Raw genomic sequence first — 57671 nt, forward strand, 5'->3', positions numbered from 1 at the left:
AATGATCCCGACGTGATTACTCCAGCAATTTGATGCGGCAGAAATTTGGCCGAATAATGCGGCACCTATACATGTAAATACAATATCACCAGTTTCATATTCAGCAGGATAATTAATATTCACTTTATCATTCCATTGAAATAAATTTAAATATGTTTAATAACATAAAATATTTTTTTATCGCAGGTATAGTCAAGTTTATTTTTTTTGGGGTCTTTTACCTGAATATTTAATATATAAAATATTTGCTTTCAATATGACCTGGAGAATGAATTATGCAGTGACAATTCTCCGTTCATCGAGACGCCTCGCAATTTTTCTGCATCCTTCGCTGGATATCTATCCAGCATTTTTTTATCATACAGCATTATCTTTGATTCATTACGCAGGAGCGTCATGTGATAGGCAGGCTGAGAGGCATCATTCTGGAAAAACAACCCCCGCTGGTGTTACTTGAAGTGGGCGGCGTAGGCTATGAAGTGCATATGCCGATGACCTGTTTTTATGAACTCCCTGAAGCGGGCCAGGAAACGATAGTCTTCACCCACTTTGTAGTACGTGAAGACGCGCAGTTACTGTACGGTTTTAACAATAAGCAAGAACGCACGCTGTTTAAAGAACTGATTAAAACCAACGGTGTGGGGCCGAAACTGGCACTGGCGATCCTCTCTGGTATGTCAGCGCAGCAGTTTGTTAATGCCGTTGAGCGTGAGGATCCTGCAGCACTGGTGAAATTACCTGGCATAGGTAAAAAAACTGCCGAACGGCTGATTGTTGAAATGAAAGATCGCTTTAAAGGCCTGCACGGCGATCTGTTTACACCGGCTGCCGATCTGGTGTTGACCTCACCGGCAAGCCCGGCAACCGACGATGCCGAGCAGGAAGCGGTTGCTGCGCTGGTGGCGCTGGGCTATAAACCACAAGAAGCCAGCCGCATGGTGAGCAAAATCGCTCGTCCTGATGCCAGCAGTGAAACATTAATTCGCGAAGCCCTGCGCGCCGCGTTATGAGGTAAAGGATGATTGAAGCAGACCGTCTGATTTCTGCCGGTACGACCTTGCCGGAAGATGTGGTAGATCGCGCTATTCGCCCCAAATTACTGGAAGAGTATGTTGGTCAGCCGCAGGTCCGTTCGCAGATGGAGATTTTCATCAAAGCGGCGAAACTGCGCGGCGATGCCCTCGATCATCTATTGATTTTTGGTCCTCCTGGCCTGGGAAAAACCACGTTAGCCAATATCGTTGCCAATGAAATGGGCGTCAATTTACGCACAACGTCTGGTCCGGTACTGGAAAAGGCGGGTGACCTGGCGGCAATGCTGACCAACCTTGAACCGCACGATGTGCTGTTTATTGATGAGATCCATCGTCTCTCGCCAGTCGTGGAAGAGGTGCTGTATCCGGCGATGGAAGATTACCAGTTGGATATTATGATTGGTGAAGGCCCGGCAGCGCGTTCGATAAAAATCGATCTACCACCGTTCACCCTGATTGGCGCGACCACGCGTGCTGGCTCATTGACATCGCCATTGCGTGACCGTTTCGGTATAGTGCAGCGCCTGGAGTTTTACCAGGTGCCTGATCTGCAATATATCGTCAGTCGTAGCGCACGGTTTATGGGGCTTGAGATGAGTGACGATGGCGCACTGGAAGTCGCTCGCCGGGCGCGAGGTACGCCACGTATCGCTAATCGTTTGCTGCGTCGTGTGCGTGATTTTGCCGAAGTGAAGCATGATGGCACCATCTCGGCAGATATCGCCGCCCAGGCGCTGGATATGCTTAATGTCGATGCAGAAGGTTTCGATTATATGGATCGCAAGTTATTGCTGGCGGTAATCGATAAATTCTTCGGTGGTCCGGTTGGCCTGGATAACCTGGCTGCAGCCATTGGCGAAGAGCGTGAAACTATTGAGGATGTGCTGGAACCTTATTTGATTCAGCAAGGCTTTTTGCAGCGTACACCGCGCGGGCGTATGGCGACAGTGCGGGCGTGGAACCACTTCGGGATTACACCGCCAGAAATGCCGTAGAGCGGATAAAGCGTTAACGTCGCATCTGGCATTGAATTATTGACAGGATGAATCGAGACAGGCGCTCCCGCAGGAGCGCCTGATTGATTAGCGACCAAACAGGTCACGTTTTTTCGCTTTAAATGGCTGGGAAATCACCACCAGCACTGCGACAATCAGGTAAGCAACAAAAATACCGAGCAACCACTGCGGCATATCCAGACCTAAAAACTCCCACTGACGCTCAGCGCAATCACCAGAGGCGACAAACACTTGTGGCACCCATTTATCCAGCGGCAGCCAGTCTGGGAAGCGAACCATGAAATCACAGGTCATAAACGGCGAAGGATAGAGCTGGAGCATGGTGTGTTCGTAAGTTAACTGCACACCACGAAACGCGCTATACAACCAGATAATCATCGCCACATAACGCAGCGGCGTTTTCGGGGCGATAGCGCCAATCAACGCGGCACCCAGAACACCGAATAACGCGCAGCGTTCATAAATACAGAGCACGCAAGGTTTCAATAACATCACATGCTGGAACCACAGCGCCGTCAGTTCCAGTGCCAGAGCGGTAAGCGCCATTAACAACCAAGCACCCCGCCCCTGTGAACATTGGTTCAAAAATCGCAACATAATAATTTCCCTGCAATATGCATCGAATGCGCAGTTTAAACCAATTCATTCGTTGCGCCACCAGGAGGGAGTAAAAATAGGATGTAATTGAACAATTATCGGGCGGAAAGGCAAACCGGGCATGAATATGCCCGGTAAGTTGTTATCAAAGCGTTGCTATCCACCCCATTTGCATAAACCATTCAGTTACAGGGGCAAGAGTAAACTCTACGCAGAGTAGCCCGACGAGGGTCAGTACGAGGGTGTAGGGCAGAGCCATCCATACCATGCGGCCATAAGAAAGACGTATCAATGGCGCGAGAGCGGAGGTTAACAGGAACAAGAACGCAGCTTGTCCGTTCGGCGTGGCGACGGATGGCAGGTTGGTCCCGGTGTTAATGGCGACGGCCAGCAGTTCATATTGCTTCATACTGATAGCGCCGCTCTCCATTGCTGCTTTGGCTTCGTTGATATAAATCGTTCCCACAAAGACGTTATCCGAAATGGAAGACAGCAAACCGTTGAAGATATAGAACAGCGATAGCTGGGCGTGTTCTGATGCCTGCAATACAAACTGGATAATTGGGGAGAACAGTTGTTGGTCGATAATCACCGCAACTACCGAGAAAAAGACCGTCAACAGTGCAGTGAATGGCAGAGATTCGGTGAAGGCTTTGCCGATAGCATGTTCATCAGTGACACCGGTCAGTGATGTAGTCAGAATAATGACAGACAAACCAATCAGGCCGACTTCCGCCAGATGCAACGCCAGCGCGGTGACCAGCCAGACGCCGATAATCGCCTGGACAATCAGGCGAATTTTATCCTGACGTGTACGCTGGTTACGGCTTTGATCGTCAAACTGCTGCAGCACTTCGCGGACTTTCTCCGGCAGCGTTTCACCGTAGCCAAACCAACGCATTTTCTCCACTAACAGGCAGGTTAACAAACCACAAATCAGAACCGGGACGGTTACCGGTGACATGCGCAGGAAGAAATCGCCAAAATGCCAGCCAGCAGCTTTCGCAATAATCAGGTTTTGCGGTTCACCGACCATGGTCATCACACCGCCTAATGCAGTACCGACACCCGCGTGCATCATCAGGCTACGCAGAAAACCACGGAACTGCTCCAGCACCACCTTGTAATGCTTGTCGATATGGCTGTCGTCTTGCAGATCGGTATCTTCGGCACGGGAAGAAGCCACTCGGTGATAAATACCATAAAAACCCACCGCAACGCTGATCACCACGGCCACTACAGTTAAGGCATCCAGGAACGCGGAGAGAAACGCAGCCGCCACACAAAAAGAGAGCGATAACAGCATCTTGGAGCGAATGCTTAACAGCAAGCGGGTAAAGATGAACAGCAATAGCTGTTTCATAAAATAGATACCCGCCACCATAAACATCAGTAGCAGCAAGACTTCAAGATTCGCCGCCACCTCTTCACGGACGTGTTCCGCGCTGGTCATGCCTATGAATACCGCTTCGATAGCCAACAGGCCGCCAGGCAGTAGCGGATAGCATTTGAGCGCCATCGCCAGGGTGAAAATAAATTCCGCTACCAACAGCCAGCCAGCAACGAAAGGGCTGATGAGGAAAATTAACGGGTTAACAATTAAGAAAATAATGAGGGCAAGTTTGTACCAGTCAGGTGACTGGCCCAAAAAATTGCGCCATAACGCGCGGCCCCAGGAGATCTCCATGATGGTTTCCCTTACCTTACAAATAATAAATGATGTTTTTATGTTAGAACGCAAAGCTTAACGGCCAGGCAGGAGTGAGGCAAGTCTTGATAGTCAAGCGGAAAGAGATGCGGAAAATGAAGCCCTGATCCCTTTTTTCTTCTTTTTGTCTGCTATCAGCGTAGTTAGCCCTCTGGTATGATGAGTCCAACTTTGTTTTGCTGTGTTATGGAAATCTCACTATGGTCATTAAGGCGCAAAGCCCGGCAGGTTTCGCGGAAGAGTACATTATTGAAAGTATCTGGAATAACCGCTTCCCACCCGGGACTATTTTGCCCGCAGAACGTGAACTTTCAGAATTAATTGGCGTAACGCGTACGACGTTACGTGAAGTGTTGCAGCGACTGGCACGAGATGGCTGGTTGACTATTCAACATGGCAAGCCAACGAAGGTGAATAATTTCTGGGAAACCTCCGGTTTAAATATCCTTGAAACACTGGCGCGACTCGACCACGAAAGTGTGCCGCAACTTATTGATAATTTGCTGTCAGTGCGTACCAATATTTCAACTATTTTTATTCGCACCGCGTTTCGTCAGCACCCTGATAAAGCGCAGGAAGTGCTGGCAACCGCCAATGAAGTGGCCGATCACGCCGATGCTTTTGCTGATCTGGATTACAACATTTTCCGCGGTCTGGCGTTTGCCTCTGGCAACCCGATTTACGGCCTGATCATTAACGGGATGAAAGGGTTGTATACGCGCATTGGTCGTCACTATTTTGCTAATCCGGAAGCGCGCAGTCTGGCGCTGGGTTTCTACCACAAGCTGTCGGCATTGTGCAGTGAAGGCGCGCACGATCAGGTTTACGAAACGGTGCGTCGCTATGGGCATGAGAGTGGCGAGATTTGGCACCGGATGCAGAAGAACTTGCCAGGTGATTTAGCCATTCAGGGGCGATAATCCATCCAGACTGATGACAAACGCGTAATTGCCTGATGCGCTATGCTTATCAGGCCTACGTTGTTCTTGCAATATATTGAATTTTCGATACTTTGTACGCCACATCAGGCAAAAATGAGTCCTCCTCAAATGAGGAGGACTTTTTACAGATTTCCCATTCTTGGCGGGCAACGTTCCAGCAACTCGACGCTGCCATCTTCGTTTTGCTGCTCCAGCGTCACATCAAATCCCCACAAACGATGCACATGTTTCAGCACCTCTTTACGTCCCCGATCCAGCGGAGCGCGGTTATGCGGAATGTAGCGTAGAATCAGCGAACGGTCGCCGCGCAAATCCACGTTCCAGATCTGAATATTCGGCTCCAGATTGCTTAAGTTATATTGCGACGATAATCGGTTACGGATCTCCCGATAACCTTCCTCATTATGAATGGCAGAAATTTCCAGATAATTATGCCGATCATCATCCAGCACGGTGAAGAAGCGGAAGTCACGCATTACCTTCGGTGACAGGAATTGACTGATAAAGCTCTCATCTTTGAAATCACGCATCGCGAAATGCAGCGTTTCCAGCCAGTCAGAACCGGCGATATCCGGGAACCAGTATTTGTCTTCTTCCGTTGGTGACTGACAAATCCGCTTAATATCCTGGAACATGGCGAATCCGAGGGCATACGGGTTAATGCCGCTGTACCACGGGCTGTTATACGGCGGCTGGAAGACCACATTGGTGTGACTATGCAAGAACTCCAGCATAAAGCGTTCGGTCACTTTCCCTTCATCGTACAGATGGTTAAGGATGGTGTAGTGCCAGAAGGTGGCCCAGCCTTCGTTCATCACCTGAGTCTGTTTTTGCGGATAAAAATACTGGCTCACCTTACGCACAATGCGCAGGATCTCACGCTGCCATGATTCCAGCAGTGGGGCATTTTTCTCCATAAAATAGAGCAGGTTTTCTTGTGGTTCGGAAGGATAGCGGCGCGCTTCGGCAACGGTTTTCTCTTCTTCGCGTTTCGGCAGGGTACGCCAGAGCATATTGACCTGACTTTGCAGATACTCTTCGCGGCTTTTCTGCCGGGCTTTCTCCTCTTGCAGCGAGATTTTTTGCGGGCGTTTGTAACGATCCACTCCGTAGTTCATCAGCGCATGGCACGAGTCCAGCAGCTTTTCTACCTCATCAACGCCATAACGTTCTTCGCACTCGGTAATGTATTTGCGGGCGAAAATCAGGTAATCGACAATCGAACTGGCATCGGTCCAGCTACGGAATAAATAATTGTTTTTGAAGAAAGAGTTATGGCCGTAACAGGCATGCGCCATCACCAGCGCCTGCATGGTAATGGTGTTCTCTTCCATCAGGTAAGCGATACACGGGTTAGAGTTTATGACAATTTCATAGGCCAGCCCTTGTTGGCCATGCTTATACAGGCGCTCAGTTTCGATAAACTTCTTACCAAATGACCAGTGCGGATAGTTAATCGGCATACCGACGCTGGAGTAGGCATCCATCATCTGTTCTGAGGTGATCACTTCAATCTGGTGCGGGTAGGTATCCAGCCGATAGAGTTTCGCCACCCGGTCTATCTCTGCCAGATAAATATCCAGCAGCTCGAACGTCCAGTCGGGTCCATCGCTCAAACGTGTGGTGTCCTTATTCATAGAATCGATCGTCGCCATACGCGCACCTCATTGTTGTCGGTACTCTCTGTGTGGAGGACCTCATTTCAAGCATAGAACACCCGTTAAAAACCGCGTCGCCGGAGAATTTTTTTCTTTGCGATTTCTTATTATCGTAGTGCCAATAATCAGCCTCTGAACGGAATTTTCTGCTGGATAAAAAGCACCTTCAGCAGGAGATACCAAAGACGGCATATTCCCACAGCGTCAGGGAGATGTGAGCCAGCTCACCATAAAAAAGCCATATGTTGAATAATATTTTCATCTAGGTTATCAAGATGTAATTAGATTATTGTTCTTTTACTGTATCTACCGTTATCGGAGTGGCTATGCGAGTTGTCATACTGGGAAGTGGTGTGGTAGGCGTTGCCAGCGCCTGGTATTTAAATCAGGCAGGACATGAGGTCACCGTTATTGATCGGGAACCGGGAGCAGCCCTGGAAACCAGCGCAGCAAATGCCGGGCAAATCTCGCCTGGTTATGCGGCACCGTGGGCGGCGCCAGGTGTGCCGTTGAAGGCGATTAAATGGATGTTTCAGCGCCATGCACCGCTGGCGGTTCGTCTCGACGGTACGCAATTTCAGTTGAAATGGATGTGGCAAATGTTACGTAACTGCGACACCAGCCACTACATGGAAAACAAAGGGCGGATGGTGCGCCTGGCGGAATACAGCCGTGATTGCCTGAAAACATTACGTGCTGAGACTAACATCCAGTATGAAGGGCGGCAGGGCGGGACGCTGCAACTGTTCCGTACCGAACAACAATATGAAAACGCGACTCGCGATATTGCCGTTCTGGAAGATGCTGGTGTGCCGTACAAACTACTGGGATCCAGCCGTCTGGCGGAAGTGGAGCCAGCGCTGGCCGAAGTGGCACACAAACTCACCGGTGGCCTGCAACTGCCCAATGACGAAACCGGCGATTGCCAGCTCTTTACCCAGAATTTAGCGCGAATGGCGGAACAGGCGGGGGTTAAATTCCGCTTTAATACGCCTGTCGATCAACTGCTTTGCGACGGTGAGCAGATCTATGGCGTGAAGTGTGGTGATGAAGTGATTAAGGCCGATGCGTATGTGATGGCATTTGGTTCTTACTCGACAGCGATGCTCAAAGGCATTGTTGATATTCCGGTCTACCCGCTGAAAGGTTACTCGCTGACCATTCCTATTGCACAAGAAGATGGTGCGCCGGTGTCCACTATTCTCGATGAAACCTACAAAATTGCCATTACACGTTTCGATAATCGCATCCGTGTCGGCGGAATGGCGGAAATTGTTGGCTTTAATACTGAACTGCTACAGCCGCGCCGTGAAACGCTGGAGATGGTGGTTCGCGATCTCTATCCGCGCGGCGGTCATGTTGAGCAGGCCACGTTCTGGACGGGGCTACGCCCGATGACGCCAGATGGCACGCCGGTTGTGGGGCGTACACGCTTTAAAAATTTGTGGCTGAATACCGGTCACGGCACGCTCGGCTGGACGATGGCTTGCGGTTCTGGTCAGTTGTTAAGCGATCTGCTCTCTGGTCGCACGCCCGCTATCCCGTATGAGGATTTAAGCGTGGCGCGCTACAGCCGTGGATTTACGCCATCGCGCCCGGGTCATTTACATGGCGCGCACAGCTAAGGACGCGAGATGACCAGACCGATACAGGCCAGCCTCGATCTGCAGGCATTAAAACAGAATCTGACCATTGTTCGCCAGGCCGCGCCGCATGCGCGTGTCTGGTCGGTGGTAAAAGCCAACGCGTATGGTCACGGTGTCGAGCGTATCTGGAGCGCGCTCGGGGCCACCGATGGCTTTGCATTACTTAATCTGGAAGAGGCGATAACGTTACGCGAGCGCGGCTGGAAAGGGCCGATCCTGATGCTGGAGGGATTTTTCCATGCTCAGGATCTGGAAATTTATGACCAGTACCGGCTGACCACCTGTGTACACAGCAACTGGCAGCTCAAAGCGTTGCAAAACGCGCGACTAAAGGCACCGCTGGATATTTATCTTAAAGTGAACAGCGGGATGAATCGGCTGGGCTTCATGCCTGAGCGCATGCTTACCGTCTGGCAGCAATTGCGGGCGATGGCGAATGTTGGCGAAATGACGCTGATGTCGCATTTTGCCGATGCGGAGCATCCTGATGGGATTTCTACGGCGATGGCGCGTATTGAGCGAGCAGCAGAAGGGCTGGAGTGTCGGCGTTCGTTGTCTAACTCGGCGGCAACCCTGTGGCATCCGGAAGCGCATTTTGACTGGGTTCGACCAGGCATTATTTTGTATGGCGCTTCGCCGTCCGGTCAGTGGCGGGATATTGCCAATACTGGATTACGTCCGGTAATGACATTAAGCAGCGAGATTATTGGTATCCAGACACTAAAAGCAGGAGATCGTGTGGGCTATGGCGGTCACTATACCGCGCGCGATGAGCAGCGAATTGGCATTGTCGCCGCCGGATACGCCGATGGTTATCCGCGTCATGCGCCAACCGGTACACCTGTTTTAGTGGACGGAGTACGCACCATGACGATAGGGACAGTCTCGATGGATATGCTGGCGGTTGATTTGACGCCTTGCCCGCAGGCGGGAATTGGTACGCCGGTTGAGCTGTGGGGCAAGGAGATCAAAATTGATGATGTCGCCGCCGCTGCCGGAACGGTAGGCTATGAGTTGATGTGCGCGCTGGCGTTACGCGTGCCAGTTGTGACGGTGTAACTTGCTGTTAGCCGGATAAGACGCACAGCGTCGCATCCGGCGATACAAACTACATCAAATTTTAGATTCGGCTTCGTCCTCTGCCACCCGAACGCCGATCTTCAACACGGCATTATCTTCTTTCTCAGCCACCGTCCAGATCATCCCGGCAAACTCCACCTGGTCACCGACAACCGGTGCCGCGCCTAACAACTGCTGAACAATTTCACCCAGTGTTTGCTGTTTATCGCGATATTCCCGGCCGTCTTCCAGACCATATATCAGCGCCACATCAGCATATTTGGCGCTGGCTTCGAGAATGAAGTCACCAAAGAAGCGTTGATCCAGCGCGACTGGCGGCGACTGGCTGAACAGTTTACCGAGCGCCGGAAGATCGCGCTCCCGACCAATTACACACAGCACATCGCCTTCGCGCAGTCGGGTGCTGCCGGTGGGATGAAGCAACTGGTTATCACGAAACAGTGCCGCAATACGCGTCTCTTTTGGCATATGCAGATCGCGCAGTGCCGCACCCACGCACCATTTATCGGCACTTAACTGATAAACAAACTGCTCCCACGGGTTTTCCGGGTGAATATCCAGGCCAACGCGTGATACAGGACGTCCGACGGGCGGAACCACGACTTTGGCTTTTTTCGCTGCCCACGAGAGTGATGTTCCCTGTAATAGCAGTGAAACCAGCACCACGAAGAAGGCGACGTTAAAGAACAAGCGCGCATTTTCCAGCCCCGCCATCATCGGAAATACTGCCAGAATGATCGGCACCGCGCCGCGTAATCCCACCCAACTGATAAACACCCGTTCGCGCAGATTGAAGCCGCGGAACGGTAATAATCCGGCAAATACCGACAGGGGACGGGCGAAGAAAATCATCCATGCGGACAATATGAGCGCCGGAATGGCAATAGGCAGCAGGTCGCTCGGATTAACCAACAGGCCGAGCACGAGGAACATGGCGATTTGTGCCAGCCAGGCGAGGCCGTCGAAATTTTGCAGAATGCCGTAGCGGTTGCGAATCGGGCGATTACCCAGCAGAAAACCGCACAGATAAACTGCCAGAATACCGCTGCCTTCCAGCGCCGTGGTTAAAGAGAAAATCAGGATACCGCCGCTTAATGCCAGCAATGGATACAAGCCCGCAGGCAGAGCAATGCGGTTAATCATTTGCAGCAGTAAATAACCACCGCCAAGACCGATCACAATTCCCAGCCCAAATTGCTGCAGAATATCGACAACGAACATCCAGCTAATAGTGCTTTCATGATGCTGGATCATCGCAATCAAGGTAATCGTCAGAAAGACGGCCATCGGATCATTGCTGCCGGATTCTATCTCCAGCGTTGAGCCAACACGTTCGTTAAGTCCCTTGCCGCCAAGCAGAGAAAAGACCGCTGCGGCGTCGGTGGAGCCGACAATGGCACCGATTAATAAGCCTTCAATCAAATCAAGATTAAACAACCACGCCGCCATCATGCCGGTTAAACCGGAGGTGATAAGCACGCCGACTGTCGCCAGTGAAAGCGCCGGACCTAATGCAACGCGAAATGAGCTGGCCTGGGTTCGCATCCCGCCGTCGAGCAAAATAATTGCCAGCGCCAGATTACTTACCATGTAGGCAAAAGGATAATTATCAAACGGAATGCCGCCGACGCCATCGACGCCCGCCAACATGCCAATCGCCAGGAAAATAACCAGAATCGGAATGCCAAGGCGGGAAGAAAATGAACTAAGTAAAATACTACTGGTGACAAGGATGGAGCCTAAGATGAAAAGGCTAATGATTGTTGCGGCATCCAACGGTCGGTTACTCCTGATTACGCTGTCTCGTACTATAAACCCTACCATATTCACGGCAGAAACAGCGTTTTACTTGGCCCTGAAGCGTGATTTTTTTACGCTTTCAGAACAGGATGACCGCTTATTGTCATCCGTGTGCCTCTTTTATCGTTATTGAGTATGGCATGTGCGCCCAACGGCAGTGTAACCGTGCGTTGTTCATGACCAAAATCGAGGCCGGTGATGAGTGGGATCGACAGACGAGAGCGCAAGAACGCGTAAACTGACTCCAGGTTGTAACCCGCGTCATAATCATTTGGCGCGCTGCCACTGAAACTACCGAGAATGATCGCGCTCTGGCGATGTAAAATACCTGCGTGATAAAGCTGTAACAACATGCGCTCGACGCGGAAAGGATGCTCGTTGATATCCTCCAGCACCAGAATGCCGTTCTCGATTTGCGGCATCCAGGGCGTACCAATCAGCGAAATCAACATCGCGAGGTTGCCTCCCCACAACGTGCCTTCGCTCTGACACGCCGGGCCTTCCCCTTGCCATTCAATGGCGAACGTTTCATTACGTAACGCCAGCCAGAAATGGTGCTCGGTAAAGGCGTTCAACTCATCCGCGCCAAAATTCGCCACCAGCATCGGTCCGCTAAAGGTGATGACATTGCCTTGCGCCAGAAGAGCGCACTGAATGGCCGTAAAATCGCTATGCCCGCAGATGAGCAACGGATCATGTTGTTGGCGAGTTACCAGTGCCTGCCAGTCAATGTCTGCCAGTAAGCGACTGGCACCGTAACCGCCGCGTACTGCCAGTACGATAGTGTTGGGTGACGTCAGCCTGGCAAGGGCATTGATATCCTCCAGTCGCTCCGTTTCCGTACCAGCAAAACGCTCACAGCGTCGGGCAATGACCTCTACGTTATTGACCTGATGACCTGCATCCGTCAGGCGTTGAATACCGCGCTGCGCGGCGTGCTGATTAATGCAGTAACCCGACGGGGCGATTAAGTGAAACTGAGACATGGCAATTCCTTGCTGACAACAGAAACGAATTGTATATCATGCCGCTTAGGTGTGCTGTTGTCACCTCAACGGCGATTCCAGGCTATAAGGATAGATGAAGTGAAATTGAGATGGTTTGCCTTTTTGATTGTGTTATTAGCGGGTTGTTCATCTAAGCATGACTACACGAACCCGCCGTGGAACGCGAAAGTTCCGGTACAACGTGCAATGAAGTGGATGCCAATAAGCCAGAAGGCCGGTGCGGCCTGGGGTGTCGATCCACAATTGATCACGGCGATTATCGCTATTGAATCGGGCGGTAACCCAAACGCGGTCAGTAAGTCGAATGCGATTGGTCTGATGCAGTTGAAAGCCTCAACGTCCGGACGTGATGTTTATCGCCGCATGGGGTGGAGTGGCGAACCGACAACCAGCGAACTGAAAAACCCGGAGCGCAATATCTCAATGGGGGCGGCTTACCTGAATATTCTGGAAACCGGCCCGCTGGCAGGAATTGAAGATCCGAAGGTACTGCAATATGCACTGGTGGTGTCATACGCCAACGGAGCTGGCGCGCTGTTACGGACTTTCTCATCAGATCGGAAAAAGGCGATCAGTAAAATCAACGATCTGGACGCTGACGAGTTCCTCGAGCATGTAGCGAAAAATCATCCCGCACCGCAGGCACCGCGCTATATCTACAAACTCGAGCAGGCACTGGATGCGATGTAACTCAGTCGCGTATTTTGTCCGCTTTCTCCCGGGCTTCCCGTTCGAGTGAGAAAATAATTCGCTGTAATTGCCGCTCCACCGTCGGGCCGACGTTAAGAAAACGAAAGCTCAGACGGGGAGTGGAGATGGTTTCATTTTTGCCATCAATCAATTTGCGTTCGCTGATAGCCAGTAACTGGGCGTCAAAGTGAAAAACTCCCCATTGTCCCATGTTGACCTCAATCTGTGCGAAGCGCATGCCTTCGTGCAATCCGGCTGGTTTTTCCGTTTCCAGCAATGCGCCCATGCCACCTAACGATAAATCATACAGGCGAAAACGTAACGTACTGTTATCTGCCAGTTTGGTCTGGCAATAATAAGGCGGATGAAGTGGGGCGGAGATGCGAAAATATCGGCGTCGTTGTACAAACCATAAGGCGGGAGGGAGTGTGGTGATGAACGCAGGAAGCTGCAAATACTCACTTTGCTGTAATTGTTCAACAGTAAACTCGACTTTCGCCCCCTGAGTTTCGGCGGTAATAGTAATGTGCTGCGCTTTAAGCGCTGTATTATTGTCTTCTGGTTGACTGCCGTGATCCAGCACCAGTTTATCAGGGCTTATTGCCAGTATTTTGCTGATCAACTGACCGCCTGACCAACTGATACGCAAGGGAACAGCGGCTTTGTGCAAATCGCGTAAAACGCCCAGGACTGCTAACGGATTTTGTTTCAGGAACTGCTCATGGTAATGACTCACGCGGAAAAACTCCTGACCGACAAACTGTCTTTGGTTTATCGGTAGTGATTAACAAAACTTAATACAAATGCGTGAATATTTTTTACACGTTGATCTTAAATCAACCGACAGACGCCAGCATCGATCCAGCCCTTGCCTATACTTAGAGCGTTGACGTAAACATTTTCTGCGTCCGATTCATCGAAACGAGGGCCTGAACATGGGAATTATTGCCTGGATTATTTTTGGCCTGATAGCCGGCATTATCGCCAAGCTGATCATGCCAGGGCGTGATGGTGGTGGATTTTTCCTGACCTGTATTCTCGGGATAGTCGGTGCGGTTGTCGGCGGCTGGCTGGCGACCATGTTTGGCATTGGCGGTTCCATCAGCGGTTTTAATTTGCACAGCTTCCTGGTGGCGGTGGTCGGCGCTATCCTGGTTCTGGGGGTATTTCGCCTTCTGCGAAGAGAATAAGATTTTCATAAGGCGGATAGCGGTGCTGACGCCGCTATCCGCTTTCAAATCAGAACGTATACTCCACACCTGCCCAGAAATTACGCCCTTCTTCAATAAACCCTTCGCTGTAGGCATATTTCGTATCAAACAGGTTATTGACGGACGCATTGACGCTGAAGCCATGACCTAAGGCGTAATCGGCACGAATGTGGGTCACCGCAAAACCGGCGGCTTTTTGTGTACCGTCGCTGTTGCTGTAGCTGGAGGAACGCGCCTCTTCCGACAGCGTTACGCTTAACTGCTCCCACGGTTTGAGTGTCATCCATGCAGTCATTGTCTGTGTCGGCAGATCGGTTATCTTGCCGATATCTTTGCGTTTGGCATCGGCATGAATCAGAGCGTAGCTCAATCCTACATCCAGTACATTGCTGATTTTCCCCTTAATACCGGCATCCAGGCCACTGTAATCTACCGTGCCGCTGTTCTGGTTTTGAATGGTATCGGCATCGATATTGTGTGAAAGGATGGCGTCACTTACCCGGTTATAGTAAACGCTGACTTCAAATCCCCAGGCGCGGGTGAAAGCGCCATTCCAGGTTAAATCCACTCCGCGAGCGCGTTCTGGCTTAAGTTGTGGATTAACAATGGCTATCTGGTTATACGCCGGTTTGGACGTGGTATAGCGTTCTTTCAGTGTCGGGAAGCGCGTGCGGTCATAGTATGAAAGCGCCAGCGTGTCTTCATTGGCAAAGTGGTATTTCCCCATCACCTGCCAGTTAAAAGCTGACTGATTGTTGTCGTCATAATGGGTGATGCTGCCATCTTTTTCGTGTTTTTTCGCTTCTACGCTATCACGCCAGTCGTAGCTGATCCCGGCCACAACATCCAAATTATCAGCAGCAGCCCATTGATATTCACTGGCGAGCGACCAGGTACGATCTTCATAGCGATCGTAAGCGGCGTGAGGTGCACCTTTTTCCCGGTGTACGTCATCCTTCCAGTTAACGGCAAACGACAGCAGATCGTTTTCACGTACATCGGCCGCCAGTTGTAATCCGGCACCATCGCTGTAATCGGAATAGTGACTATAGCTACCGTTTTTACTTTTCAGATCGGCCAGCGAGTTGTACATCATGAGCGTATTTTCAAAGGTGTCGCGATACAGCCGGCTTTTCAGGGTAAAACGGTCGTTTAGCTGTGTGGTTCCCTGATAGTAAAAACTTTCTTTGTCATACTCCGGCCACTGCCAGTAGCGTGACTTTTGGCCACTGTTTCCGCTGTATGGCGGGTTGTCTTTTTCGCCATCCTGCTTAATGTAAGTCAGCGTGTATTCATCGTTTTCACGCGGTGTAAAACCGAGCTTCACAATGCCGCGTTTGTCATCGGCAGATGAGTTAATCATCTTGCCGCGCTTGCCTGCAATATCATTATTAACACCGTGTGGCAGGCCGAGAAAATCCTGTTTTAGCTGGCTGCCGCTGACTTGCAAGTATCCCAGAACGCTGCTGGCGGCAAATGAAGCGTGCATATCGTAGGCGTTGTCCTGACTACGACTCCATCCCTGACGATATCCCAGACTCGCTTCCAGCGGTTTGGTCGGTTTCTGAGTGGTGATGTTTATGGAACCCCCCATCTGATTAGGTCCCTGTAGCAGTGAGGAATACCCTTTGGAAACTTCGACCGCGCCCAGATTGTTGGTTAAAATCCGCGCCAGATCGAGGTTACCATCATAGGGAACATAAATAGGGACGCCGTCGAAATAGACCGGCACCTGACGGCTATCAAAACCACGAACTTTGACCTGTTCTTCGTTGCGGCTGCCTGATTTTTGCAGCACCACGCCGGGAACGACACTTAATGCCTGAGCAACATTTTGTTTATCCAACGCCTTTATGGTGGGTTGATCGAGAATGGTGGTCGTCGTCGATGATACAGGGCTGGACCATACAGTCAGTGTGTCGCTCTCTTGAGCTGCTACGGCCTGCTGGGCAAGTGCAATTGATAATGCTGTGCAGAGATAATGTTTTTTGAATCTCATAAAATAAATTCCGTTTAATAAAGAATTAAAAAGAGGCTTTGGGTTTCAGACTGACTTTGATATCAGCCGGTGCCGCGTAATAAGGCGCGGAGGTAATAAACAGTCGGATGCCACAATCGAGGTAATTTTTGAGAGTTGTCAGATTAATTCCACCCGTCAGAGCCAGCGTGCAGTGAGGAGCCAGTGACGGTGCTTTTTGCGCAATTTCCGTTGCCTGCTGCGGACTAAATTTGTCGAGCTGAAGTACGTCTGGTTGCGCGCGTAACGCGGCAATTGCCTCTTCAGGCGTATCGGCTTCAACAACGATTTTCTTCTCCGGTGCGTGGCGACGTAACTGAGCGATTGCGCCCGACCAGTCCTGCTTGTCGGCAAGAAAATGACGGTGGTTGGCAAACAATAATATGGTCTCCGCACATCCGGCACGGTGAATCAATCCCCCTGCGGCCAGAATTGCCTGCGCTGCCAGTAAACGGGTGCCGGGGATCGCTTTTCGGGTGCAGGCAATATTGCCATCGGAATAACGTTCGCGAAGCAGCATCAACATTTGAGCGAGATAATCAGACACGCCGCAACTCCACTCCAGCACGTTCTGGACTGCTTTCCACCCCTGATGAAGTGCAGCGGCATTGCCATGTGCCCGGATTAGACGCTGACCCGGGTTCGCTAGTGAACCGTCGCTGACAGCATCATCGATGGTTAATCCCAGTGTAGTTAACATCTTGCAAGCCACCGCCACGCCACTGACGCAGCCGCCCTTGCGGTGAAAAAAATCAATAACACCAGGCTGTTCACCGATGCCTAATGCGCGTGTGGTCAGGTCACCGCCTTGGATGTCCTCCAGAAGTAACGCATCGATTTGTGCCTGAGAAATGAAAATCATCGCAGTGCCTCCTGTGGCACGCTGTCCCACCAGATGAGTGCCCAGTCGCGGCTGGCAGGGGCGAGGGCGCGAGCATCCTGTTGTTGATACCAGCGATATAACCGTTCGCGTTCATCGTCGTTAAGCGTGCCGAGACTCCAACTGACGTTCTGCTCAAAACGTTCCCAGGTACTGTTATCCTGTTGGCAATTTTGCCCACGGATAAAATCAACGTGAGCATAAATTCCCATCTGATACAGCACGTTAAGTGCAAAGATATAGTTGGGTAATTCGATCACTTCCCGACCTGCCGCCCGCTGGATGGCAGGGGAGACGAACGAGGTACTGACAAGATGGGTGGTATAGACGCGTAACCGTGCCTGATTATTCAGTTTGGTCATCGCCTGGCGCATGTCAGCCACCAGCGTGGATCGGGAAGCCACGGCAATATCGCAGCGTGGCAGGTCACTCCAGTCCTCTTCCCAGGCGCGTTGGATCCAGTGGACATTGTCGGCCTTCATCGCGGCGGCGCGACGGGCGGCAACGTTCAGCATCCCCTGACTGTAATCAACGCCATAAACGGTAGTGACTTTATCAGCCAGTGCCAGTGACACAGTGCCCGGTCCACAGCCCATATCGAATAAGGAATTTGCGCCCTGCAGGTCAATTTTAGCGATCAGTTGTTGCAGATAGCTGTCCGTTGGCGAGGCGCAATTCTCGGCCATTTTTTCCGCCCGTTGATCCCAGTGATCTGGCGTTTTTTCTGTTCGGTGAGCCAGCTTTAATTGCTGAAGATAAAGGTCTGCAAAATCAATATCATCAATGAGCATGATTGTTCCTTAGCGTTTAATGGCAGAGAGGTGATGATGAATCTGGGCGGCGGAAACCCGATACAGGGCTGCCAGTTTGTCCATTGTCAGTTGTTCAGCCGGTAAGCCTTGTGTTACGCGTCCATCTGGCTCAACCCGGATAACGCTGTCGGCAATGGCGTTAGCATGTAGCGGATGATGGGTCGACATCAGCATCGTCATTCCGTTATTTTTTAGCTGCGCCAGGGTGTCCAGCAGTTGGATCTGATGACCAAAATCGAGGCTGGAGGCAGGTTCATCCAGTAACAACAAGCGTGGTTGCTGAAGCAGGGCGCGGGCGATTAATGCCATCTGGCGTTCACCGCCGCTAAGGGTATTCCAGCGCCTTGTCGCCAGATGCGAAATACCCAGCTTTTCCAGTTGCTCTGTGGCTTTCAGGCGTTCTTGCTTACCGGGGACGGAAAACGTCCCCATTATTGGAGTCAGTCCCATTAACACCATGTCCAGTACACTGAAAGCAAAAACACCGTCGTGCGCTTGCGGCACCCAGGCAATAGCTTGCGCGCGCTGGTGATGGCTAAGTTTCTGAACAGGTACGCCATCCAGCAAAATCTCGCCACCTGACAATGGAATCACGCCAAGAATGGTGCGCATCAGAGTAGTTTTACCGCAGCCATTGGCTCCCAGCAGGCAACAAATTGATCCCTGAGACAGGTTGAAGGAAACGTCGTGTAGCACCGGATGGCGGGAGTAACCCAGAGAAGCATGACGGACGGCAAGCAAAGTCACTGGCGACCTCCGCGTAACAACAACAGCAGAAAAAATGGTGCACCAACAAAAGCGGTCAGAATGCCGAGCGGGATTTCTGTTGTCCCAATGCTTCGCGCCAGTGTGTCGGTGAGCAGAAGCAGAATGGCACCTGTAGACATCGCCACAGGCAATAGTTGCTGATGGTTGTGACCAGTCAACAAGCGGGCAATATGTGGGACGACGAGGCCGATCCAACCAATAATTCCTGCTATTGCCACTGTGCTGGCGGTGATTAGCGTGGCGCAGATAATCAACCCTAACCTCAGGCGCGCAACATTCAGCCCCAGCGAGCTGGCTTCATCGTCGGAAAGTGTGAGTAAATTCATGCGCCAGCGGAGGAAAAACAGGGGCAGGGAGCCAATTAGAATGATCGGCGCAGCGTAGTAAAGATCACGCAAGGTTACGGTGGACAGCCCTCCCAGCAACCAGAAGGTTATTGAAGGTAACTGGGTGTAGGGATCGGCCAGAGTTTTTATTAGCGAAATTCCGGCTCCGCATAGCGTACCCAGCGCAATACCGACCAGTACCAGAGTTAAGACCGGATCGTGGCGGGTAACCCGGCGTGTAATCAACCAGACACCCGCGACGACCAACAGTCCGCCGCAAAACGCGTACAGTTGGATGTAAACAATCGATAATCCCCACAGGATTGCCGCGCAGGCTCCGAGTCCGGCACCCGCGGAGACACCCAGAATATCTGGTGAAACTAAGGGATTACGGAACATACCCTGATAGGTGGTTCCCGCCCCCGCCAGCGCAGCGCCCAGTAACAGCGCAGCAAGAATGCGCGGTACGCGGATTTGCCAGAAGACAATGTGTTCCTGCACTGGGACATCTTCTTGACGAAGAATGAGCGCCAGCAACTGCTGCATATCGAGATGATAAGCCCCACTTACGGCAGCAAAAGTGATGCTGATGGCTGCCAGCAGCAAAAGCAAAATAAACCCGTTCACTGTTCTCATTAGCTCGCCACCATTTTTTGATAGTCGGCGTCACTTAATGTGCAATGCCAGAACAGTTGGGCGTAACGCTGCATATCATCTTTAAACTGGCTGTTGACTACGGGATCGAGCCAGGCATGCAATCGGCGTAACCCCAAAAGGCGATTGATTCCTGGTGGGGCATCCAGCCAGCCAAAGGGCAAACCAGTTAAAAATAAGATGCGTCGTTCCGCGACAGCTTTTACCCCCTGCCAGAGCGTGTCGTTACGGATAAAGTCAGCAGTGACGGGATCCTGAACCAGAATAATATCCGGCTGCCAGCGCAGCAGGTTTTCCATGGATACTTGCGCCAGCCCATGACGATCGGCAATTTGTGCAACATTGTGCAGACCTAATAATTCTGCCGCCTCAGTATGCAACGAACCTTGTAAACCTGTTTCCAGCCCCCGGGCACCACGCGCGGCATAAAAGCGAATGTTGGCAGCGGGCGAGGCGGCGAACGCCTGAGCTTCACGAACGAAACGGTTGGCGAGACTGGCTTGTTCTGCGGCGCGGTTTTCTTCGCCTAACGTTTTGCCCAGCGTTGTTAACTGTTCTGCGGATTGCTCCAGTTTCCCGTTAAGCAATAACCAGGGGATTTGTGTCTGCTCGCTAACCTGCCGGGCCTGGGAGATCCAGGTGTCATCTGTATTGCCGCAATCAACGACCAGATCGGGCTGCAATGCCATCAGCCCTTCCATCGAGAGCGAACTGGCGCGCCCGGCAAGCCGCCCAAGTTTAGGTAAATGGCGAATCGCCAAAGGTAATGGAATAGCCGCTTCGCGGGCAAAGTCAAAGGAAGAAAAACCGACCAGTTTTTCCGGAGCGACAGCCAGCAAAAGCAGATCCGCAGGCGCACCAGCGCTGACTATGCGCGTAATCTTTTTTGCGTCGGGGAGCATCGGTGAGGCCCAGAATTTAACGGGTTGTGCAAAGGACGGCAAATGATACAGGAGCAGGGTGGATGCAAGAGCCTGCGTAAACATCCGTCTGGTTAGTGGCATGAGTAATATCCTGACAATCAAAACCGCTATATATTTACATATATATCGATAAAAATCATGTTTGATATCAAGATTTATTTAAAGAAACAGATTGGTCTGCTTATTTGCTAAACAGCATTTTGTTTAACAAGAAAAATTATCAGGGAGAATGGGAGACAGACAAAAATATAAATAGAATCGTAATGATTAATAAATTGATAATGCAAGATTTAACGCTTGCTCTGATATAAGGCGGCTAAGGTATAGAACGTATAATGAGCGATTTTTGATATTTCATGGAAAAAATGGGCAATGCCAATTTAATGTGCGGAATGACATTGCCCGATATACAGTAAATTTAAGGCGTAGGTTCCGCCTCTTTTTGTTTAACCGGCGGTGTTGTTGATTTACTGAGTGGGCGACTTGCCGGAACGTTGTCACACGGTTGCGCTTTCGGGCAGATCAAATCCAGCATTTTCAGCGTCACGCCGTTGGTCCAGCCAAAGCCATCCTGCAACGGATATTCGCCACCGCCGCCACCTGTTCCGGTGGTGCTGACATCATATTTTTCGACCAGCTTTTTCTCCCGGTCATAAGTGTGTTGAACATTGGTCAGGAAATTCCAGCTAATATCCATCGCCACCTCATTTTGCCCGTAGTTTTGCAATCCTTCGGTAGCAACCCATTGCAACGGTGCCCAGCCATTTGGCGCATCCCATTGCTGTCCACTTCTCACCGAGGTGGTGTTCAGTCCGCCAGGTTGCAGCAGATGCGTTCTGGTCGCCGTTGCCATTTTGCTGGCACGATCTTTCGCCGCAGCGTTGACATACAGCGGGAACAGGGCGGCGGCAGTTAACTGATTGCGTACTTTATGGCTCTTCAGATCGTAATCGGCATACCAGCCTTGCTGGTCGTTCCACAGGTATTTTTCGATCCCTTGCTGACGGGCATTGGCTAATGTTTCATATTGACTGGCCATCGCGTTATCCCCGGCGGCTTTACTGGCGCTGGCGAGAATTTTTTCCATTTTATACATCAGACTATTAAGATCGACCGGCACAATGCTGGTGGTGCGCAAGGTATTTAACTGCTGTGGATTATCCATCCAGCGCGAGCTGAAATCCCAGCCAGATGCGGCGGCGGAACGCAGGTCGCGATAGATTTCCGTAGCGGGGCGACCGGGATTGCTTTTGGCTGTGGCGATATCTTCCACCCACGATTCCGGACGCGGTGTATCGCGGTCGTCCCAGTAGCGGTTAAGGATAGTGCCATCCTTGAGCTTTACAACGCGTTTTTCCTGTTGCCCGGCTTGCAGGTTTTCAACGCCGTCCATCCAGTAAGCATATTCTTTTTGCAGTTGCGGCAGATACTGTTTCAACGCTGCATCGCCTTCATGTTGTGCCAGTAACTCCACCATCAGGGCAAAGAAGGGTGGTTGTGAACGGCTCAAATAATAGCTGCGATTACCGTTTGGAATATGTCCGTAAGTGTCTATTTCATAGCCAAAATTCGCCACCATATCCGCAACTTTATCCCAGTGACCGCTTTCAGCAAGCCCCAGCATAGTGAAGTAGCTGTCCCAGTAATATACTTCCCGGAAACGCCCCCCCGGCACGACATAGGGTTTCGGCAACGGCAGCAGAGAGTCCCATTTTTCGGTGCTTTCGGTTGTGCGGGTTAATACCGGCCAAAGCCCATCAATATGTTCACGTAGCGACTGTCCCTTTGGTGGGATGTGTTTCTCGCCTTCTTTTGGCAGGGAGAAATTGACTTTCACGAAGTGACGCAAATCAAACCCGCTCTGGTTCTGTTGCATCCGGTAATCAGCGAGGATCATCAGCGGATCGCTGTTTGGCACGGCGTCGGCAAAGGTTTTTTGATCCGGAAAAAGTTTGGCGTTTTGTACATCGTCAAACAACGGTCCCAACAAAATATCAGGCGATTGTGGTGTGACGGCAATTTCTTCCGCTTGTGCCGATAGCGCGGCAAAACACAAAAAAAGTGTGGTGGGAATTAACGCCATTCTTTGTGGATGACGAGGGACACGTGGTTTCATCAATCATTCTCCTTTGGCGATACCGAACAAAACGGTATTCAAGTATCAGAAAACCTTAGTTCAGGATCGCCGTAAGGACATGATTGAAATCTTATTCTGCGAACTGACAGACAAATCTGACGGAGAATCTAATTTAACTCTGATGCCTGAAGCGTTGTGCTTTTACATCCAGGGTTAATGTCTCTTCAGGTTGTAGCGCATACAGTTTCTCGCCCTGCTGACAAACCCAGCCAATGCCCAGTTCACGGGCAATTAAGGCGCTGTGGGATACCGGGCTTCCGGCGCTAAGACAGATGCCTTTAACGACAGTCGGGTCCAGTTGCAACATGGTGGAAGGGTAAATATTCTCCGCCAGTAAAATAGTCGGCGCGCTAAATTGCGGCAGTTCTTCTTTCGTCTGTGTCAGGTGGAGCAGGGTACGATGCAGAAGATCGTCTACATCAATATAGCGAGCTTGCAAATATTCATCATCAAGCTGCTGATATTGCTGGCTAAGTTCTTTAAGAACCTGCTGCCAGGCATATTCTGCTGTGCAGTGTTCATGCTGAAGGAGTTCGCTTGCCGCCGCCAGTAGCTCAGGATCGTCTAACAGAGTATGGTGGCCGGAAAAGATCGCGGCGATATCGTCGAGCCCGTTTGCCTCTGCCTTTGCCGATAAGGCCATCAAATCTAACAATGTGAAGTCAATCGCCTGGCGTAATCGTTCCTGTTCTTGTTCCGCTGTCAGGGTTGATTTCGCCTGCACTGTGCATAAAACCGGTTGATAATAGAAGGCTTTACCCGTGACAGGAGGGACTGGGCGCAGAGTCGGTGGCGCTATCTCTTCCGTTTCACCAAAGTTATCTTCAGCCAACTGGCGGAAAGCGGCCAGCGCCTCTTCAGCTTCAGGCCCTTTCACAATCAGGCGCAGAGTATCGTTATAGCGGACTTGTAACAGCGCAATCTGGTTAATACTTTCCGGCGTGACGCATTTACCGTTTTTCTCCAGCAACATGTCCGCATTAAATACCGATAAGGTATAGACCAGTCGGGAGGCCGGGCGCACGTGGAGGCCGTTACGGTTTTTAATCACCACCGCCAGAGAACGAGCCTCTTCATCGTGCGGAGGGCATATGTCAGAGATTTCACTGTCGGATGACGGTAAACCCAGTTGTTCGCGTTTGGCTTCCAGCGCATGCATTGCGTCATGGATAACCTGGTTGATATCCGCACCTGACGCCGCGCTGACCGTCGCAGCCAGCGTCCCTTCAACCAACGGTGCGGCGCACAACCGTACTTTTGCGGCGATCTCTGGCGCAAGCAATTCCAGTGCGGTTTCTGCACTCAATAACGCGCTCCCCATATCCATCATGACCAGCACATGGTCGGCATCGGCAACAGATTCGATGGCTTCCATCACTTTGACGGCATCGGTGCCGATGGGATTTTGTGGATCATCAATCCCCGCGGCAACGGCGATTTTACAACTATCGCTCATCAGCATCTGACGGGCTAATTCACCAACACCTTCTCCCAGTCGGGCGCTATGTGAAACTATGACCAGGTTTACCATCACCAATTCCTTACTCTTTCGCGGCTAAAGCCAGCATTTTCATCATAAACATCACGGAGGTCGCGCCAGGATCCTGGTGACCGATACTGCGTTCACCGAGGTAACTGGCACGGCCTTTGCGGGCTTGCATCGTAATCGTGCTTTGTGCAGCGGATTCAGCGACGCTGCTGGCAGCGTCGAGCGCCGCCGGAACAGAGAGATTTTGCTCGCAGGACTGACGTAACGACTCAACCACCGGCACCCAGACATCGCACATGGTCTTATCGCCGGGCTCGGCTTTTCCCCGGCTGATTACGCCATCCGCACCATCGCGGAACATCTGATAAAGCTCTTCCAGCGTCAGGCTTTGTCGTGCCTGAGTTACCTGTGCGGCGCGAATAAAAAACGTACCGAACAGCGGACCACTGGCACCGCCGACGCTGGAAAGCAACGTCATACCGGTATTTTTGAGGATGAAACCAATATCCTTGTCCTCGATGGCGGGTAGTTTCTCCACCACTTTGCTAAAGCCACGATTCATATTCAGCCCGTGGTCAGCGTCACCAATTTCACGGTCAAGGCTGGTGAGATAATCGCTCTCTTTGCTGAAAATTTCTCCACAGCGAGTGAGCCAGTTAACAATCTGTGTTCTGCTCAGTGACATCATCATCTCCTTATTTACCCCAGTTGAGTGCCGGGGTATGGACCGGGGCGTCCCATAGTGCCAGCATTTCGTCATCAACTTTCAGTAAGGTGATAGAAAAGCCGGACATATCCAGTGAGGTGCAGTACGCGCCAATTAAATTACGCTCGATAGTCAAACCCGCTTGCTGACAACGCGTGGTCAGGCGGTTATAGACGCCGTATAGCTCAGAAAGCGGTGTGGCACCAAGATTGTTGACCAGTGCAATCACCCGATCGCCAGACTGTAGCGGCTGTTTGGTTTGCGTCTGTTCCAGCCAGTTTCCTTGTTGATAATCCCAGAAGCGCAGCGTGCGATGATATGCGCCATTTTCCAGCAGGGTATCGAACATTTCATCGACGGTTTGATTAAGGGAAGAGAAGGGGCGACGGTCAATACCTGGTTCACCATGAATGCCAACGCCAAACTCCATCTCATTATCCGCCAACGTAAAAGACGGTTTGCCTGCGGCAGGAACGGTACAGGCACCGAGGGCGATACCAATTGAGTGACCCTGATTATTCAACTTACGCCCCAGTTCTGCACAGGCGTCCAGTGAGTCGCCACGTTCCGCCGCCGCACCCACCAGTTTTTCAATTAATACCGTGTTGGCAACGCCGCGCCGCCCGGCGGTGTAAAGACTGTCTTTCACCGCAACGTCGTCATCGACAACCACTGTGGTGACTTTTACGCCGCTGTCGTGCAGTAATTCTGTTGCTGTTTCGAAGTTAAGAATATCGCCGGTGTAATTTTTGATAATCAGCAGCACACCTTCGCCGCCATCAATTTGCATGGCGCATTCAAAGATTTTGTCTGGCGTCGGAGAGGTGAATATTTCGCCAGGACATGCCCCCGAGAGCATTCCCTGGCCGATATAACCGCAGTGCATCGGCTCGTGTCCGCTGCCGCCGCCCGACAGTAGAGCGACTTTTCCTGCAACGGGGGCATCAGCTCGGGTGACATACAGTGGGTCCTGATGCAGCGTCAGCGAAGGATGGGCTTTCGCCAGCCCTGCCAGTTGTTCGTTCAGTACGTCTTGCACATCATTGATCAATTTTTTCATTATTTTGCTCCAGCATTTACGGTAGGGCATGGATGATGTTCAACGATACGGCGACCACTGACTGCCGATGAATCCATTGTGCATCAGGCAAGGGAAAAGAAAATTAACCCAAATTGCGTTTCATAATGGAACATATGCTTTAATGAATGTTTCATATTGAAACTTGTATGTGTCTTAATACTAAAAATTGCGAGCCGGAACACCTTTTGTCATAAGTGAGCGGAATATGAATGGCGGTTTTAACGACGATAGCCGGGGGCTTTCTCCCTTAATTGCAGCCTCCTGGGAGCGATGCTGTAAGCTGATGAAACGGGAGTTATGGAGCAAACCGCACCAGGCACAGGGCGTAACATTTGCTTCTATTTGTCGGCGTAAAAAGGCGATGCTGACGCTCGGGCAAGCGGCGCTGGAAGATGCCTGGGAATATATGGCACCCCGAGAGTGCGCCCTGTTTATCCTTGATGAAACGGCCTGCATTCTTAGCCGTTATGGTGATCCGCAGACGTTGCGCCAGCTCAGTCTGCTGGGATTCAGCGACGGTACATATTGTGCTGAAGGGATCATTGGCACTTGTGCATTATCGTTAGCGGCTATCTCCGGTCAGGCTGTGAAAACGAAGGCCGATCAACATTTTAAGCAGATGCTTTGGGATTGGGCATTTTGTGCAACGCCACTGTTTGACAGCAAAGGGCGATTGACGGGGACGATAGCCCTGGCGTGTCCGGCTGAACAATCAACGGCAGCCGATTTGCCGTTGACGCTGGCAATTGCTCGCGAGGTGGGGAATTTACTGCTGACGGACAGTTTGCTTGCTGAAACTAATCGGCATTTAAATCAGCTTAACGCCCTGTTAGAAAGTATGGACGATGGGGTGATTAGCTGGGACGAGCAGGGTAATTTGCAATTTATCAATGCTCAGGCGGCGCGTGTTTTGCGTCTGGACGCGACGGCAAGTCAGGGCAAGGCGATCACTGAACTGTTAACGTTACCCGCCGTTTTGCAACAGGCAATAAAACAGGCGCATCCGCTCAAACATGTGGAAGCGACCTTTGAAAGCCAGCATCAGTTTATTGATGCGGTCATTACCCTTAAACCGATAATAGAAACGCAGGGAACCAGCTTTATTCTGTTGCTGCATCCGGTGGAACAGATGCGGCAATTGATGACCAGTCAATTAGGCAAAGTTAGTCATACATTTGCCCATATGCCGCAGGACGATCCGCAAACCCGCCGCTTGATTCATTTTGGCCGTCAGGCGGCGCGCAGCAGTTTTCCTGTTCTACTTTGTGGGGAAGAGGGCGTTGGTAAAGCCCTGTTAAGTCAGGCAATTCATAATGAAAGCGAGCGGGCAGCAGGGCCTTATATCGCCGTCAATTGCGAGTTATACGGTGATGCGACGCTGGCGGACGAGCTTATTGGCAGCGATCGCCCGGAGAACGAAAATGGTCGCCTGAGTCGGCTGGAACTGGCGCACGGCGGCACATTGTTTCTTGAAAAAATTGAATATCTGGCAGTGGAGTTACAGTCTGCTTTATTACAGGTTATCAAGCAGGGGGTTATCACGCGGCTGGATGCGCGGCGTTTAATACCGATTGATGTCAAAGTCATTGCTACAACGACCGCGGATCTGGCAATGCTGGTGGAACAAAATCGCTTTAGTCGGCAACTTTATTACGCGCTGCATGCGTTTGAAATTACTATCCCGCCGCTGCGTATGCGGCGCGGCAGTATTCCGGCGTTGGTGAATAACAAGCTGCGCAATCTCGAAAAACGTTTCTCAACCCGCCTGAAAATTGATGACGATGCGCTTGCCCGCCTGGTTTCTTGTGCATGGCCCGGCAATGATTTTGAACTGTACAGCGTCATCGAGAACCTTGCCCTGAGCAGCGATAACGGGCGAATTCGCATCAGTGATTTGCCTGAACATCTGTTTACCGAACAGGCGACAGATGATGTCAGCGCCACACGTCTTTCAACCAGTCTGTCATTTGCGGAAGTCGAAAAAGAGGCAATTATTAATGCAGCTCAGGTTACGGGCGGACGTATTCAGGAAATGTCTGCATTACTGGGGATTGGTCGCACTACGCTGTGGCGAAAAATGAAGCAACATGGCATTGATGCGAGTCAGTTCAAACGCCGTGGATAGTGGGAGAGTATGTACTCTCCCGTCTATGACTTACTAATTAATAGCGACTATGACCAGGACTGCCATGATTTGGCCCACCATTTGAGGGGGGCATTGGCTTACCGGAGGCCGCAGGGCCACGAGGGCCATCGCTGTGGCGGTGATGATGGTGAGGAACACAAGCACTTAACAGGCTGGCGAAGACAATTGCTAACAGGCTGAAGGTAAATGTTTTTTTCATGACAAACTCTTGAACGGTTAATGCACTGTGATTGTTATCACATAAAAGCCATATTGTTAATATTGCCAGGAGTCTGATTATGAATTTCGGTAACTCAGAATTGGAAGTAGCAGCGTAGCAGGTAAAAAAAAGCCATTATGTGCAACTCACATAATGGCTCATTATTAACCGCTCGGGTATTACGCGGAATTAGACGTTGAACAGGAAGTTCATCACATCGCCATCTTTAACGATGTAATCTTTACCTTCTGCACGCATTTTGCCCGCTTCTTTCGCGCCTTGTTCACCTTTGTAAGTGATGAAATCTTCAAACGAGATGGTTTGTGCACGGATAAAGCCTTTTTCAAAATCGGTGTGGATTTTGCCAGCAGCCTGCGGAGCCGTTGCACCAACCGGAATGGTCCATGCGCGCACTTCTTTCACCCCAGCGGTGAAGTAAGTTTGCAGATTCAGCAGTTTATAACCAGCACGGATCACACGGTTCAGACCCGGCTCTTCCAGTCCCAGTTCCTGCATAAACTCGTCACGTTCTTCGTCGTCCAGTTCGGCAATGTCTGCTTCAACAGCAGCACAAACCGGAACCACGATAGAGCCTTCTTTCGCCGCAATCTCACGCACCTGGTCAAGATACGGGTTGTTTTCAAAACCGTCTTCGTTGACGTTGGCGATGTACATCGTCGGTTTCAGAGTCAGGAAGCTCAGGTAACGAATAGCCGCTTTCTCTTCTGCGCTTAAATCCAGCGCGCGCAGCATACCTGCGTTTTCTAGCTGTGGCAGACATTTTTCCAGAACCGCCAGTTCGGCTTTCGCGTCTTTATCGCCACCTTTGGCCTTCTTCTGTACGCGATGAATTGCACGTTCACAGGTGTCGAGATCCGCCAGTGCCAGTTCGGTATTGATAACTTCAATATCGTCCGCCGGGTTAACTTTGCCGGAAACGTGGATGATATTGTCATTTTCAAAGCAACGAACAACGTGGCCGATCGCTTCGGTTTCACGGATGTTGGTCAGGAACTGGTTACCCAGACCTTCACCTTTCGACGCGCCTTTTACCAGACCGGCGATATCGACAAATTCCATGGTGGTGGGAAGCGTGCGCTGCGGTTTTACGATTTCAGCCAGTTGATCCAGGCGTGGATCGGGCATTGGTACGACGCCGGTGTTCGGCTCGATGGTGCAGAATGGAAAGTTGGCCGCTTCAATACCGGCTTTGGTCAGCGCGTTGAACAGGGTAGATTTCCCGACGTTGGGCAAACCGACGATACCGCATTTGAATCCCATGATTTAAATCACCTTAATATCTTAATAATCAACCTGTTATCGTAAACAGATTGTAGAAATGGAAATAACTTTGCCTATTATACACGGCACTCGGCAAAAATGCCGCAGACAACGACTTATTGCGCTTTAAAGGCGTGCAATCGGTTCGTTGCTTTGGTCAGGCCATCTGTAAACCACATTTCAGTACAACGTGCCGCTTCGTCGATGGCGTCATCAATTAACTTCTGTTCACTAACAGGTGGTTTGCCTAACACAAAGCCGACAACTTTGTTTTTATCGCCCGGATGACCAATTCCGATGCGTAAACGGTGAAAGTTAGGGTTATTACCTAATTTACTGATGATGTCTTTCAGTCCATTGTGACCACCGTGGCCACCGCCCAATTTAAATTTGGCGACGCCAGGAGGCAGATCCAGTTCGTCGTGGGCGACCAGAATTTCATCCGGGTTAATGCGGAAAAAACTGGCCATCGCTGCGACTGCTTTGCCGCTGAGATTCATAAATGTAGTCGGGACTAACAGGCGGACATCTTCTCCTCCGAGAGTCACTCGTGAGGTATAACCGAAGAATTTAGCTTCTTCCCGTAGAGGGGCGCGTAAACGCTCCGCCAGTAAGTCAACGAACCAGGCACCAGCATTATGTCGCGTTGCTGCATATTCAGCGCCGGGGTTCGCCAGGCCGACAATCAATTTAATCGTCACGTTTTTTTGTCCTGAGTGAGTACATAACTGGCGCGTAGTTTACTGGTTGCGGCCCCGCTTGACAAAAAACAGCGCCTTATATGCTGACAACACAATAATTGCCTCTACAGACTATTAGAAAGTCAGGGTGTTCAGATGGTTATTTGTAAAGTTTTGTTGAAATAAAGGGGGTAATTGTGATCACACCCGCACATAAGCCACAGGGTGTTGTCTATACTTTACACATAAGGATGAGGGGTATTCCCTGTTACAACCCAGAAAGTTCCGGAGGTGACATATGAAACGCAAAAACGCTTCGTTACTCGGTAACGTGCTCATGGGGTTGGGTCTGGTGGTGATGGTGGTTGGCGTGGGGTATTCAATCCTCAACCAGTTACCACAGTTTAATATGCCCCAGTATTTCGCACATGGTGCAGTGCTGAGTATTTTCGTCGGTGCCATTCTCTGGCTGGCGGGTGCCCGTGTTGGTGGGCATGAACAGGTGTGCGACCGTTACTGGTGGGTTCGCCACTATGACAAACGTTGCCGCCGTAGCGATAATCGTCGTCATAGCTAATGTATAATGCAGTTTACTGACCAGTCAGTTTGCGCTGACTGGTCAATTTAATGCCTTTCTTACAGATCAGCCATCGCTGCGCTGCGATTCGGGAAGAACGCCAGGCGTCCCGGAATCGGTTGAATACCGGATCGAGCCATTGTGCGCAGAGGCTGAAATTCCACGTTACACACGCGCAGTTCACACCCTTCAGGCAGTCGCTTCACAAAACGCTGGAACGCATCAAGACCACCGGCATCAAGCACCGGAACGGCATCCCACTTCAGAATAACAATTCGTTTTCCTTCCAGACGTGATTCCAGTTCAGTGAACAGACCTTCAGCCGCAGCGAAAAACAGCGGGCCGATAACACGCAGAACCAGTACATCGTCAGGCACGTCTACTGCTACCGGAGCCAGGCGAGTCATACGGGCGATACGGCGCATAAACAGCAGCGATGCCAGCACGATCCCTACGCTGATGGCAATAACCATATCAAACAGCACGGTCAGTGACATGCACAGCAGCATGACGATGATGTCATCCTTCGGCGCATGACGCAGCAAATCGACCACTTTATGCGCTTCACTCATGTTCCACGCCACCATCAGCAGCAGGGCAGCCATGGCGGAAAGCGGCAGCCAGGAAAGCAGCGGTGCCAGTACCAGCAGGGCAAGAATAACCAGAATAGAGTGAATTACCGCCGAGATGGGGGAAGTCGCCCCGGCACGGACGTTAGCGGCAGAACGCGCGATCGCGGCTGTAGCGGTAATACCGCCAAAGAATGGGGCAATGATATTCCCCAGCCCCTGGCCGACCAGCTCACTATTCGCTTTGTGTTTCGTCCCGGTCATACCATCCAGTACCACAGCGCAGAGCAGAGATTCAATCGCCCCGAGCATTGCCATTGAGAATGCTGCAGGCAGAAGAGTGCGAATGGAGTCCCAGCTTAGCGTGAATTCTGAATTGGGCAGATCCCACGGTAGCACCAACTGCGGCAGCAGTTGCGGGATACCGTTACCCTGGGAGCCATCGGCCAGAACGTAGTGGAATTGCGAGCCGATGGTAGCAACATGCCCGCCGAGCAGGTTAACAATTCCCATCACCGCACAACCGGCCAGCAATGCTGGAAGGTGACCAGGTAAACGGATGCCCAGGCGCGGCCAGAAAATCAGGATCCCAAGCGTAACAATACCAATTGCGGCATCACCCACGTTAATCGTCGGCAGCGCCATAAATAATGCGCCAACTTTTTGCAGATAATGTTCCGGGACATGAGCCATTTGCAGACCGAGAAAATCTTTAATCTGCATCGTACCGATGGTGATCCCGATACCCGAGGTGAAGCCTAAGGTAACGGAAACCGGAATATACTCAATCAGGCGGCCAAAGCGTGCCAGCCCCATCAGGATCAAAAAGATCCCAGACAACAATGTCGCAACCAGCAGGCCTGCCAGTCCAAACTGTTGCGAAACAGGATAGAGAATTACCACAAATGCCGCAGTCGGACCGGAGACGCTAAAGCGCGACCCACCCGTCAGAGCAATGACAATCCCTGCAACAGCAGCGGTGTATAAACCGTACTGTGGAGCTACGCCACTGCCAATTGCTAACGCCATCGCCAGCGGAATAGCAATAATCCCGACGGTAATCCCGGCAATCAGGTCACGGGTAAACCGTGCGGCAGTGTATTTTTCTTTCCAGCAAGCGTCGATCAGAGCGCGGAAAGGCATCACATGTGAGGAGAATATTTTGTTCACAATAATGTTTCATCCGTGAGCGCATCATCTGTCAACTAAATGGCAGGTGAAGGAGGCATAGGTCATACAAATGGATATTACAGACAAAAAAACCCGCCGCAGCGGGTCTTTGAGCCGGGTTCGATTAATGTTCGAACATAGCAGAGATCGATTCTTCGTTGCTGATACGACGAATCGCTTCGGCCAGCATACCTGACAGGGTCAGAGTACGCACGTTCGGCAGTAATTTGATTTCATCGCTCAGCGGAATAGTATCGCAGACAACGACTTCATCAATTACAGAGTTACGCAGGTTGTTCGCCGCGTTGCCAGAGAAGATCGGGTGAGTCGCATACGCAAATACACGTTTAGCACCACGTTCTTTCAGCGCTTCAGCAGCTTTACACAGCGTACCGCCAGTGTCGATCATGTCATCGACCAGTACGCAGTCACGACCTGCAACGTCACCGATGATATGCATCACCTGGGAAACGTTCGCACGTGGGCGACGTTTATCGATGATTGCCATATCGGTATCGTTCAACAGCTTAGCGATAGCGCGGGCACGCACAACGCCGCCGATGTCCGGAGAAACCACAATCGGGTTATCCAGATTCAGCTGCAGCATGTCTTCCAGCAGGATCGGGCTACCAAATACGTTATCAACCGGAACGTCGAAGAAACCCTGAATCTGTTCAGCGTGCAGATCCACTGTCAGCACACGGTCAACACCGACGCTGGAGAGGAAGTCTGCAACCACTTTCGCAGTGATTGGTACACGAGCGGAACGGACGCGACGGTCCTGGCGCGCATAGCCAAAGTAGGGGATAACAGCGGTGATACGACCTGCGGAAGCACGACGCAGGGCATCAACCATAACGACTAATTCCATCAGGTTGTCGTTAGTAGGGGCACAAGTGGACTGGATGATGAAAATATCACCACCGCGTACATTTTCGTTGATTTGTACGCTGACTTCGCCGTCGCTAAAGCGACCTACAGCGGCGTCGCCGAGTGAAGTGTACAGGCGGTTGGCAATACGTTGTGCTAGTTCCGGGGTGGCGTTACCAGCAAAAAGCTTCATATCAGGCACGAGAAGAACCTCAGGCATGCGTCCATTGGTGGAAAGAATCTGCCGAAAACTGTGCGGGCCAGGCAATATTCTTTCCAAGCGGTGTATTAAAGAGCGCGATGCAACGTCTGGAACAAGGTGACGTTGTCACCGAAACTCAGCTTGCCCGGCTTAAAGCATGGCTCTGTGCAATGGGGAAAGGTTGACGCCTTTCGCCACAAAGCCATTGAGCCATTCCGGGGCTTGCTCTAGCACCTGGCGGGCTTCAGACTCTGTATCAAATTCAGCAAAGACACAGGCCCCTGTCCCAGTCAGGCGCGACGGGGCGTATTCTAACAGCCAGGAAAGCACCGCATCAACCTCGCGAAAACGTTTTCTTGCGATAACCTCGCAATCATTGCTAAATTCACATTTTAGCAACGTTTCTATTGACCTTTTCGGCGTGTTGCGCGGGAGTTCGGGATCTTTAAAAATTACCGGTGTCGGAATACTCACACCAGGGTGCGCTACCAGATACCATTTTTCTGGCGGATCCACCGGTGTTAATATTTCGCCAACGCCTTCGGCAAAAGCAGCATGACCACGCACAAAGACAGGCACATCAGCGCCCAGCGTCAGCCCCATTTTCGCCAGCTCCTCGATGCTGAGTCCACATTGCCAGAGATGATTTAACGCCACCAGAACAGTCGCGGCATTGGATGAACCGCCGCCCAGACCACCGCCCATCGGCAAACGCTTGTCAATACTGATATCTGCACCGCTTCCCGCCGGAAGACGCCCGCTGGCGGCTGCTGTTTTCATCAGCAAGCGTGCCGCGCGAACAATCAGGTTATCTTCGTTTTCCACGCCTTCAACGGGCGTTAACAGGCGAATTTCCCCATCGTCACGAAGTTCAATGTTGATGGTGTCGCCGTAATCAAGAAACTGAAACAGCGTTTGCAACGTGTGGTAGCCGTCCGCACGCTGACCGGTAATGTATAAAAACAGATTAAGTTTTGCCGGAGAAGGCCACTGAGTCCGCATTATTTCACTATCCAGTTATCCATTTTTAACTTGATGCGCTGACCGCCGTCGGTGAGCTCCATATTGGCAGGCATCGCTGGTTGCGTTTTAGTGTCATAACCACCGTATACCACTTTCCAGTTTTTGCCGTTCTGGCTGTAGGTGATTTCACTCAGGCGATATTGATCGTCCAGTTTGTAGTCGGTCGCGTCTCCCGGCAAACCTAAAATCCACTGACGCAGACTATTGAGCGGTATTGGCATCCCGGTCAATTTGCCTATCATCTCTTCGGCATCATCAGCGGTGTACCGCTGGCCTTTGTTATCCACTAACTGCACGTTACCTGGTTGCGCATTCAGCTCCAGCTCGGTGCTGCCCAATGGGTTAGTCAGCAGCAGACGGTAACGATCCTGACCGGTTTGCTGCCAGAAAAAGCGGGCGTAGACTTTCTGTTGATCGGAAATATAAGCAAACGCACCGCGAGTCTGATACTGATTAAGATTACGAACGTCTTGCTGATGCTGACGCCACTGTGGTGAATCCGGGCTTTTGCCTGGACCTTTGGGCGTGGTAACGGAACAGGCAGTGAGCACGAGGGCTGCCAGCGGTAGCAGGCGGATAAGACGAAAATCGGGCAGGGGCATAATGATGACAAGTCCTTGAGATACGTTGCAGTTATAACCCTTAATGCTAGCGTTACCGTCCGCTATCGTCTATGTTCAAGTTGTCTTAATTGCCAGAATCTAACGGGTTTCGGCAATTACTCCAAAAGGGGGCGCTCTCTTTTATTGATCCCGCGCATCCTGTATGATGCGAGCAGACTAACCATATCAACGTTGGTATTATTTCCCGCAGACATGACCCTTTTTGCACTCGGTATCAACCATAAAACGGCACCTGTATCGCTGCGAGAACGTGTATCGTTTTCGCCGGATAAGCTCGATCAGGCGCTGGACAGCCTGCTCGCGCAGCCGATGGTGCAGGGCGGCGTGGTGCTGTCGACGTGTAACCGCACAGAACTTTATCTTAGCGTTGAAGAACAGGATAACCTGCAAGAGGCGCTTATTCGCTGGTTGTGCGATTACCATAATCTTAATGAAGAAGATCTGCGTAATAGCCTCTACTGGCATCAAGATAACGATGCGGTTAGCCACTTAATGCGTGTCGCCAGTGGTCTGGATTCACTGGTTCTGGGCGAGCCGCAAATTCTCGGCCAGGTGAAAAAAGCGTTTGCCGATTCGCAAAAAGGCCATATGAAGGCGAGCGAACTGGAGCGCATGTTCCAGAAATCTTTTTCTGTAGCGAAACGCGTTCGTACCGAAACAGATATTGGTGCCAGTGCCGTGTCTGTCGCTTTTGCGGCTTGTACACTGGCGCGACAGATCTTTGAATCACTCTCTACGGTGACGGTATTACTGGTGGGGGCGGGCGAAACTATTGAGCTGGTGGCACGTCATCTGCGCGAACATAAAGTGCAGAAGATGATTATCGCCAACCGTACTCGCGAACGAGCACAAATTTTGGCAGATGAAGTTGGCGCGGAAGTGATTGCATTGAGCGACATCGATGAACGTCTGCGTGAAGCCGATATCATCATTAGTTCTACCGCCAGCCCATTGCCGATCATCGGTAAAGGCATGGTGGAGCGTGCATTAAAAAGCCGTCGCAATCAACCGATGCTGCTGGTGGATATTGCCGTTCCGCGCGATGTCGAGCCGGAAGTCGGCAAACTGGCGAACGCCTACCTTTACAGCGTTGATGATCTGCAAAGCATCATTTCGCACAATCTGGCACAGCGTAAAGCTGCCGCCGTGGAGGCGGAAACCATCGTCGCTCAGGAAGCCAGCGAATTTATGGCGTGGCTGCGTGCACAAAGCGCCAGTGAAACCATTCGCGATTATCGCAGTCAGGCAGAGCAGGTTCGCGATGAGTTAACCGCCAAAGCGTTAGCGGCTCTTGAACAAGGCGGCGACGCGCAAGCCATTATGCAGGATCTGGCATGGAAACTGACTAACCGCCTGATCCATGCGCCAACGAAATCACTCCAACAGGCCGCCCGTGACGGGGATAACGAACGCCTGAATATTCTGCGCGACAGCCTCGGGCTGGAGTAGCAGTACATCATTTTCTTTTTTTACAGGGTGCATTTACGCCTATGAAGCCTTCTATCGTTGCCAAACTGGAAGCCCTGCATGAACGCCATGAAGAAGTTCAGGCATTGCTGGGTGATGCGCAAACCATCGCTGACCAGGATCGTTTTCGCGCATTATCTCGTGAATATGCGCAGTTAAGTGATGTTTCGCGCTGTTTCACCGACTGGCAACAAGTGCAGGAAGATATCGAAACCGCACAGATGATGCTCGACGATCCAGAAATGCGTGAGATGGCGCAGGATGAACTGCGCGAAGCGAAAGAGAAAAGCGAGCAACTGGAACAACAACTTCAGGTTCTTTTGCTGCCAAAAGATCCTGATGACGAACGCAACGCCTTCCTCGAAGTGCGCGCCGGAACCGGCGGCGATGAAGCCGCGTTGTTTGCTGGCGATCTGTTCCGCATGTACAGCCGCTACGCGGAAACCCGTCGCTGGCGTGTGGAAATCATGAGCGCCAGTGAGGGTGAACATGGTGGTTATAAAGAGATCATTGCTAAAATCAGCGGCGATGGTGTGTATGGTCGGTTGAAATTTGAATCCGGTGGTCATCGCGTGCAGCGTGTCCCTGCCACGGAATCGCAGGGGCGGATCCATACTTCTGCTTGTACCGTTGCTGTAATGCCGGAACTGCCAGAAGCGGAACTGCCAGATATCAACCCGGCGGATTTGCGCATTGATACTTTCCGCTCTTCAGGAGCGGGAGGTCAGCACGTTAACACCACCGATTCGGCAATCCGTATTACCCACTTGCCGACCGGCATCGTTGTTGAATGTCAGGATGAACGTTCACAGCATAAAAACAAAGCGAAGGCGCTTTCAGTGCTCGGTGCTCGCATCCATGCGGCGGAAATGGCAAAACGCCAGCAGGCGGAAGCCTCGACCCGCCGTAACCTGCTGGGGAGTGGCGATCGCAGCGACCGTAACCGTACCTATAACTTCCCACAGGGGCGCGTCACCGATCACCGTATCAACCTGACGCTCTACCGTCTGGATGAAGTGATGGAAGGTAAGCTGGATATGCTGATTGAACCGATTATTCAGGAACATCAGGCTGACCAACTTGCGGCGTTGTCCGAGCAAGAATAATGGAATATCAACAATGGTTGCGCGAAGCAATAAACCAACTTCAGGCGAGTGAAAGCCCGCGGCGCGATGCTGAAATTTTGTTGGAACATGTTACCGGCAAGGGACGCACTTACATTCTCGCCTTTGGTGAAACGCACCTGACTGACGAGCAACGAGAGCAACTCGACGCGCTGCTGGCGCGTCGTCGCGCCGGTGAACCCGTTGCTCATTTAACCGGTGTGCGTGAATTCTGGTCGTTGCCGTTGTTTGTTTCGCCAGCGACTTTGATTCCTCGTCCGGACACCGAATGTCTGGTAGAACAGGCGCTGACACGCTTGCCTGAACGGCCTTGTCGCATTCTCGATCTTGGTACTGGCACCGGGGCGATAGCCCTGGCATTGGCCAGTGAACGCCCGGATTGTGATGTTACGGCGGTTGACCGAATGCCTGATGCAGTTGCCCTTGCAAAGCGCAATGCACAGCATCTGGCGATTAAAAATATCCATATCCTGCAAAGCGACTGGTTTAGTGCACTTGACGAGCAGCAGTTTGCGATGATTGTTAGCAATCCACCGTATATCGACGAGCAGGATCCACATCTTCAACAAGGCGATGTCCGCTTTGAGCCGTTGTCGGCGCTGGTTGCGGCAGACAGCGGTATGGCTGATATCGTTCACATCATCGAACAGTCGCGTAATGCACTTGCATCCGGCGGATTTCTGCTTCTGGAACATGGCTGGCAGCAGGGTGAAGTGGTGCGGCAGGCATTTATGCAGGCGGGTTATCGTGATGTCGAAACCTGTCGTGACTACGGTGATAACGAGCGCGTGACGCTTGGTCGCTATTATCGATGACAAGTTTCAACACGCTGCTTTGCGTTCATCTCATCAGTATCGTGCTTTCTGTCGGCTTTTTAGCCCTGCGTTTTTGGTTACGCTACCAGGAGCATTCACTGGCATTTGCTCGCTGGACGCGAGTATTGCCGCCAGTTATTGATACAGTGTTATTGTTCAGCGGCGTTGCGCTGATGGCTAAAGCGCACATCCTGCCATTTTCCGGGCAGGCACAATGGCTGACTGAAAAGCTGTTTGGAGTTATCATTTATATCGTTTTGGGTTTTATTGCTCTCGATTACCGTCGGGTGCACAGTCAGCAGGTGCGCATTATTACCTTCCCGCTGGCGCTGGTGGTGCTGTACATCATCATTAAACTCGCCACCACAAAAGTACCGTTACTGGGGTAAGTCATGAGATCGTTAGCTGATTTCGAATTTAATAAAGCGCCGCTGTGCGAAGGCATGATCCTGGCTTGCGAAGCAATCCGCCGCGATTTTCCCTCGCAAGATGTATACGACGAACTGGAGCGTCTCGTTAGTCTGGCGAAGGAAGAAATTAACCAGCTTCTACCTTTAGAAGAGCAGTTGGAAAAATTGATCGCGCTGTTTTACGGCGAATGGGGGTTTAAAGCCTCACGCGGTGTTTATCGCCTCTCCGATGCTTTATGGCTTGACCATGTGTTGAAGAACAGGCAGGGCAGTGCGGTATCGTTAGGTGCCATTTTGTTGTGGGTCGCTAATCGTCTCGATTTGCCGCTACTGCCGGTGATTTTCCCGACGCAGCTTATTTTGCGCATTGAATGTTCGGATGGCGAAATTTGGCTGATTAACCCTTTTAACGGCGAATCGTTAAGCGAACATATGCTGGATATATGGTTAAAGGGAAATATCAGCCCATCTGCGGAACTGTTTTATGAAGACCTGGATGAAGCAGATAACATTGAGGTTATCCGCAAGCTGTTGGATACGCTGAAAGCATCACTGATGGAAGAAAACCAGATGGAACTTGCATTACGCACCAGCGAAGCCTTATTACAGTTCAACCCGGAAGATCCGTATGAAATTCGCGATCGCGGGTTGATTTATGCGCAACTGGATTGCGAACACGTTGCGTTGAATGATTTAAGTTATTTCGTTGAACAGTGTCCGGAAGACCCGATCAGCGAAATGATCCGTGCGCAAATTAATAACATCGCGCATAAACATATTGTGCTGCATTAATTAATCGACATTTTACTTAAGATTAAGGCGATCCTATGAAACAAAAAGTGGTTAGCATTGGCGACATCAACGTAGCAAATGACCTGCCGTTCGTGCTGTTTGGCGGTATGAACGTGCTGGAATCCCGCGATCTGGCGATGCGCATTTGCGAGCACTACGTAACCGTGACCCAGAAATTGGGTATCCCTTACGTGTTCAAAGCCTCTTTTGACAAAGCCAACCGCTCCTCCATCCACTCTTATCGTGGGCCGGGCCTGGAAGAAGGGATGAAAATCTTCCAGGAGCTGAAGCAAACTTTTGGCGTAAAAATTATCACCGACGTTCACGAGCCAAGCCAGGCACAGCCTGTTGCTGATGTTGTGGATGTGATTCAGCTACCGGCGTTTCTTGCTCGCCAGACCGATCTGGTGGAAGCCATGGCGAAAACTGGTGCGGTAATTAACGTCAAGAAACCGCAGTTTGTCAGCCCAGGCCAGATGGGTAACATCGTTGATAAATTCAAAGAAGGCGGCAACGAAAAAGTTATTCTTTGCGATCGTGGCGCTAACTTCGGTTATGACAACCTGGTTGTCGATATGCTGGGCTTCAGCGTAATGAAGAAAGTGTCTGGCAACTCGCCGGTAATTTTCGACGTTACCCACGCACTGCAATGCCGCGATCCGTTTGGTGCAGCTTCCGGTGGTCGTCGTGCCCAGGTGGCCGAACTGGCACGTGCCGGTATGGCAGTAGGTCTGGCTGGTTTGTTTATTGAAGCGCATCCGGATCCGGAACATGCGAAATGCGATGGTCCATCCGCGCTGCCGCTGGCGAAACTGGAACCATTCCTCAAGCAGATGAAAGCAATTGATGAGCTGGTTAAAGGTTTCGAAGAACTCGATACCAGCAAGTAATCTTTTTGCTTAAAAACAAAAGCCTTAGCGTTTTGGCTGCACCCCAAAAGTTGGACACCCAACTGATTAAGGTGCAGTTTTTTATGGCCAAAGGATACAAAAAAGGCCGCAGGTTGTTACTCCTGCGGCCGGTTTCGGGCGCATATTGCCATCACGGCAGCCTGACACCCGTCTTCACCTTATTTCCGGTTACGCCACCAGCCGAGAATCGCTGCGGTGATAATTCCCGCAAGGATCGGTGCTGCCAGGTCGTGCCAGAAAGTTATGGCAAACTGCGCGAGCGTCATATAGCCGCCTTTTTGTTGTAATGACAACGTTTTGCGGCTATTCTTGAAGTGTCTGGTTTCAAGATTAGCCCCCGTTCTGTTGTCAGGTTTGACCTCTCAACGTGCGGGGGTTTTCTCTTTCCAGCAACCAATGCCGCCAGGGATAAAGCCCCCACAACATTGCGCCTCACCGGATAACTCCGGCTTGGCGTGGATACTACACTTCAAATCTTCTTTACTTCACCCCTGAAACGTTCGTAATGAAGAGTACATTCCGGATTTTCACCAACTGTTGCAGTGATTTCGTGCAAGCGGTGGCGCAGGCTCGCAGTTCTGATTAATGAATTACTCAGGAAGGTCAAAAGAGATGAAACACGGAGGGGTTTTTCTTATCTCCCCCGATCTCTGTCATCAGGGGAGATATCAATGTCAGGCAAATATCGTCATCAAATAGGCGGCAAACAGAGCCAGATGCGCTGCGCCGTTGAGGACGTTAGTACGCCCGGTGGAGAATGAGATATGACACAGTACTAAAGAGGCCACCATCACCACCATCTCCGGTGCACCAAGAGCAAACTGCAATTCGTTGCCCGTCAGAAAGGCGATCAGCGTTACGACAGGTACGGTCAGTGAAATTGTCGCTAATACCGAACCAAAGAACAGATTCATCGCACGCTGGACCTGGTTGTTTAATACGGCTTTTAACGCCCCTAAACCTTCCGGCGAAAGAATCAACAGTGCCACCAGGAAACCGGTAAAGGCCACCGGGGCATTCATGCTGGTGAGGAGCGTTTCCAGTGGGCTGGCGTTCATTTTGGTGACTGCAATCACCGCTATCAGATGGATAATCAACCAGACAGCATGCCACAGACTGCTATGGGCAGACGGTTTGCCGTGGTGCGGATCGTCATCATCGCTGTCATCCTCGTGCTCATAGACAAACAGACTCTGGTGCGTTTTGGTCTGAATCAGCAAAAATACGCCGTACATTGCCGCGGAAATTAATGCCACCAGTAACGCCTGACCGGTTGAGAAATTCGCCGCAGGCAGAGCCATCGGGAATACCAGCACAATAATTGCCAGCGGAAACAGGGCGATCAAATACTGTTTAATACCAAACAGATTCATATATTGGGTGGCAAATTTGCGTCCGCCCAACAGTAATGAAAAACCAACCAGCCCACCGGTAACAATCATAATGATTGAATAGAGCGTATCTCGCATTAACGTCGGCGCGGCATCGCCGGTCGCCATTAAGGCTGAGATCAGACTGACTTCAAGAATAACCACTGAAAGGCTAAGAATAAGAGAACCATAAGGTTCACCCAGGCGATGCGCTAATACGTCAGCATGACGGACAACACTAAAGGCACTGCTTAAAATACCAATAAGCGCAAGAAGGTTGATGGCAATGACCACTGGTAGTGTCTGAGCGCTTCCCCACAGGAACAGCACCACCAGCGCCAGAACCGGGAAAATAAGCGAGGTCTCCTTGTGGCGGGTTTTTACCGCCTCGTGAGCATTTGTCATTATGGTTATCCCTTTGCAGATGAATTTGTCGGAAATGTAATAAATCGGTGGAAAAAATAACAGAAAGTGTCTGGATATCGGTAACATTTTACGAAATTTTACCCCGCTGCCGCTTTTTTACTCTTTGGGGGATAAAAATAATCAACGCGTTTAGCCAATGTTTGTATTAGCGTCTCTTAAGAAGATTCTAACGTGGGAATTCTTATACGCTGGCAAGCGTGGGTATTGTTGACCACACTTAAAGTTCACCTTTAAAAAGGAGTCAATAATGCCGTATAAAACAAAAAGCGATCTGCCAGAAAATGTAAAACACGTTCTACCGTCTCATGCCCAGGATATCTATAAAGAGGCATTCAACAGCGCCTGGGATCAATATAAAGATAAAGAAGATCGGCGTGATGACGCCAGTCGTGAAGAGACAGCGCATAAAGTGGCCTGGTCCGCAGTGAAACATGAATATGCCAAAGGGGATGATGATAAATGGCATAAAAAAGAGTAATTCCCGGAGATGAACTAAAGCTATTCGTGCGGCGTCGCCTTGCAAGTGGTCTGAGAAATGCATATTGTCCCGAGAGTGGTTTCAAAATGAGCAGTAAAAATGTCCGGAAGACACCAATAAGTTGTCGCAAGGAAGTATGCAGTGGCGGAGGTATAAGGTGATAACGCGTGATTTCTTAATGAATGCCGATTGTAAAACGGCATTTGGTGCCATTGAAGAATCACTCTTATGGTCAGCAGAACAACGGGCGGCCTCGCTGGCGGCGACGCTGGCTTGCCGTCCTGATAACGGACCGGTGTGGATCTTCGGCTATGGGTCGCTGATGTGGAATCCGGCGCTGGAGTTTATCGAGTCGTGTACCGGTACGCTGGTTGGGTGGCACCGGGCGTTTTGCCTGCGTCTGACCGCGGGGCGCGGGACAGTGCACCAGCCGGGACGGATGCTTGCCCTGAAAGAGGGCGGTCGCACCACAGGGGTGGCGTATCGCTTACCGGAAGGGTCGCTCGAGCAGGAACTGACTTTGCTGTGGAAGCGGGAGATGATTACTGGCTGTTATCTGCCAACCTGGTGCCAGCTTGATCTTGATGACGGGCGCACAGTAAACGCACTGGTATTTATTATGGATCCACGGCATCCAGAATATGAATCCGACACTCGTGCTCAGGTCATCGCGCCGTTGATTGCGGCAGCGAGCGGTCCGCTGGGAACCAACGCACAATACCTGTTTTCACTGGAACAAGAGCTTATCAAGCTGGGGATGCAGGATGACGGGTTAAATGATTTGCTAGTGTCGGTGAAAAAACTGCTGGCGGATAATTTTCCGGATGGTGTGTTACGGCCAGGATTTGCCTGATGAAACATCTGTCATAGTGGGGCGTCGGACGCCCCGCCAGACATTAAAATGTGAGCACTTTATCGGCTGCCAGCGTCCATTGCGCCAGTTCGACCAGAGTGCCAATTTCAACCCCGTCAATCAGCGGAAGTGGGCTGATGCCGCGACCATCGGTGCAGGTCTTGCACAGTTTCACGGGTACATTTTGCGCCGTGAGGATCTCCAGCATTTGCTGAATATTGTAGCCTTCCCCTGGTTTTTGTCCGCGCAATCCGGCAGTGACCGCATCAGACATCAGAAACAGACGCAGATCCAGGTCGCTCTTCTGCTCTCGTAGCGCAATGGCCAGCCGCAGGCTGTTAAATAAGGATTCACTCCCGTAGGGGGCTCCATTGGCAACGATCACGATTTTTTGCATTATTCACTCCTGTATTCAGAGAATTAGACTTTCTATTTATATCTTACTGTTTTTGTGCTGTCTGACCAATTTGCCGCATTTTTAGGATTTTCCATAAAGCGTGAGAAAGTACGAGAAAAGTTACCAGTAATCGTTATTCTATAAAGTAATGAGTGTTCATTTTTATCGGAAACTACTGACGTTTTGAGCCGTATCGTCTTTCGTATTATCCCGCTTTTTTTACTCTTGCTGCTGGCAGGCGGTATGGCTGATGCACAGCCATCCTTTGAGCAGCAATCGGCAAATCCTTTTGATAACGATAATGATGGTCTGCCGGATTTAGGAATGGCACCGGAAAATCATGACGGTGAAAAACACTTCGCTGAAATTGTGAAAGATTTTGGTGAAACCAGTATGACTGATAACGGTCAGGATACAGGCGAACAAGCGAAAGCCTTTGCGCTGGGAAAAGTCCGTGATGCGCTTAGCCAGCAGGTTAATCAGCATGTAGAATCTTGGCTTTCGCCGTGGGGGAACGCCAGTGTTGGCGTCAAAGTGGATAACGAAGGACATTTCACCGGAAGTCGGGGAAGCTGGTTTGTACCGTTGCTGGATAACGAGCGCTATCTCACATGGAGCCAGGTTGGACTGACCCAGCAGGACGATGGTCTGGTAAGTAATCTTGGCGTGGGTCAACGCTGGAAGCATGGCTCGTGGTTGATGGGATACAACACGTTTTATGACAACTTGTTGGATGAAAATCTTCAGCGGGCAGGCTTTGGTGCTGAAGCCTGGGGAGAATATCTGCGCCTGTCGGCAAATTATTATCAGCCTTTTGCCTCATGGCGTGAACAGACAGCTTCGCTTGAGCAACGTATGGCGCGCGGTTACGATCTGACCGCCCGAATGCGAATGCCGTTTTACCAACATATCAACACCAGCGTCAGCGTCGAACAATATTTTGGCCAGAGTGTTGATCTGTTTAACTCTGGCACGGGGTATCACAATCCAGTTGCCTTGAGTCTGGGGCTAAATTACACACCTGTGCCACTCGTCACAGTGACCGCCCAGCATAAACAAGGCGAAAGTGGAGAACGCCAAAATAACCTCGGACTGAATATTAACTACCGTTTTGGCGTGCCGCTCAATAAACAACTGTCTGCTGGTGAAGTTGCGGAAAGTCAGTCGCTGCGCGGTAGTCGCTATGACAATCCGCAGCGAAATAATTTGCCGGTTATTGAGTATCATCAGCGTAAAACTTTAACGGTGTTTCTGGCGACGCCGCCCTGGGATCTTAAACCCGGCGAATCTGTACCGCTGAAATTACAAATCCACAGTCGTTACGGTATTCGCCAATTGATCTGGCAGGGAGATACGCAGATGTTAAGTCTGACGTCGGGAGCAACTGCCAACAGTACGGATGGCTGGACGCTGATCATGCCGGACTGGCAGAGCGGGGAAGGGGCGAGCAATCACTGGCGATTGTCGGTGGTGGTGGAAGATAACCAGGGACAGCGTGTCTCCTCCAATGAGATCACGCTAACGCTTGCCGAACCTTTCGATGCGATGGCAAAGGACGAACTGCGCTGGGAACCATAATCAGAAAATACGTTCCTGATGCACCCATACCGCGGCTTCCACACGAGATTTGAGCTTCATTTTTTTCAGCATGTGCTTCACATGTACTTTTACCGTGCTTTCTGTGATGTCCAGGCGGCGGGCAATCATCTTATTCGGTAAGCCCTGAGCAATCAGCTTCAGAATATCGCGCTCGCGCGGCGTTAACTGGTTGACGTCGCGTTCAGTAGTCGCGCGGTTAGCACGCAGGCTGGCGGCCAGAACGGGGGTTAACGCCTCGCTTAATACCATTTCGCCAGCAGCAGCCTGATGTAACGCTTTCAACAGATCTTCCGGCTCCATATCTTTTAACAGATAGCCATCTGCGCCGCGTTTCAGGGCGGTGACCACGTCCTCTTCATGGTTAGAGACGCTGAATACCACAATGCGACCGGATAAAGATTTTTCACGCAGTTTATCCAGCGTTTCCAGACCGTTCATGCCGGGCATATTCAGATCAAGCAGAATCAGATCCGGATCGAGAGATTCCGCCAGTTCAATACCCTGCTCGCCATTACTTGCTTCGCCAACCACGGTGATATCGGGGGCCATGCTGATAAGCTGTTTTACGCCAGTTCGCAGCATCGGGTGATCGTCGATCAGCAGGATAGTAGCCGGTTCCTGATTACTCATGGGTATCTCCTTGGACGTCTGTGAAAGTTTTTTCGGGAATAAAAGTGACCACCACTTCGGTGCCACCTGATTCACGACGGCGGACGCGGCAGTCGCCACGCAGACTTTGCGCACGGTCACGCATAATTATCATGCCGTAGTGATTGCTGCGGATGGCATTTTCAGGCACTCCGCAGCCGTTATCCTGGACGGTCAATTTGACCTGATTATCGTTTTGCGCCACTGTTACCACGACCTCGCTCGCTTGCGAATGTTTGAGGGCGTTACTTAATGCCTCACGGGCAATTTGCAACAGATGGATTGCCTGATGCGAAGGCACCAGGCGCGGTGGCAATTGGTAATCCAGCTTCACCGGAAAGCCAAATTTGGCGCTGTATTCTTCACAACTTGCTTCCAGTGCCGGGCGTAACCCCGGTTCGGTGAGCTGTAAACGGAATGTGGTGAGCAGCTCACGCAACTGCGCCCAGGAAGCATTCAGTTCGTTACGGATCTGGCTTAACAGGTCGCGGCTGCTTTCTGGCAGCGCGTCGCCTTGCATCTGTAAACAACTCACCTGCATCTTCATGCAAGAGAGAGATTGGGCAATAGAATCATGCAGTTCGCGCGCAATGGTGGCACGCTCTTCCATCACGATCAACTGCTGCTGGCGTTCCTGATGGCGATCCAGTGCCAGAGTGGCGGTTAATTGCTCAACCAGCGTATCCACCAGTTGCTGTTGATCATGGCTTAGATGGCGGCCCTGCGGCAGAGTCGCCAGCAAAATTCCGTACTGCATATGAGAATCGGTCAGTCGCCATTTCAGGGTCGTGCCGCGATCGCCAACAGGTAATACGCCGCGCGGGCAGAGTTGGCAGCCTTTGTCGTCGCAGGTCATATCCGACTGGCAGGTGAACTCCTGATGGTTCTCTTCATCTTCAGTGTCATACACCCGCAGTTCGATATCACGCAGTAGGGTTAAATTTTGTAAGCCGTTGAGTACGGGAGACAGGCGTTCACACAGCGGGGCGCGAGAATGCAAACGACGGTTAGCCTGCCACAAAAAAGAGAGTATCTGATTTTTATGTTCCAGACCGGCGGTTTTTTCCCGTACTCGCTGCTCAAGTACGGCATAACTCTCCGCCAGTTCCGCAGACATATTGTTCAGCGCTGTTCCTAACATCGCCATTTCATTGCGGCCGCTGATATGTGCCCGCTGGCTAAAATCACGGTGACTTACCGCACTCGCCATCGCCAGCAATTGCCGCCACGGTTGCAGCAGTCGCGCTCGCAGCCAGATAATGGTGAAGACCAAGAGCAATGTCATAAACACCGCCATTACCCGGTGGACCATCACTACCGTCTCAATGCGCATTTCAGTGGTGTGATCAAAACCTGAGACTAACTGATCCAGCCCGGCAACAAACTGACTGACGTCTGCCGATACGGTTTCTCTGGTTTGCGCACGTAATAGTCCTGGAACGAGTTCATTGCGCCAGTACTCCTGCAAACTTTTTAGTTGTTCCTGTTGCCCGTCGCGTTCTGCGGCACGGCTTAATTCTGGGCTAAAGGCGGTTTGCTCCATCTCTTTTAGCAACGGCGTGTCTTTCTCGCTTAATGGCACCGCTGCCAGCAGGCGGTAACTTTGCATACGCAGCGATCCTGCTTTGTTGATGGCATGAGCGCTGCCCTGAACGCCTTGCACCAGCCAGCCAGAAACCGCCATCCCCGCCAGTCCAATAGCGGTAGAAAGCAAAACAATAAGCGCAACCTGATTGACCAGGGTGAGCGGAGAGAGACAACGTTTAAGCATGTAAACCTCTTCCTTCAGGCTTTGAATGAGCAATAACCTTAATGAATGTGATGATACATTCTGAAATGGCATTATTCTCAGCTATTGGCTGAAGTATACCCATACCCGGAAAGAGTTACTCCTTATTTGCCGTGTGGTTAGGCGTTTTACATCAGTAAGGGTAGGGATTTTACAGCGCCGTGAAAAATCTCATAATTTTTATGAAATCTCTGTACTCACTATGGGTAATGATAAATATCAATGATAGATAAAGTTATATTGTCGTTTGATTTATATCAAATTACCTTTAGCTACAGCCACTAAGGTGGCAGACATCGAAACGAGTATCAGAGGTGTCTATGAGTCACTCATCCGCCCCCGAAAGGGCTACTGGAGCTGTCATTACAGATTGGCGACCGGAAGATCCTGCGTTCTGGCAACAACGCGGTCAACGTATTGCCAGCCGCAACCTGTGGATTTCCGTTCCCTGTCTGCTGCTGGCGTTTTGCGTATGGATGTTATTCAGTGCTGTCGCGGTGAACTTACCGAAAGTCGGCTTTAATTTTACGACCGATCAGCTATTTCTTTTAACCGCACTACCTTCGGTTTCTGGCGCATTATTGCGGGTGCCATACTCCTTTATGGTTCCAATCTTCGGTGGGCGTCGCTGGACGGCGTTTAGTACTGGTATTCTGATTATTCCTTGTGTCTGGCTGGGTTTTGCCGTGCAGGATACCACTACGCCATACAGCGTATTTATCATCATTTCTCTGCTGTGCGGCTTTGCTGGCGCGAACTTCGCTTCCAGTATGGCAAACATCAGCTTCTTCTTTCCGAAGCAGAAACAGGGTGGCGCGCTGGGCCTGAATGGTGGTCTGGGTAACATGGGCGTCAGCGTTATGCAGTTGGTTGCTCCGCTGGTGGTATCACTGTCGATTTTTGCTGCATTTGGTAGCCAGGGCGTAACACAACCGGATGGCAGCGAATTGTATCTGGCTAACGCCTCCTGGATATGGGTGCCGTTCCTCGCCATCTTCACCATTGCGGCGTGGTTTGGCATGAACGACCTTGCTACCTCGAAAGCCTCCATCAAGGAGCAGTTGCCGGTACTCAAACGGGGTCATCTGTGGATTATGAGCCTGCTGTATCTGGCGACTTTCGGCTCCTTCATCGGCTTCTCTGCGGGTTTTGCCATGCTGTCAAAAACGCAGTTCCCGGATGTGCAGATTCTGCACTACGCCTTCTTCGGACCGTTTATTGGCGCACTGGCACGTTCTGCGGGGGGGGCTCTGTCTGACCGTCTCGGCGGCACCTGTGTAACGCTGGTGAACTTTGTCCTGATGGCGATTTTCAGCGGCCTGCTGTTCCTCACCTTACCGACTGACGGGCAGGGCGGAAGTTTCATGGCGTTCTTCGCGGTCTTCCTCGCGCTGTTCCTGACGGCGGGGTTGGGGAGTGGTTCCACCTTCCAGATGATTTCCGTGATTTTCCGTAAACTGACGATGGATCGCGTGAAAGCAGAAGGTGGTTCTGACGAACGCGCTATGCGTGAGGCAGCAACCGACACTGCAGCGGCGCTGGGCTTTATCTCTGCCATTGGTGCTATCGGTGGCTTCTTTATCCCGAAAGCGTTCGGTAGCTCACTGGCATTAACGGGTTCGCCAGTCGGTGCAATGAAAGTATTTTTGATTTTCTATATCGCCTGCGTGGTAATTACCTGGGTGGTATATGGTCGGCATTCTAAAAAATAAATCGTAATATTTGATTATCCTTTGCGCGGCGTAATGTCGCGCTTTTTTTATTTGTCATTTAGTTACAACATACTTTCAGAGGGATAATTATTTCAACGGCGTCATTAAGCATCATTAATATGTCATCCATGGGGGATACTCCTTAATACCCACCTGTATAAAAATCCGAAGCGTTTAAATGTGCTTAGATGTAAAAGTTATTAACTTACAATATGTTAGGTGAAACATTTTAATTACCCCAAAGGGGTATATTAGGAAATTACTTTATTTTTCATCCCCTCCACACTTGATCGTTATCAATTCCCACGACGTTTCAGAGCGTTACCTTCATTTTAAACATTAGCAATGTCGATTTATCAGAGAGCCGACAGGCTCCCACAGGAGAAAACCGATGAGTAAATTCCTGGACCGGTTTCGCTACTTCAAACAGAAGGGTGAAACCTTTGCCGATGGGCATGGCCAGCTTCTCAATACCAACCGTGACTGGGAGGATGGATATCGCCAGCGTTGGCAGCATGACAAAATCGTCCGCTCTACCCACGGGGTAAACTGCACCGGCTCCTGTAGCTGGAAAATCTACGTTAAAAACGGTCTGGTGACCTGGGAAACCCAGCAGACTGACTATCCGCGTACCCGTCCGGATCTGCCAAACCATGAACCTCGCGGCTGCCCGCGCGGTGCCAGCTATTCCTGGTATCTCTATAGCGCCAACCGCCTGAAATACCCGATGATGCGCAAACGCCTGATGAAAATGTGGCGTGAAGCGAAAGCGCTGCATAGCGATCCGGTTGAGGCATGGGCTTCTATTATTGAAGACGCCGATAAGGCGAAAAGCTTTAAGCAAGCGCGTGGACGCGGTGGTTTTGTTCGTTCTTCCTGGCAGGAAGTGAACGAACTGATCGCCGCGTCTAACGTTTACACCATCAAAAACTACGGTCCGGACCGTGTTGCTGGTTTCTCGCCAATCCCGGCAATGTCGATGGTTTCTTACGCATCGGGTGCCCGCTATCTCTCCCTGATTGGCGGTACTTGCTTAAGCTTCTATGACTGGTACTGCGACCTGCCTCCAGCTTCTCCGCAAACCTGGGGTGAGCAGACTGACGTGCCGGAATCTGCTGACTGGTACAACTCCAGCTACATCATTGCCTGGGGTTCTAACGTTCCGCAGACCCGTACTCCAGATGCTCACTTCTTTACCGAAGTGCGTTACAAAGGCACCAAAACCGTTGCCATAACACCTGACTATGCTGAGATCGCTAAACTGTGCGACCTGTGGCTGGCACCGAAACAAGGCACCGATGCGGCGATGGCGCTGGCGATGGGCCACGTAATGCTGCGTGAGTTCCATCTTGATAACCCAAGTCAGTATTTCACCGACTATGTGCGTCGCTACACCGACATGCCGATGCTGGTGATGCTGGAAGAACGCGATGGTTATTACGCTGCGGGTCGTATGCTGCGTGCCGCCGATCTGGTTGACGCGCTGGGCCAGGAAAACAATCCTGAATGGAAAACCGTGGCCTTTAATACGCAAGGCGAAATGGTCGCGCCGAATGGTTCTATTGGCTTCCGCTGGGGCGAGAAGGGCAAATGGAATCTGGAGCAACGTGACGGCAAAACCGGCGAAGAAACCGAACTGCAACTTAGCCTGCTGGGTAGCCAGGATGAGATTGCTGAAGTGGGCTTCCCGTACTTTGGCGGCGACGGCACTGAACACTTTAACAAAGTGGAACTGGAAAACGTTCTGCTGCACAAACTGCCGGTGAAACGCCTGCAACTGGCTGATGGCAGCACCGCGCTGGTGACTACGGTTTATGACTTGACGCTGGCAAACTATGGCCTGGAACGTGGTCTGAACGACGTCAACTGCGCAACCAGCTATGACGATGTGAAAGCCTACACTCCGGCCTGGGCTGAGAAGATCACCGGTGTCTCACGTTCGCAAATTATCCGTATAGCCCGTGAATTTGCTGACAACGCTGATAAAACGCACGGTCGTTCGATGATTATCGTTGGTGCCGGTCTGAACCACTGGTATCACCTCGATATGAACTATCGTGGTCTGATCAACATGCTGATTTTCTGCGGTTGTGTCGGTCAGAGCGGCGGCGGCTGGGCACACTACGTAGGTCAGGAAAAACTGCGTCCGCAAACCGGCTGGCAGCCGTTGGCGTTTGCCCTTGACTGGCAGCGTCCGGCACGTCATATGAACAGTACCTCTTATTTCTATAACCACTCCAGCCAGTGGCGTTATGAAACCGTCACGGCGGAAGAGCTGCTGTCACCGCTGGCGGATAAATCCCGTTATACCGGCCACATGATCGACTTTAACGTGCGTGCTGAACGTATGGGCTGGCTGCCATCTGCTCCGCAGTTAGGCACTAACCCGCTGACCATCGCACGTGAAGCAGAAAAAGCCGGGATGAATCCGGTTGACTATACGGTGAAATCCCTGAAAGACGGTTCCATTCGTTTTGCTGCGGAGCAGCCGGAAAACGGCAAAAACCATCCGCGTAACCTGTTCATCTGGCGTTCTAACCTGCTGGGTTCTTCCGGTAAAGGTCACGAGTTTATGCTCAAGTACCTGCTGGGGACGGAACATGGTATCCAGGGCAAAGATCTGGGGCAGCAGGGCGGAGTGAAGCCGGAAGAAGTGGACTGGCAGGACAACGGTCTGGAAGGCAAGTTGGATCTGGTGGTGACGCTGGACTTCCGTCTGTCTAGCACCTGTCTCTACTCCGACATCATTTTGCCGACTGCAACCTGGTACGAAAAAGACGACATGAATACTTCGGATATGCATCCGTTTATTCACCCGCTGTCTGCGGCGGTCGATCCGGCCTGGGAAGCGAAAAGTGACTGGGAAATCTACAAAGCCATCGCGAAGAAATTCTCCGAAGTGTGCGTTGGTCATCTGGGTAAAGAAACCGACATCGTCACGCTGCCGATCCAGCACGATTCTGCCGCTGAACTGGCGCAGCCGCTGGATGTAAAAGACTGGAAAAAAGGCGAATGCGACCTGATCCCAGGTAAAACCGCACCGCACATTATGGTCGTAGAGCGCGATTATCCGGCAACTTACGAACGCTTTACCTCTATCGGTCCGCTGATGGAGAAAATCGGCAACGGTGGTAAAGGTATCGCCTGGAACACCCAGAGCGAGATGGATCTGCTGCGTAAGCTCAACTACACCAAAGCGGAAGGTCCGGCGAAAGGCCAGCCGATGCTCAACACGGCGATTGATGCGGCAGAAATGATCCTGACGCTGGCACCAGAAACCAACGGTCAGGTGGCCGTGAAAGCCTGGGCGGCACTGAGTGAGTTTACTGGTCGTGACCATACGCATCTGGCGCTGAATAAAGAAGACGAGAAGATCCGCTTCCGCGATATTCAGGCACAGCCGCGTAAAATTATCTCCAGCCCGACCTGGTCTGGTCTGGAAGATGAACACGTTTCTTACAACGCCGGTTACACCAACGTTCACGAGTTGATTCCGTGGCGCACGCTCTCTGGTCGTCAGCAGTTGTATCAGGATCATCAGTGGATGCGTGATTTCGGTGAAAGCCTGCTGGTTTATCGTCCGCCGATCGACACCCGTTCGGTGAAAGAAGTGATGGGACAGAAATCCAACGGTAATCCGGAAAAAGCCCTCAACTTCCTGACGCCGCACCAGAAGTGGGGGATCCACTCCACTTACAGCGACAACCTGCTGATGCTGACCTTAGGTCGCGGTGGCCCGGTGGTCTGGCTGAGCGAAGCTGATGCGAAAGAGCTGGGTATTGCCGATAACGACTGGATTGAAGTCTTCAACAGCAACGGTGCGCTAACTGCCCGTGCGGTTGTCAGCCAGCGTGTTCCGGCAGGGATGACCATGATGTACCACGCGCAGGAACGTATCGTTAACTTGCCTGGTTCAGAAATCACCCAACAGCGTGGGGGCATCCATAACTCGGTCACCCGTATTACGCCGAAACCGACGCATATGATCGGTGGCTATGCCCATCTGGCATACGGCTTTAACTACTACGGCACCGTAGGTTCTAACCGCGATGAGTTTGTTGTAGTGCGTAAGATGAAGAACATTGACTGGTTAGATGGCGAAGGCAATGACCAGGTACAGGAGAGCGTAAAATGAAAATTCGTTCACAAGTCGGCATGGTGCTGAATCTCGATAAGTGCATCGGCTGCCACACCTGTTCAGTTACCTGTAAAAACGTCTGGACCAGCCGCGAAGGCGTGGAGTACGCGTGGTTCAACAACGTTGAAACCAAGCCGGGTCAGGGTTTCCCGACCGACTGGGAAAACCAGGAAAAATATAAAGGCGGCTGGATCCGTAAAATCAACGGCAAACTGCAACCGCGCATGGGTAACCGCGCCATGTTGTTGGGTAAAATCTTCGCTAACCCGCATCTGCCGGGGATCGACGATTATTACGAGCCGTTCGATTTTGACTATCAGAACCTGCATACCGCGCCGGAAGGCAGCAAATCGCAGCCGATTGCTCGTCCGCGTTCGCTGATTACTGGCGAACGGATGGCGAAAATCGAAAAAGGGCCGAACTGGGAAGATGACCTGGGCGGCGAATTTGACAAACTGGCGAAAGACAAGAACTTCGACAACATCCAGAAGGCGATGTATAGCCAGTTCGAAAACACCTTCATGATGTATCTGCCGCGCCTGTGCGAACACTGTCTGAACCCGGCATGTGTGGCGACCTGCCCGAGCGGTGCGATCTACAAGCGTGAAGAAGATGGCATCGTCCTGATCGATCAGGATAAATGCCGTGGCTGGCGTATGTGCATCACCGGATGCCCGTACAAAAAAATCTACTTCAACTGGAAGAGCGGTAAGTCTGAGAAATGCATTTTCTGCTATCCGCGTATTGAAGCGGGTCAGCCGACCGTGTGTTCAGAAACCTGCGTGGGTCGTATCCGTTATCTCGGCGTGCTGCTGTACGATGCGGACGCTATTGAACGTGCAGCCAGCACCGAGAACGAGAAAGATCTCTACCAGCGCCAACTGGAAGTGTTCCTCGATCCGAACGATCCGAAAGTCATTGAGCAGGCAATTAAGGACGGTATTCCGCTGAGTGTTATTGAAGCGGCACAGCAGTCGCCGGTTTATAAAATGGCGATGGAGTGGAAGCTGGCGCTGCCGCTGCATCCGGAATATCGCACGCTGCCGATGGTCTGGTACGTTCCGCCTCTGTCACCGATTCAGTCTGCGGCAGATGCGGGCGAACTGGGTAGCAACGGCATTCTGCCAGACGTTGAAAGTCTGCGTATCCCGGTTCAGTATCTGGCGAATCTGCTGACCGCCGGTGATACCCAACCGGTGCTGCTCGCGCTGAAACGTATGCTGGCAATGCGTCATTACAAACGAGCTGAAACCGTTGACGGTAAAGTCGATACCCGTGCGCTGGAAGAGGTCGGTCTGACCGAAGCTCAGGCGCAGGAGATGTACCGTTATCTGGCAATTGCTAACTATGAAGATCGCTTTGTGGTGCCGAGCAGCCATCGTGAACTGGCGCGGGAAGCTTTCCCGGAGAAAAATGGCTGCGGCTTTACCTTTGGTGACGGCTGCCACGGCTCAGATACGAAATTTAATCTGTTCAACAGCCGCCGTATCGATGCCATCGACGTGACCAGCAAAACGGAGCCGCATCCATGATCGAACTCGTGATTGTTTCGCGCCTCCTTGAATATCCGGATGCTGCCTTGTGGCAGCATCAACAAGAGATGTTTGAGGCTATTGCCGCGTCGGAAAACTTACAGAAAGAAGATGCCCATGCGCTGGGCATTTTCCTGCGTGATTTAACCGCGCTTGATCCGCTGGATGCGCAGGCGCAGTACAGCGAACTGTTTGACCGTGGTCGCGCCACATCGCTACTGCTGTTCGAACATGTTCATGGCGAATCCCGCGATCGTGGCCAGGCAATGGTTGACCTGTTGGCGCAGTACGAGCAGCACGGCTTGCAGCTAAATAGCCGTGAATTGCCGGATCATCTGCCGCTGTATCTGGAGTATCTGGCGCAGTTGCCGAAAAGCGAAGCGGTAGGAGGCTTGCAGGACATTGCGCCGATTCTGGCGTTGCTGAGTGCTCGTCTGCAACAGCGTGAGAGCCGCTACGCGGTGTTGTTTGATTTGCTGCTCAAACTGGCGAATACCGCTATCGACAGCGACAAAGTGGCGGAAAAAATTGCCGATGAAGCACGCGATGATACGCCGCAGGCGCTGGATGCCGTCTGGGAAGAAGAGCAGGTTAAGTTCTTTGCTGACAAAGGCTGCGGTGATTCGGCAATCACTGCCCATCAACGTCGCTTTGCGGGTGCCGTCGCGCCGCAATATCTGAATATCACCACCGGAGGACAGCACTAATGCAATTCCTGAATATGTTCTTCTTTGATATCTACCCGTACATTGCAGGGGCGGTCTTCCTGATTGGTAGCTGGCTGCGCTATGACTACGGGCAGTACACCTGGCGCGCGGCGTCCAGCCAGATGCTGGATCGCAAAGGGATGAACCTGGCGTCGAACCTGTTCCATATCGGGATTCTGGGGATTTTTGTCGGTCACTTCCTCGGTATGCTGACGCCGCACTGGGTTTACGAAGCGTGGCTGCCGATTGAAGTGAAACAGAAAATGGCGATGTTTGCTGGTGGTGCCAGCGGCGTGCTGTGCCTGATTGGTGGTGTGCTGTTACTGAAACGCCGTCTGTTCAGCCCGCGCGTGCGTGCAACCACTACCGGAGCAGACATCCTGATCCTGTCACTGTTAGTCATCCAGTGTGCACTGGGTTTGCTGACCATTCCATTCTCCGCTCAGCATATGGACGGTAGTGAGATGATGAAACTGGTTGGTTGGGCGCAGTCAGTAGTGACCTTCCACGGTGGTGCTTCTCAACACCTCGACGGAGTGGCGTTTATTTTCCGTCTGCACCTGGTGCTGGGGATGACTTTATTCCTGCTGTTCCCGTTCTCGCGTCTGGTACACATCTGGAGCGTACCGGTAGAGTATTTGACGCGTAAGTATCAGTTGGTGCGTGCTCGCCACTAAGCCAGAAAAATAAGTCGTCTGGCGCAAAATGGCAAAGTGCCTGATGCGCTGCGCTTATCAGGCCTACGAGAATTCTGCAATATATGGAATTAGCTCATTTTTGTAGGCCTCACGCCGCATCCGGCATAACGCAGAGTACGTTGTCAGCCTGCTGAAATTGCCAGTTACACACTGTCAATTTTTTCGGATTGTAGGGAAACGTATCCCACCTCTATGATAGGTCCCCCTGGAGCAGTGAAGGAGCACTGACCGTGGATCGACCTAATCAACCGACGATCTCCGCGGCGTTAAAAATAATCGCCACG

General features: G+C 51.3%; 53 protein-coding genes and 1 pseudogene (2 of these 54 cut by a window edge). 25 read left to right on the top strand and 29 right to left on the bottom strand.

The genetic code is table 11. The features are described from left to right. Positions 1 to 123: the 5' portion of a YebB family permuted papain-like enzyme gene (locus BEA93_RS04850; RefSeq protein ID WP_105224429.1), read on the bottom strand. The gene continues 480 nt to the left of window position 1, outside the view; 123 of the gene's 603 nt are visible here — the first part of the coding sequence; the start codon lies at positions 121 to 123; its stop codon lies off the left edge, out of view. A gap of 275 nt (positions 124 to 398) precedes the next feature. On the opposite strand from BEA93_RS04850, the gene ruvA reads away from it, so the two are divergent. Further along, positions 399 to 1010: a Holliday junction branch migration protein RuvA gene (ruvA, locus tag BEA93_RS04860; protein ID WP_000580346.1), complete on the top strand. Its 612-nt coding sequence runs from the start codon at positions 399 to 401 to the stop codon at positions 1008 to 1010. 8 nt (positions 1011 to 1018) lie between these two features. Beyond that, on the top strand, positions 1019 to 2029 hold the full coding sequence (gene ruvB / locus BEA93_RS04865; RefSeq protein ID WP_000568526.1) for a Holliday junction branch migration DNA helicase RuvB: 1011 nt from the start codon (positions 1019 to 1021) through the stop codon (positions 2027 to 2029). An 87-nt stretch (positions 2030 to 2116) separates the two neighbouring features. Here the strand turns inward: ruvB and dsbB are convergent, their stop codons facing one another. Both dsbB and nhaB read right to left on the bottom strand, forming a co-directional pair. Continuing rightward, positions 2117 to 2647, bottom strand: coding sequence for a disulfide bond formation protein DsbB (gene dsbB, locus BEA93_RS04870; protein ID WP_000943467.1), 531 nt, complete (start codon positions 2645 to 2647; stop codon positions 2117 to 2119). Positions 2648 to 2792: 145 nt separating this feature from the next. After that, positions 2793 to 4334 carry a Na(+)/H(+) antiporter NhaB gene (nhaB, locus tag BEA93_RS04875; protein ID WP_001516544.1) on the bottom strand — a complete coding sequence of 514 codons (1542 nt, stop codon included), beginning with the start codon at positions 4332 to 4334 and terminating at the stop codon, positions 2793 to 2795. 221 nt (positions 4335 to 4555) lie between these two features. Between nhaB and fadR the strand changes: the two genes are divergently transcribed. Beyond that, complete coding sequence (fadR, locus tag BEA93_RS04880; RefSeq protein WP_001516543.1) at positions 4556 to 5275, top strand: fatty acid metabolism transcriptional regulator FadR; 720 nt, start codon at positions 4556 to 4558, stop codon at positions 5273 to 5275. A gap of 143 nt (positions 5276 to 5418) precedes the next feature. On the opposite strand, the gene BEA93_RS04885 is transcribed toward fadR, so the two are convergent. After that, complete coding sequence (locus BEA93_RS04885) at positions 5419 to 6951, bottom strand: SpoVR family protein (protein WP_000190867.1); 1533 nt, start codon at positions 6949 to 6951, stop codon at positions 5419 to 5421. Between the two features lie 329 nt (positions 6952 to 7280). Here BEA93_RS04885 and dadA point away from each other — a divergent pair, with 329 nt between their 5' ends. Genes dadA through BEA93_RS26310 form a run of 3 tightly spaced genes read left to right on the top strand, consistent with a single transcriptional unit; the run spans position 7281 to position 9848 of the window. Beyond that, entirely contained in the window at positions 7281 to 8579 is a 1299-nt protein-coding gene (dadA, locus tag BEA93_RS04890) for a D-amino acid dehydrogenase (protein ID WP_001266919.1), read from the top strand. 9 nt (positions 8580 to 8588) lie between these two features. Further along, complete coding sequence (gene dadX / locus BEA93_RS04895) at positions 8589 to 9659, top strand: catabolic alanine racemase DadX (protein ID WP_000197889.1); 1071 nt, start codon at positions 8589 to 8591, stop codon at positions 9657 to 9659. Positions 9660 to 9701: 42 nt separating this feature from the next. Further along, positions 9702 to 9848, top strand: a complete 147-nt coding sequence (locus BEA93_RS26310; protein ID WP_420870958.1) for a hypothetical protein — start codon at positions 9702 to 9704, stop codon at positions 9846 to 9848. Here BEA93_RS26310 and BEA93_RS04900 read toward each other — a convergent pair. Together BEA93_RS04900 and ldcA are read right to left on the bottom strand one after the other, a co-directional pair. Beyond that, a pseudogene (locus tag BEA93_RS04900) lies at positions 9786 to 11504 on the bottom strand (potassium/proton antiporter); the annotation flags it as partial. The gene BEA93_RS26310 and the pseudogene BEA93_RS04900 sit on opposite strands and share 63 nt — an antisense overlap. A gap of 47 nt (positions 11505 to 11551) precedes the next feature. Then, on the bottom strand, positions 11552 to 12466 hold the full coding sequence (gene ldcA, locus BEA93_RS04905) for a muramoyltetrapeptide carboxypeptidase (RefSeq protein WP_000077266.1): 915 nt from the start codon (positions 12464 to 12466) through the stop codon (positions 11552 to 11554). A 99-nt stretch (positions 12467 to 12565) separates the two neighbouring features. Here ldcA and emtA point away from each other — a divergent pair, with 99 nt between their 5' ends. Beyond that, positions 12566 to 13177, top strand: coding sequence for a membrane-bound lytic murein transglycosylase EmtA (gene emtA / locus BEA93_RS04910; RefSeq protein ID WP_001516541.1), 612 nt, complete (start codon positions 12566 to 12568; stop codon positions 13175 to 13177). 1 nt (position 13178) lies between these two features. On the opposite strand, the gene ycgR is transcribed toward emtA, so the two are convergent. Further along, positions 13179 to 13913, bottom strand: a complete 735-nt coding sequence (gene ycgR / locus BEA93_RS04915; protein ID WP_105224430.1) for a flagellar brake protein YcgR — start codon at positions 13911 to 13913, stop codon at positions 13179 to 13181. 199 nt (positions 13914 to 14112) lie between these two features. Between ycgR and BEA93_RS04920 the strand changes: the two genes are divergently transcribed. Beyond that, a complete protein-coding gene (locus BEA93_RS04920) occupies positions 14113 to 14367 on the top strand; it encodes a GlsB/YeaQ/YmgE family stress response membrane protein (protein WP_000511315.1) in 255 nt (84 codons plus the stop codon). Positions 14368 to 14416: 49 nt separating this feature from the next. Here BEA93_RS04920 and BEA93_RS04925 read toward each other — a convergent pair whose 3' ends face one another. The 10 genes from BEA93_RS04925 to dhaK form a co-directional block, all read right to left on the bottom strand. Further along, positions 14417 to 16387 (bottom strand): TonB-dependent receptor plug domain-containing protein, encoded by a 1971-nt coding sequence (locus BEA93_RS04925; RefSeq protein ID WP_105224431.1) that lies wholly within the window; start codon positions 16385 to 16387, stop codon positions 14417 to 14419. 25 nt (positions 16388 to 16412) lie between these two features. Beyond that, positions 16413 to 17267, bottom strand: a complete 855-nt coding sequence (modD, locus tag BEA93_RS04930) for a ModD protein (RefSeq protein ID WP_016262064.1) — start codon at positions 17265 to 17267, stop codon at positions 16413 to 16415. After that, positions 17264 to 18076 carry a class I SAM-dependent methyltransferase gene (locus tag BEA93_RS04935; protein WP_000903986.1) on the bottom strand — a complete coding sequence of 271 codons (813 nt, stop codon included), beginning with the start codon at positions 18074 to 18076 and terminating at the stop codon, positions 17264 to 17266. The genes modD and BEA93_RS04935 overlap by 4 nt, the downstream gene beginning before the upstream one ends. Positions 18077 to 18085: 9 nt before the next feature. After that, the gene (locus BEA93_RS04940; RefSeq protein ID WP_000173307.1) at positions 18086 to 18844 is read right to left on the bottom strand and encodes an ABC transporter ATP-binding protein; all 759 of its coding nucleotides are present in this window, start codon (positions 18842 to 18844) and stop codon (positions 18086 to 18088) included. Beyond that, a complete protein-coding gene (locus BEA93_RS04945) occupies positions 18841 to 19827 on the bottom strand; it encodes a FecCD family ABC transporter permease (protein WP_001261268.1) in 987 nt (328 codons plus the stop codon). Before BEA93_RS04945 ends, BEA93_RS04940 begins: the two co-directional genes overlap by 4 nt. After that, positions 19827 to 20849 carry an iron ABC transporter substrate-binding protein gene (locus tag BEA93_RS04950; RefSeq protein ID WP_105224432.1) on the bottom strand — a complete coding sequence of 341 codons (1023 nt, stop codon included), beginning with the start codon at positions 20847 to 20849 and terminating at the stop codon, positions 19827 to 19829. Before BEA93_RS04950 ends, BEA93_RS04945 begins: the two co-directional genes overlap by 1 nt. Positions 20850 to 21186: 337 nt before the next feature. Next, positions 21187 to 22884 carry an alpha,alpha-trehalase gene (locus tag BEA93_RS04955; RefSeq protein ID WP_000804567.1) on the bottom strand — a complete coding sequence of 566 codons (1698 nt, stop codon included), beginning with the start codon at positions 22882 to 22884 and terminating at the stop codon, positions 21187 to 21189. Positions 22885 to 23017: 133 nt separating this feature from the next. Further along, positions 23018 to 24436: a dihydroxyacetone kinase phosphoryl donor subunit DhaM gene (gene dhaM / locus BEA93_RS04960; protein WP_001516535.1), complete on the bottom strand. Its 1419-nt coding sequence runs from the start codon at positions 24434 to 24436 to the stop codon at positions 23018 to 23020. Positions 24437 to 24446: 10 nt separating this feature from the next. Further along, positions 24447 to 25079, bottom strand: coding sequence for a dihydroxyacetone kinase subunit DhaL (gene dhaL / locus BEA93_RS04965; RefSeq protein ID WP_001516534.1), 633 nt, complete (start codon positions 25077 to 25079; stop codon positions 24447 to 24449). A gap of 10 nt (positions 25080 to 25089) precedes the next feature. Beyond that, a complete protein-coding gene (gene dhaK / locus BEA93_RS04970) occupies positions 25090 to 26160 on the bottom strand; it encodes a dihydroxyacetone kinase subunit DhaK (protein WP_000733746.1) in 1071 nt (356 codons plus the stop codon). A 226-nt stretch (positions 26161 to 26386) separates the two neighbouring features. Here dhaK and dhaR point away from each other — a divergent pair, with 226 nt between their 5' ends. After that, positions 26387 to 28306, top strand: a complete 1920-nt coding sequence (dhaR, locus tag BEA93_RS04975) for a dihydroxyacetone kinase operon transcriptional regulator DhaR (protein ID WP_001516533.1) — start codon at positions 26387 to 26389, stop codon at positions 28304 to 28306. A 37-nt stretch (positions 28307 to 28343) separates the two neighbouring features. Here dhaR and BEA93_RS04980 read toward each other — a convergent pair whose 3' ends face one another. From BEA93_RS04980 to pth, 3 genes are all read right to left on the bottom strand, one after another. Further along, the gene (locus BEA93_RS04980; RefSeq protein ID WP_016248797.1) at positions 28344 to 28526 is read right to left on the bottom strand and encodes a hypothetical protein; all 183 of its coding nucleotides are present in this window, start codon (positions 28524 to 28526) and stop codon (positions 28344 to 28346) included. A 189-nt stretch (positions 28527 to 28715) separates the two neighbouring features. After that, the gene (gene ychF, locus BEA93_RS04985) at positions 28716 to 29807 is read right to left on the bottom strand and encodes a redox-regulated ATPase YchF (RefSeq protein ID WP_064528709.1); all 1092 of its coding nucleotides are present in this window, start codon (positions 29805 to 29807) and stop codon (positions 28716 to 28718) included. A 116-nt stretch (positions 29808 to 29923) separates the two neighbouring features. Beyond that, a complete protein-coding gene (pth, locus tag BEA93_RS04990) occupies positions 29924 to 30508 on the bottom strand; it encodes an aminoacyl-tRNA hydrolase (RefSeq protein ID WP_000152932.1) in 585 nt (194 codons plus the stop codon). Between the two features lie 277 nt (positions 30509 to 30785). On the opposite strand from pth, the gene ychH reads away from it, so the two are divergent. Further along, positions 30786 to 31064: a stress-induced protein YchH gene (ychH, locus tag BEA93_RS04995; RefSeq protein ID WP_000823885.1), complete on the top strand. Its 279-nt coding sequence runs from the start codon at positions 30786 to 30788 to the stop codon at positions 31062 to 31064. A gap of 59 nt (positions 31065 to 31123) precedes the next feature. On the opposite strand, the gene dauA is transcribed toward ychH, so the two are convergent. From dauA to lolB, 4 genes are all read right to left on the bottom strand, one after another. Continuing rightward, positions 31124 to 32803, bottom strand: coding sequence for a C4-dicarboxylic acid transporter DauA (gene dauA / locus BEA93_RS05000; RefSeq protein ID WP_001033338.1), 1680 nt, complete (start codon positions 32801 to 32803; stop codon positions 31124 to 31126). A gap of 124 nt (positions 32804 to 32927) precedes the next feature. Then, complete coding sequence (gene prs, locus BEA93_RS05010; RefSeq protein WP_001516529.1) at positions 32928 to 33875, bottom strand: ribose-phosphate diphosphokinase; 948 nt, start codon at positions 33873 to 33875, stop codon at positions 32928 to 32930. 150 nt (positions 33876 to 34025) lie between these two features. After that, the gene (ispE, locus tag BEA93_RS05020) at positions 34026 to 34877 is read right to left on the bottom strand and encodes a 4-(cytidine 5'-diphospho)-2-C-methyl-D-erythritol kinase (protein ID WP_001516528.1); all 852 of its coding nucleotides are present in this window, start codon (positions 34875 to 34877) and stop codon (positions 34026 to 34028) included. Then, positions 34877 to 35500 (bottom strand): lipoprotein insertase outer membrane protein LolB, encoded by a 624-nt coding sequence (gene lolB / locus BEA93_RS05025; RefSeq protein ID WP_001130692.1) that lies wholly within the window; start codon positions 35498 to 35500, stop codon positions 34877 to 34879. Before lolB ends, ispE begins: the two co-directional genes overlap by 1 nt. 213 nt (positions 35501 to 35713) lie before the next feature. Between lolB and hemA the strand changes: the two genes are divergently transcribed. The 6 genes from hemA to kdsA are packed head-to-tail and all read left to right on the top strand — an operon-like array spanning position 35714 to position 41019. Next, positions 35714 to 36970, top strand: coding sequence for a glutamyl-tRNA reductase (gene hemA / locus BEA93_RS05030; protein ID WP_105224434.1), 1257 nt, complete (start codon positions 35714 to 35716; stop codon positions 36968 to 36970). A 41-nt stretch (positions 36971 to 37011) separates the two neighbouring features. Further along, a complete protein-coding gene (prfA, locus tag BEA93_RS05035) occupies positions 37012 to 38094 on the top strand; it encodes a peptide chain release factor 1 (protein WP_000804714.1) in 1083 nt (360 codons plus the stop codon). Further along, the gene (gene prmC, locus BEA93_RS05040) at positions 38094 to 38927 is read left to right on the top strand and encodes a peptide chain release factor N(5)-glutamine methyltransferase (RefSeq protein WP_038354497.1); all 834 of its coding nucleotides are present in this window, start codon (positions 38094 to 38096) and stop codon (positions 38925 to 38927) included. The genes prfA and prmC overlap by 1 nt, the downstream gene beginning before the upstream one ends. Beyond that, positions 38924 to 39316, top strand: a complete 393-nt coding sequence (gene sirB2, locus BEA93_RS05045; RefSeq protein WP_000200357.1) for an invasion regulator SirB2 — start codon at positions 38924 to 38926, stop codon at positions 39314 to 39316. Before prmC ends, sirB2 begins: the two co-directional genes overlap by 4 nt. 3 nt (positions 39317 to 39319) lie before the next feature. Next, the gene (gene sirB1, locus BEA93_RS05050; RefSeq protein ID WP_001257034.1) at positions 39320 to 40129 is read left to right on the top strand and encodes an invasion regulator SirB1; all 810 of its coding nucleotides are present in this window, start codon (positions 39320 to 39322) and stop codon (positions 40127 to 40129) included. A gap of 35 nt (positions 40130 to 40164) precedes the next feature. Continuing rightward, a complete protein-coding gene (kdsA, locus tag BEA93_RS05055; protein ID WP_000811071.1) occupies positions 40165 to 41019 on the top strand; it encodes a 3-deoxy-8-phosphooctulonate synthase in 855 nt (284 codons plus the stop codon). A 179-nt stretch (positions 41020 to 41198) separates the two neighbouring features. Here kdsA and BEA93_RS05060 read toward each other — a convergent pair whose 3' ends face one another. Next, the gene (locus BEA93_RS05060; protein ID WP_105224435.1) at positions 41199 to 41306 is read right to left on the bottom strand and encodes a type I toxin-antitoxin system toxin Ldr family protein; all 108 of its coding nucleotides are present in this window, start codon (positions 41304 to 41306) and stop codon (positions 41199 to 41201) included. 408 nt (positions 41307 to 41714) lie between these two features. Next, positions 41715 to 42815, bottom strand: coding sequence for a sodium-potassium/proton antiporter ChaA (gene chaA, locus BEA93_RS05065; RefSeq protein ID WP_001516524.1), 1101 nt, complete (start codon positions 42813 to 42815; stop codon positions 41715 to 41717). Positions 42816 to 43083: 268 nt separating this feature from the next. Here chaA and chaB point away from each other — a divergent pair, with 268 nt between their 5' ends. Both chaB and chaC read left to right on the top strand, forming a co-directional pair. Continuing rightward, positions 43084 to 43314, top strand: a complete 231-nt coding sequence (chaB, locus tag BEA93_RS05070) for a putative cation transport regulator ChaB (protein ID WP_001146437.1) — start codon at positions 43084 to 43086, stop codon at positions 43312 to 43314. Between the two features lie 157 nt (positions 43315 to 43471). Continuing rightward, a complete protein-coding gene (chaC, locus tag BEA93_RS05075; protein ID WP_016248767.1) occupies positions 43472 to 44167 on the top strand; it encodes a glutathione-specific gamma-glutamylcyclotransferase in 696 nt (231 codons plus the stop codon). Positions 44168 to 44210: 43 nt separating this feature from the next. On the opposite strand, the gene ychN is transcribed toward chaC, so the two are convergent. Next, positions 44211 to 44564 carry a DsrE/F sulfur relay family protein YchN gene (gene ychN, locus BEA93_RS05080; protein ID WP_001169672.1) on the bottom strand — a complete coding sequence of 118 codons (354 nt, stop codon included), beginning with the start codon at positions 44562 to 44564 and terminating at the stop codon, positions 44211 to 44213. 183 nt (positions 44565 to 44747) lie between these two features. Between ychN and BEA93_RS05085 the strand changes: the two genes are divergently transcribed. Beyond that, the gene (locus BEA93_RS05085; RefSeq protein ID WP_105224436.1) at positions 44748 to 46142 is read left to right on the top strand and encodes a YchO/YchP family invasin; all 1395 of its coding nucleotides are present in this window, start codon (positions 44748 to 44750) and stop codon (positions 46140 to 46142) included. Here BEA93_RS05085 and narL read toward each other — a convergent pair whose 3' ends face one another. Together narL and narX are read right to left on the bottom strand one after the other, a co-directional pair. After that, the gene (gene narL / locus BEA93_RS05090; protein ID WP_000070491.1) at positions 46143 to 46793 is read right to left on the bottom strand and encodes a two-component system response regulator NarL; all 651 of its coding nucleotides are present in this window, start codon (positions 46791 to 46793) and stop codon (positions 46143 to 46145) included. Beyond that, positions 46786 to 48582 (bottom strand): nitrate/nitrite two-component system sensor histidine kinase NarX, encoded by a 1797-nt coding sequence (gene narX / locus BEA93_RS05095; RefSeq protein ID WP_016262059.1) that lies wholly within the window; start codon positions 48580 to 48582, stop codon positions 46786 to 46788. Before narX ends, narL begins: the two co-directional genes overlap by 8 nt. Before the next feature lie 338 nt (positions 48583 to 48920). Between narX and narK the strand changes: the two genes are divergently transcribed. The 6 genes from narK to BEA93_RS05130 form a co-directional block, all read left to right on the top strand. Then, entirely contained in the window at positions 48921 to 50312 is a 1392-nt protein-coding gene (gene narK / locus BEA93_RS05105; protein ID WP_105224437.1) for a nitrate transporter NarK, read from the top strand. A gap of 391 nt (positions 50313 to 50703) precedes the next feature. Next, on the top strand, positions 50704 to 54447 hold the full coding sequence (locus BEA93_RS05110; RefSeq protein ID WP_105224438.1) for a nitrate reductase subunit alpha: 3744 nt from the start codon (positions 50704 to 50706) through the stop codon (positions 54445 to 54447). After that, positions 54444 to 55982, top strand: coding sequence for a nitrate reductase subunit beta (gene narH, locus BEA93_RS05115; RefSeq protein ID WP_000702663.1), 1539 nt, complete (start codon positions 54444 to 54446; stop codon positions 55980 to 55982). Before BEA93_RS05110 ends, narH begins: the two co-directional genes overlap by 4 nt. After that, positions 55979 to 56689 (top strand): nitrate reductase molybdenum cofactor assembly chaperone, encoded by a 711-nt coding sequence (narJ, locus tag BEA93_RS05120; RefSeq protein ID WP_000571675.1) that lies wholly within the window; start codon positions 55979 to 55981, stop codon positions 56687 to 56689. Before narH ends, narJ begins: the two co-directional genes overlap by 4 nt. Continuing rightward, the gene (gene narI, locus BEA93_RS05125; RefSeq protein ID WP_001160120.1) at positions 56689 to 57366 is read left to right on the top strand and encodes a respiratory nitrate reductase subunit gamma; all 678 of its coding nucleotides are present in this window, start codon (positions 56689 to 56691) and stop codon (positions 57364 to 57366) included. Before narJ ends, narI begins: the two co-directional genes overlap by 1 nt. A 251-nt stretch (positions 57367 to 57617) precedes the next feature. Further along, positions 57618 to 57671: the 5' portion of a 3-oxoacyl-[acyl-carrier-protein] synthase III C-terminal domain-containing protein gene (locus tag BEA93_RS05130; protein ID WP_105224439.1), read on the top strand. The gene runs 954 nt beyond the window's last position; the window shows 54 of its 1008 coding nt (coding positions 1–54); its start codon is at positions 57618 to 57620; the stop codon falls past the right edge of the window.

The sequence above is a fragment of the Escherichia sp. MOD1-EC5950 genome, from assembly GCF_002965345.1.
GTDB classification, from domain to species: Bacteria; Pseudomonadota; Gammaproteobacteria; order Enterobacterales; family Enterobacteriaceae; genus Escherichia; species Escherichia marmotae.

Coding starts and splice junctions, on each gene's coding strand:
- dhaM (WP_001516535.1), bottom strand. CDS start 24,436: ATGGTAAACCTGGTCATAGTTTCACATAGCGCCCGACTGGGAGAAGGT.
- BEA93_RS04950 (WP_105224432.1), bottom strand. CDS start 20,849: ATGCCACTAACCAGACGGATGTTTACGCAGGCTCTTGCATCCACCCTG.
- BEA93_RS04955 (WP_000804567.1), bottom strand. CDS start 22,884: ATGAAACCACGTGTCCCTCGTCATCCACAAAGAATGGCGTTAATTCCC.
- BEA93_RS04925 (WP_105224431.1), bottom strand. CDS start 16,387: ATGAGATTCAAAAAACATTATCTCTGCACAGCATTATCAATTGCACTT.
- nhaB (WP_001516544.1), bottom strand. CDS start 4,334: ATGGAGATCTCCTGGGGCCGCGCGTTATGGCGCAATTTTTTGGGCCAG.
- sirB1 (WP_001257034.1), top strand. CDS start 39,320: ATGAGATCGTTAGCTGATTTCGAATTTAATAAAGCGCCGCTGTGCGAA.
- narJ (WP_000571675.1), top strand. CDS start 55,979: ATGATCGAACTCGTGATTGTTTCGCGCCTCCTTGAATATCCGGATGCT.
- chaA (WP_001516524.1), bottom strand. CDS start 42,815: ATGACAAATGCTCACGAGGCGGTAAAAACCCGCCACAAGGAGACCTCG.
- ruvB (WP_000568526.1), top strand. CDS start 1,019: ATGATTGAAGCAGACCGTCTGATTTCTGCCGGTACGACCTTGCCGGAA.
- BEA93_RS04945 (WP_001261268.1), bottom strand. CDS start 19,827: ATGAGAACAGTGAACGGGTTTATTTTGCTTTTGCTGCTGGCAGCCATC.
- dhaL (WP_001516534.1), bottom strand. CDS start 25,079: ATGTCACTGAGCAGAACACAGATTGTTAACTGGCTCACTCGCTGTGGA.
- narK (WP_105224437.1), top strand. CDS start 48,921: ATGAGTCACTCATCCGCCCCCGAAAGGGCTACTGGAGCTGTCATTACA.
- sirB2 (WP_000200357.1), top strand. CDS start 38,924: ATGACAAGTTTCAACACGCTGCTTTGCGTTCATCTCATCAGTATCGTG.
- BEA93_RS04920 (WP_000511315.1), top strand. CDS start 14,113: ATGGGAATTATTGCCTGGATTATTTTTGGCCTGATAGCCGGCATTATC.
- ychF (WP_064528709.1), bottom strand. CDS start 29,807: ATGGGATTCAAATGCGGTATCGTCGGTTTGCCCAACGTCGGGAAATCT.
- ychN (WP_001169672.1), bottom strand. CDS start 44,564: ATGCAAAAAATCGTGATCGTTGCCAATGGAGCCCCCTACGGGAGTGAA.
- ispE (WP_001516528.1), bottom strand. CDS start 34,877: ATGCGGACTCAGTGGCCTTCTCCGGCAAAACTTAATCTGTTTTTATAC.
- dhaR (WP_001516533.1), top strand. CDS start 26,387: ATGAATGGCGGTTTTAACGACGATAGCCGGGGGCTTTCTCCCTTAATT.
- kdsA (WP_000811071.1), top strand. CDS start 40,165: ATGAAACAAAAAGTGGTTAGCATTGGCGACATCAACGTAGCAAATGAC.
- BEA93_RS05110 (WP_105224438.1), top strand. CDS start 50,704: ATGAGTAAATTCCTGGACCGGTTTCGCTACTTCAAACAGAAGGGTGAA.
- narL (WP_000070491.1), bottom strand. CDS start 46,793: ATGAGTAATCAGGAACCGGCTACTATCCTGCTGATCGACGATCACCCG.
- dsbB (WP_000943467.1), bottom strand. CDS start 2,647: ATGTTGCGATTTTTGAACCAATGTTCACAGGGGCGGGGTGCTTGGTTG.
- prfA (WP_000804714.1), top strand. CDS start 37,012: ATGAAGCCTTCTATCGTTGCCAAACTGGAAGCCCTGCATGAACGCCAT.
- ychH (WP_000823885.1), top strand. CDS start 30,786: ATGAAACGCAAAAACGCTTCGTTACTCGGTAACGTGCTCATGGGGTTG.
- narI (WP_001160120.1), top strand. CDS start 56,689: ATGCAATTCCTGAATATGTTCTTCTTTGATATCTACCCGTACATTGCA.
- modD (WP_016262064.1), bottom strand. CDS start 17,267: ATGATTTTCATTTCTCAGGCACAAATCGATGCGTTACTTCTGGAGGAC.
- prmC (WP_038354497.1), top strand. CDS start 38,094: ATGGAATATCAACAATGGTTGCGCGAAGCAATAAACCAACTTCAGGCG.
- dadX (WP_000197889.1), top strand. CDS start 8,589: ATGACCAGACCGATACAGGCCAGCCTCGATCTGCAGGCATTAAAACAG.
- chaB (WP_001146437.1), top strand. CDS start 43,084: ATGCCGTATAAAACAAAAAGCGATCTGCCAGAAAATGTAAAACACGTT.
- lolB (WP_001130692.1), bottom strand. CDS start 35,500: ATGCCCCTGCCCGATTTTCGTCTTATCCGCCTGCTACCGCTGGCAGCC.
- narX (WP_016262059.1), bottom strand. CDS start 48,582: ATGCTTAAACGTTGTCTCTCTCCGCTCACCCTGGTCAATCAGGTTGCG.
- dadA (WP_001266919.1), top strand. CDS start 7,281: ATGCGAGTTGTCATACTGGGAAGTGGTGTGGTAGGCGTTGCCAGCGCC.
- BEA93_RS04980 (WP_016248797.1), bottom strand. CDS start 28,526: ATGAAAAAAACATTTACCTTCAGCCTGTTAGCAATTGTCTTCGCCAGC.
- dhaK (WP_000733746.1), bottom strand. CDS start 26,160: ATGAAAAAATTGATCAATGATGTGCAAGACGTACTGAACGAACAACTG.
- BEA93_RS04935 (WP_000903986.1), bottom strand. CDS start 18,076: ATGCTCATTGATGATATTGATTTTGCAGACCTTTATCTTCAGCAATTA.
- narH (WP_000702663.1), top strand. CDS start 54,444: ATGAAAATTCGTTCACAAGTCGGCATGGTGCTGAATCTCGATAAGTGC.
- BEA93_RS04885 (WP_000190867.1), bottom strand. CDS start 6,951: ATGGCGACGATCGATTCTATGAATAAGGACACCACACGTTTGAGCGAT.
- ldcA (WP_000077266.1), bottom strand. CDS start 12,466: ATGTCTCAGTTTCACTTAATCGCCCCGTCGGGTTACTGCATTAATCAG.
- BEA93_RS05060 (WP_105224435.1), bottom strand. CDS start 41,306: ATGACGCTCGCGCAGTTTGCCATAACTTTCTGGCACGACCTGGCAGCA.
- hemA (WP_105224434.1), top strand. CDS start 35,714: ATGACCCTTTTTGCACTCGGTATCAACCATAAAACGGCACCTGTATCG.
- fadR (WP_001516543.1), top strand. CDS start 4,556: ATGGTCATTAAGGCGCAAAGCCCGGCAGGTTTCGCGGAAGAGTACATT.